Consider the following 57,671-nt stretch of genomic DNA (forward strand, 5'->3'; position numbering starts at 1 on the left):
CCTCGGCGACACCGAGAATGTCTTCCTCCGATTCGGCGTCGCGCGCGGCTTCAAGTTCAGCTTCAACCACCGGCTCGGTGATCTCGGACTCAGACACCGGCGCTTCGCCATCCGCCGCATCGCGCAGCAAATCGTCGAAGTCGGTCTTGATCCCCTCCTCCATGCTGTCCAGTTCCAGCAGCAAACTGTGGAAACTGGTTTCTTCCTTCTCTTCCTCCGGCTCGGCGCTGGCATCGGCCAGTTCCTGCAGGCTCTGCGGCACCGGCGCGTCGTCGAAATCCAGCACCGGCTCGGCTTCCATCTCACGCAGTTCGGCCAGCGGCGGCAGGTCCTCAAGGTTTTTCAGGTTGAAGTGATCGAGAAACGCCTTGGTCGTGGCAAACATCGCCGGTTTGCCCGGCACGTCGCGGTAGCCGACGACGCGAATCCACTCGCGCTCCAGCAAAGTCTTGACGATGTTGCTGTTGACCGCCACACCACGCACGTCTTCGATTTCGCCACGGGTGATCGGCTGGCGGTAGGCGATCAGCGCAATGGTTTCCAGCAAGGCACGGGAGTAGCGTTGCGGGCGCTCTTCCCACAGTCGACCGACCCAGGGCGAGAACTTCTCGCGGATCTGCAGGCGATAGCCCGACGAGACTTCCTTGAGTTCGAAGGCGCGGCCCTCGCAGGACTTGCCGAGCAGGGTCAAAGCTTTCTTGAAGACCGCCGGCTCCGGCCGCTCGCCTTCTTCGAACAGTTCGAACAGGCGCTCAAGGGATTGCGGTTTTCCCGAGGCCAACAGAAAGGCTTCAAGCAGGGGCGCCAGCTCGCGGGGTTCAGTCAGATTCATGTTTGGACTCGTTATTCGGCTCGGGCTCGCACGTGGATCGCGGCGAACGGCTCATTCTGCACCAGCTCGACCAAGGATTCCTTGACCAGTTCAAGGATCGCCATAAAGGTCACTACCACACCGAGGCGGCCTTCTTCGGCGGTGAACAGTTCGACAAACGGCACAAAACCGCCGCCCTTGAGCCGTTCCAGCACATCGCTCATGCGCTCGCGCGTAGACAGCGCCTCGCGGCTGACCTGGTGACTTTCGAACATGTCGCCACGGCGCAGCACTTCGGCCATGCACATCAGGATTTCTTCCAGCGCAACATCGGGCAACAGCTTGCGCGCCCGCGCTTCTGGCGCGTCGAGTTTGGGCACGATCACATCGCGACCAACCCGACTCAGGCCGTCGATGCCTTCGGCGGCAGCCTTGAAGCGCTCGTATTCCTGCAAGCGGCGAATCAGCTCGGCACGCGGGTCGTCCTCTTCGTCTTCGACGGTTTCGGCGCGAGGCAGGAGCATGCGCGACTTGATCTCGGCCAGCATCGCGGCCATGACCAGGTATTCGGCGGCCAGTTCCAGGCGCACCGACTGCATCAACTCGACATAGCCCATGTACTGGCGGGTGATCTCCGCCACCGGGATGTCGAGGATATTGATGTTCTGTTTGCGGATCAGGTACAGCAGCAAGTCGAGCGGGCCCTCGAACGCTTCAAGGAAGACTTCCAGCGCATCGGGCGGAATGTACAGGTCCAGCGGCATTTCCATGACCGCCTGGCCATAGACCATCGCAAACGGCAGCTCCTGCTGAGCGCCGGCCTGGGGATCGACCACGGTTTCCACTGCGGACATTCAGGCCTCGACCATGAACGGCGTCGGATCGCCGCAACCGACACGGACCACTTCCGGGTCGTCGCCGGTCAGATCGATGACCGTCGAGGCCTTGATACCGCCGAAGCCGCCGTCGACGATCAAGTCCACCTGGTGCTCAAGCAACTGACGCATTTCGTACGGATCGCTGAGCGGATCTTCGTCGCCGGGCATGATCAGGGTCACGCTCATCAGCGGCTCGCCGAGTTCGGCCAACAGCGCCAGGGCGATCGGGTGGCTTGGCACGCGCAGGCCGATCGTGCGTTTCTTCGGATGCAGCAACAGACGCGGCACTTCACGGGTAGCGTTGAGAATGAAGGTGTAAGGCCCCGGCAGATGCGCCTTCAGGATACGGAAGGTGCCGGTGTCGATCTTCGCGTAGTTGCCCAGTTGCGACAGGTCGCTGCAGATCAGCGCGAAGTTGTGCTTTTCATCGAGCTGGCGCAGACGTCGCACACGCTCGATGGCGGTCTTGTCGCCGATCTGGCAACCGATGGCGTAGGACGAGTCCGTGGGATAAACCACCACCCCGCCCTTACGGATGATCTCGACCGCCTGTTTGATCAGGCGCGCTTGCGGGTTTTCCGGATGTATCTGGAAAAATTGACTCACATTCTCTACCTGTTCAGACGGCGGCAATATCTGTGTCATGTTTGAACCGACACCACAGGGGTGGAAGGTCCTCGGGAACCGGCCGGTACTGGCCGATCTCGGACCAGCCGCCAGGGCCATGGAAGTCACTGCCGGCGCTGACCAGCAGACCGAACTCACGGGCAAGGATCGCCAGGCTGCCCACCTGCTCCGCAGGCTGATGGCCGTTGACCACCTCGATTGCGTGCCCGCCTGCTTGAATATAGTCGGCAATCAGCTTCCGGCGCTTGCTGCGGGTGAAATCGTAGTGCCAGGGATGCGCCAGGCTGACCCAGGCACCCGCGGCGCGCAGCGTGCAAACGGTGTCTTCCAGGGTCGGCCAATGCAGCTTGACGTCGCCGAGCTTGCCGGCGCCGAGCCATTTGCGAAACGCCTCGGCGCGATCCTTTACAAAACCTTCACGCACCATCCAGTCGGCAAAATGCGGGCGGGCTGGCGCGTTGCCGCTGTCGCCCAGTTCCTGCTGGACTTGTCGGGCGCCCTCGAGGGCACCGGGCATGCCCTTGAGGGCGAGCTTGCGGCTTATTTCTTCCGACCGTAGCCAGCGGCCATCGTGCAATTTGGCGATGGCCTCGACCAGCGGTGCAGCGTTGACGTCGAAACCGTAGCCCAGCACATGAATGGTCGCCCCGCCCCAGGTGCAAGACAATTCGACGCCATTGACCAGTTGCATGCCCAGCTCGTTGGCGGCCGTACGCGCTTCGGCGAGGCCTTCGAGGGTGTCATGGTCGGTCAGGGACAAGACTCGCACGCCGTTCTCGAACGCACGCGCAACCAGTACCGCGGGCGCCAGGGCGCCGTCGGAGGCCGTGCTGTGGCAGTGCAAATCAACATTCACGGGGAGTTGTAACCTCAAATCAGCCGGCGCTATCGCGCGCCCATATGTTTGTTATTATGCCGACACATCCAGCTTCTGGCTCTCACTGTGAAACAATTCATCGATTTCATCCCGCTTCTGCTGTTCTTCATCGTTTACAAACTTGACCCTCGGGTCGTCGACATCGCCGGGCATGAAGTGACCGTAGGCGGAATCTACAGCGCCACGGCGATGCTGATCATCAGTTCTCTGGTGGTGTACGGCGCGCTGTTCATCAAACAGCGCAAGCTGGAAAAGAGCCAATGGCTGACGCTGATTGCCTGCCTGGTGTTCGGCAGCCTGACGCTGGCCTTTCACAGCGAAACCTTCCTGAAATGGAAAGCGCCGGTGGTCAACTGGCTGTTCGCCGCGGCCTTCATCGGCAGCCACTTCATCGGTGACCGCCTGCTGATCAAGCGCATCATGGGCCACGCGCTGACATTGCCGGACCCGGTGTGGACGCGCCTGAACATCGCCTGGATCGGCTTTTTCCTGTTCTGCGGCGCGGCCAACCTGTTCGTTGCCTTCACTTTCCAGAGCATCTGGGTCGACTTCAAGGTGTTCGGCAGCCTGGGCATGACGGTGCTGTTCCTGGTCGCGCAAGGCATCTACCTGTCTCGTCACCTGCACGACGCCGACACTACAACACCAAAAACCGAGGACTGACATGCTCTACGCCATCATTGCCACCGACGTCGCCAACTCGCTCGAAGCACGCCTGGCTGCACGCCCGGCGCATCTGCAACGCCTGCAAGCACTCAAGGGCGAAGGCCGCATCGTCCTGGCCGGCCCGCACCCGGCCGTCGACAGCAATGATCCGGGCGCAGCGGGGTTCACCGGCAGCCTGATCGTTGCCGAATTCGATTCGCTGAACGCCGCACAAGCCTGGGCTGACGCCGATCCGTATATCGCCGCGGGCGTCTACGCCAACGTGATCGTCAAGCCTTTCAAACAAGTTCTGCCTTAAGAAGCAAGAGAAAACCTGTGGCGAGGGAGCTTGCTCCCGCTGGGGTGCGAAGCGCCCCCAGTTTCAGGACTGCTAAGCAGTCCAGCGGGACGGTGCGACGATTCGACAAGCTCCCTCGCCACAGTTTCATCATGCGCCATCCCTCTGCATGACTCGCAGCACTGAACCTTCTCGCTTCTCACCCATCTCAATCGCTCATTATTCTCGTTTGCCTGCCGACAACCTGCCCAATATCCATTTGGAAACAGGTGTCGCGATGCGCAAGGGTCCGTTGTGTCTGATGTTGCTCACGTTGTCGATCATGGCGCCCGCCCATGGTGAGGAAACCACCGAGGGTGGCAGCTCCACGCCATTGTCGCTGAGTGCCGGCAGTCAGATCACCGAGTTGCAGCAGCGCCTCAAGGCCAGCGAGCAGCAACGCGAAGAACTGAACAAACAACTGCAAAATGCCGACAATACCCGCGAAAGCGCCCAGCTCGCCCGGCTGCGCCAAGAGAATCAGCGCTTGAAGCTGCAACTCAAGGAAGCCCAGGCGAGTCCGTTGCCGCGTCTGCTGACCGATCAGCAGCAGTGGTTCGTCACTGGCGCTGGAGTAGCGCTATTGGCGCTGCTCTGCGGTATCTTTGCCAGTGGTGCAAGCCGAAAACGTCGGCAGTGGCTAAATTGAGTGAGTCATGAGCGAGCTGTTACTGATTGATGATGACCAGGAGTTGTGTGAACTCCTGAGTAGCTGGTTGAGCCAGGAAGGCTTCCAGGTGCGCGCCTGCCACGATGGCCAGAGCGCCCGCAAGGCCTTGGCCGAAACCGCCCCCGCGGCGGTGGTGCTGGACGTGATGCTGCCCGACGGCAGCGGTCTGGAACTGCTCAAGCAATTGCGCAACGACCACGCCGACCTGCCGGTGCTGATGCTTTCAGCACGTGGCGAACCGCTGGACCGTATCCTCGGCCTCGAACTGGGCGCCGACGATTATCTGGCCAAACCCTGCGACCCACGCGAACTGACCGCCCGCCTGCGCGCCGTATTGCGCCGCAGCCACCCGGCCGCCGTGTCGACGCAGCTTGAGCTGGGTGATTTGAGTTTCAGCCCGGTGCGCGGCGTGGTCAGCATCGACGAAAAAGAACTGACCCTGACGGTATCCGAGAGCCGCCTGCTCGAAGCCCTGCTCAAGCAGCCCGGCGAGCCGCTGGACAAGCAGGAGCTGGCGCAACTGGCCCTCGGCCGCAAGCTGACCCTGTACGACCGCAGCCTCGACATGCACGTCAGCAATCTGCGCAAAAAAATCGGCCCCCACCCCGACGGCCGCCCGCGCATCGTTGCGCTGCGTAGCCGAGGCTATTACTACAGCCTCTAGGAAACACTCAGGCCTCTGTGGCGAGGGAGCTTGTCGAATCGTCGCACCGTCCCGCTGGATTGCGCAGCAATCCCTCTGCTGTTGAGGTGGACAGCGAGGCCGCTTCGCTGCCCAGCGGGAGCAAGCTCCCTCGCCACAAAAATGTATTGTCAGGCTGATGACGAAGCGTCTTTACCGAAGCTTTACGCTGCCCTGACCGCCGCTGACCTTGATCTGCGTAATCTGCACTCATCCGGAACGTACCGGGAACGAGACAAGGAGATACACCATGCGCAAGACTCTTATCGCTCTGATGTTCGCTGCCGCTCTGCCAACCGTGGCCATGGCCATGCCGCAGGATGGCGGTCCGCTGGGTGGTCCGCTTGACGGCCCGCGCCACGGCGGTCAGATGCACGGCGGCATGCACGGCAAAGGCCCGTACAGCCAGCTCGACCTGTCCCGCGAACAACGCGAGCAGATCCGCAAGATCATGGGCGAGCAGATGCATGAGCGTAAGCAGGTGGTCGACAAGTACCTGGAGAAACTCTCGCCGGCCGACCAGAAAGCCATGAAGGACGAGATCGCGGCCAACCACAAGAAAGCCGAGGCCGATGTCCGCGCATTGCTGAAACCTGAGCAACAGAAGCAGTTCGACGAGATCCAGAAGAAACGCGCCGAACGCCGCGCCGAATGGGCCGAGTTCAAGGCCTGGAAAGCGCAGCAGGCACAAAAGGCGCAATAATGCGTTAACCCTAGGCCCGACGGCTCACCCCGTCGGGGCTGTTTCCACCGATCCAACTGTAGGAGTGAGCCTGCTCGCGATAGCGGTGTGTCAGACAAGCATTAATTGACTGACCCACCGTTATCGCGAGCAGGCTCACTCCTACAATGGTTTTTGTGTTGTCTGAGGAATTTCTGTGCGTTCACTGTTCTGGCGAATTCTCGCAAGCTTCTGGCTGGCCATCGCTCTGGTAGCCGGGCTGTCGATTCTGCTCGGGCACATGCTCAACCAGGACGCGTGGATTCTCAGCCGCCATCCAGGCCTCAACACACTCGCCGCGCAGTGGACGCAGACCTACGAAACCCAAGGCGAAGACGCCGCGCAAGACATCCTCGAACAACGCAAACGCCAGTACCACATCGACGTTCAAGTGCTCAACGAAACCGGCGATCCGGTGGTCCGCGGTACCTTCCCGCGTCGCGCCGCTGCCTTCGAAGCGCGGCAGAATAACGATGACCGTCGCCTGCCGTGGCGGCGTCTGACCGACGAGTTCACCAGTGCAAAAACCGGTGACACTTATTTGTTCATTTATCGCATCCCGCATCCGGAGCTTGATTCGTGGCACCGCGAAAGCCTGCTCTGGCCGCTGAGTGCACTCGGCATCGCCTTGGTGGTACTGACCCTGTTCAGCTTGCTGGTGACCCTCTCCATCACCCGCCCGCTCAGCCGTCTGCGCGGCGCGGTGCATGATCTGGGGCAAACCACGTATCAGCAGAACAGCCTGGCGAAGCTGGCCAACCGCCGTGATGAGTTCGGCGTACTCGCGACCGACTTCAACCGCATGGGCGCGCGCTTGCAAAGCCTGATCAGCAGTCAGCGCCAATTGCTGCGCGACGTGTCCCATGAATTGCGCTCACCACTGGCGCGCCTGCGCATTGCCTTGGCACTGGCGGAACGGGCCAGTCCTGAAGAACGCGAAAAGCTCTGGCCACGACTGACCCGCGAATGCGATCGCCTCGAAGCGCTGATCAGCGAAATTCTGGTGCTGGCGCGGGTCGATGCCGACAATGCCAGCGCCGAAGACGTGGATTTGAACGCGCTCCTCGCCACGCTGCAGAAGGACGCACAACTGGCGTCGCCGGAACAGGTCGTGCAACTCAATGCCGAGCCGCCACTGAACCTCAAGGGCTGGCCGACGATGATCGAACGCGCCGTCGACAACTTGCTGCGCAATGCCCAGCGTTTCAACCCGCCGGATCAGCCGATTGAACTGCAGGCCTCACGCCAGGGCGAGCGGATAGTCATCAGCGTGCGCGACCACGGGCCCGGGGTGCAGGCCGAGCATCTGAGTCAGTTGGGCGAGCCGTTCTATCGGGCGCCGGGGCAAACGGCGGCCGGCCACGGGTTGGGACTGGCGATTGCCAAGCGGGCGGCGGAACGGCATGGCGGCACCCTGACGCTGGCCAATCATCCGCAGGGCGGGTTTGTGGCGAGTCTGGAGTTGCCGCTCATACCCGGGGTTATCGTCCAGCCTGAGCAAGCCCTGTAGGAGTGAGCCTGCTCGCGATTGCGGAGTGTCAGCCGGTGAAGAAATGACTGACACACCGCAATCGCGAGCAGGCTCACTCCTACATTTGATTGGGGATATCAGGTCTTGACGGGCCAGGCGCTGACGAATTGCGCCAGGTCGACCTTCTCCGCCACGCGCGGCTCCTTCTGCGGCGTGCCGAGGTACAGAAACGCAATCACCTCCTCGTCCGCCGCCAGTCCCAAGCCATTGGCGACATGCTTCGAATAAGCCAGCTCGCCCGTACGCCACACCGCGCCAATCCCCTGTGCATACGCCGCCAGCAGGATCCCGTGAGCCGCGCACCCGGCGGCCAGCAGTTGCTCGGCCTTCGGATATTTGACGTGTTCCTGCAATCTGGCGATCACCACGACCACCAGCGGCGCACGCAACGGGCCATTGCGGGCCTTGTCGATCATCGCTTCGGTGACTTCGCCTTCCTGCATTTGCGCAGCCTCGGCCAGCAACTCGCCCATCTGCTCACGCGCCGCGCCTTCGACGGTCAAAAAGCGATACGGCTGCAAGTGGCCGTGATCCGGTGCACGCATGGCCGCCCGGAACAGGGCTTCGCGCTGCTCGGCAGTCGGGGCCGGTTCGACCAGTCGGGGAACGGAAACACGGTTGAGCAACGCGTCGAGAGCCTGCATCGGCCACCTCCTGAAAAAAATGTGCGGCTATTCTAGCTTTAACTGCGCACCGCCTGCCGGTTTACATGCCCTGCCCCACAGGTAGAATGGCGCCCTTCCCACATCAGCCCGAGCGGACTCCATGGCGTTGCCGACCTTACGGATCATTGGTTTTATCATCGGCATCTTCCTGATCACCCTGGCTGTCGCCATGGTCGTGCCGATGGCCACCCTGGTGATTTTCGAGCGCACCAGCGACCTGCCGTCGTTCCTCTGGGCGAGCATGATCACTTTCGTCGCCGGCCTGGCCCTGGTGATTCCCGGCAGACCCGAACACATCCACCTGCGCCCGCGGGACATGTATCTGCTGACCGTCAGCAGTTGGCTGGTGGTGTGTATCTTCGCCGCGCTGCCGTTTCTGCTGACCCAGCACATCAGCTACACCGATTCATTTTTCGAAAGCATGTCCGGCATCACCGCCACCGGGGCGACAGTGCTCAACGGCCTCGACAACATGTCGCCCGGCATCCTGATGTGGCGTTCGTTGTTGCACTGGATCGGCGGCATCGGCTTTATCGGTATGGCGGTAGCGATTCTGCCGCTGTTGCGCATCGGTGGCATGCGCCTGTTCCAGACCGAATCCTCGGACCGCTCGGAAAAAGTCATGCCGCGCTCGCACATGGTGGCGCGGCTGATCGTGGCGGCGTACGTCGGCATTACCATTCTCGGCAGCCTGGCGTTCTGGTGGGCGGGGATGAGCCCGTTCGATGCGATCAACCACGCGATGTCGGCCATCTCCACGGGCGGGTTCTCGACGTCCGACCAGTCGCTGGCCAAATGGACGCAACCGGCGGTGCACTGGGTGGCGATTGTCATCATGATCCTCGGCAGCCTGCCGTTCACCCTGTACGTGGCGACACTGCGCGGCAACCGCAAGGCGCTGATCAGGGATCAACAGGTACAGGGTTTGCTGGCGATGCTGCTGGTGACCTGGCTGGTGCTCGGCACCTGGTACTGGTGGACCACCCAACTGCATTGGCTGGAGGCGCTGCGGCATGTGGCGCTGAACGTGACTTCGGTGGTCACCACCACCGGGTTTGCCCTGGGCGATTACAGCCTGTGGGGCAATTTCTCGCTGATGCTGTTCTTCTATCTGGGCTTTGTCGGCGGCTGCTCGGGATCGACCGCGGGCGGGATCAAGATTTTCCGTTTCCAGGTCGCCTATATCCTGCTCAAGGCCAACCTTAACCAACTGATTCACCCCCGCGCGGTGATCAAGCAGAAGTACAACGGCCACCGCCTCGACGAAGAAATCGTGCGCTCGATTCTGACCTTTTCGTTTTTCTTCGCCATCACCATCTGCGTAATCGCCCTGTTGCTGTCGCTGCTCGGCGTGGACTGGATGACGGCATTGACCGGCGCCGCCAGCACCGTCTCCGGCGTCGGCCCGGGTCTGGGCGAAACCATCGGCCCGGCGGGCAACTTCGCCACGCTGCCGGATGCGGCCAAGTGGATCCTGTCGTTCGGCATGCTGCTCGGGCGACTGGAGATCATTACCGTGTTTGTGCTGTGTATTCCGGCGTTCTGGCGTCATTGATCGTGCCCGGCGCCTGCAACAGCCGCGTCCGGTAATCGCCGGGCGTGGTGTTGAACCAGCGGCGAAAGGCACGGAAGAAATTGCTCGGATCGGCGAACCCCAGCAGGTAGGCGATTTCCAGCAAGGTCATGCCCGGTTGCGCCAGATACTGCTCGGCCAGTTCACGCCGGGTGTCATCAAGCAACTGCTGAAAACTTGTCCCCTCCTCTTGCAAGCGTCGCTGCAGAGTGCGCTGGGACAGGTGCAAGGTCTGCGCCACGGTATCGCGCTTGGGTTCGCCCTGAGGCAGCAGCCGACAAAGCACCTGTCGCGCCTTGTGGGTCACGCGGCTTTCGGAAAACCGCGCCAGGTATTCCCCGGCAAAACGGTCATGCAGCAGCGCCATCGCCTCATTGGCCGTAGGCAGCGGCGCCTCCATGTCGGCCCGTTCGAAAATCAGCGCATCGTACGGCGCGCTGAAGGTCATCGGTGCATGAAAGGCTAGCTTGTAAGGTTCCAGGTCAGCCGGTTCATCGCCCTGCATCAAGACTTTCACCGGGTGCAACGTGCGCCCGCTCAGCCAGCCGCAAAGCGCCAGGGCGCAGGCCAGTGACGCTTCGGCACTTTGCCGGGTCGGCGGCAGATGATCGCCGTGAACCGTCAGGATCAAGCCATACCCTTCATCGAGCAGGCGAAAACTCAGGTCGGCACTTTCGGCGATGATGCGCTGATAACGCACCAGCCGTTGAAAGCCTTCGGCCAGGGTGTTGCTCGACATGAGCGCATAGCCGGCGACATGAAACGACGCCGGTCGCACCACTTTGCCCATGTTCAGGCCGATCGCCGGGTTGCCGGACAGGTCGACCGCGCGTTGCCAGAGTCGGGTCATGGAGTCTTGCGGGAAGCGCGCGTCCGGATCATCCAGCGCTGCGTAATCGAGCCCCAGTTGCTTGAACAGAACCCGGCAATCCAGGCCGTCCATCTCCAGCGCTTTGACAATCCCCATCGCCCAGCTTGCAGAAGTCGTTCGTTCGCTCATGGCGTCTTATTCTTTTACATGATGGGCTGCATCTTGCGAGCCGATTTGCGAAGGATACTAAAGTGGCGCCGATTGTCACTGGCCCACCCCCATGATCACTCTAGACTCAAATAAGCTACCCGCCGCACAACTCGTCGCCAGAACAATAACCACAGAGATCGCAGTCGTGGAAAACGTAAAGCAATTCAACAGCTTCGCTGAGTTCTACCCGTATTACCTCAGCGAACACAGCAACAGCACCTGTCGGCGCTTGCATTTCATCGGCACCAGCCTGGTGATTTTCATCCTCGCCCTGACCGTCGCCAAAGGCGCGTGGCTGCTGTTGCTGGCCTTGCCACTGGCCGGCTACAGCTTTGCCTGGATCGGGCATTTCTTCTTTGAAAAGAACCGACCGGCGACTTTCCAGCATCCGCTGTACAGCCTGCTCGGTGACTTTGTCATGTACCGCGACATGATTCTGGGTCGCGTAGCGTTCTGAAGGAGGCTCTGCCCGTGAATGCGACTGCCCGCTTTACCCATATGAAGGACGGCACCGAGGAAGACTGGGCGATCATCGCCGCCGACTTCAGCGCCTATGCCAGACAGCTGCCGGCGCGGATCATCACTCATTTGAAATTGCTCGAAGGCGACTTCGGTGGTTTCCCCGTGGATCGCCTGACCCACTCGTTGCAAACCGCAACCCGTGCCTTTCGTGATGGCCGCGACGAGGAGTATGTGGTTTGCGCGCTGCTGCACGACATCGGGGACACCCTCGGCTCCTACAACCACCCGGACATTGCTGCGGCGATTCTCAAGCCGTTTGTCAGCGCCGAAAATCTGTGGATGGTCGAGAAGCACGGGATCTTTCAGGGGTACTACTTCTTTCATCACCTGGGCATGGATCGGCACCTGCGCGAGCAGTTCAAGGACCATCCGCAGTTTCAAGCGACGGCCGAGTTTTGCGCCAAATACGATGCGGCGGCGTTTGATCCGAATTACGAAAGCCTGCCGTTGAGCTTTTTCGAGCCGATGATGGAGCGGCTGTTTGCGCAGCCGAAGAACTCGATTTACAAAGCGGCGATGGAGCAACACAGCCCGGCCTGATGGTGCCTCGGGAACCGCTGCGCGGTTCATCGCGAGCAGGCTCACTCCTACAGGGAACGCATTCCAATTGTAGGAGTGAGCCTGCTCGCGATGAGGCCAGCGCGGCCAGCCGAGAACTATGCCAGCTCCGTGACCTTGGCCGCCCTGAGCTGCGCCTCGCGCGCCTGCGCATCCGCCAGCCGATACAACTCGATCGTGCCATCCCAATGCTCGATCAGCGCCGTGCACGACTCCACCCAGTCGCCGCAGTTGAGGTAATCGACCTCGCCCACCTTGCGAATCTCGGCATGGTGAATGTGTCCGCAAACCACCCCATGCAGTCCACGCTTCACGCATTCATGGGCGATGGCTTCCTCAAAGTCGCTGATGAAACTCACCGCCGTCTTGACCTTGTGCTTGAGGTACGCCGACAACGACCAGTACCCATAGCCATACCGCGCCCGCCAGTGATTGAGCCAGCGATTGAGGGTCAGGGTGAATTCGTAGGCGGAGTCGCCGAGGAAGGCCAGCCAGCGGTGATAACGGGTGATCACGTCGAACTGATCGCCGTGAATCACCAGCAAATGACGGCCATCTGCCGTGACATGCACCGCCTCGTCGACCAACTGGATATTGCCCAGAATCAGCTTCGAATAGCGTCTTAGAAATTCATCGTGGTTGCCGGTGACGTAAATGACCTCGGTGCCGCGCTTGCTCATGGTCAGCAGACGACGAATCACGTTGGTGTGCGCCTGCGGCCAGTACATGCCGCCGCGCAGTTTCCAGCCGTCGATGATGTCGCCGACCAGGTAGATCTTGTCGGCATGATAGCCCTTGAGAAACTGCGATAAATGCTCGGCCTGGCAATCGCGCGTGCCCAAGTGCACGTCGGAGATCCACAGGGTTCGCACCCGTTGTTTGCGGCTGGGTCTGGCGAGCTCGGCGCTGGTCATGGGCAACCCTCTGCGATGTTTTCGCCAGCTTGCGCGCGTCCGGTTAATTGACCGTGACAGGCGTGCGTCAGTCGTGTGACAGCGCACATCGTTCACAAATTGAGGATTCGGATGACAGACGCGACGGCGCCAGCGCTTTAGACTGGCGCTCCTTTGATGATCGTTCCCATGCTCCTGCATGCAGCCGTGACGCTCCGCGTCACTGGACGCAGAGCGTCCCTGGAGGCATTCCTTTGCTGCGCCTGGGAACGATCAAAACTGTGTCTGGATCAAGGATTGCAATGACTCCGCGTACCGCCCTCGGCGCCCTGCATATCGGCGCTTTGATGTTCGGCCTGACCGGTGTGTTCGGCAAACTCGCCGCCGCGTCGCCGGCAGTTATCGTCTTCGGCCGCGCCGCGTTTGCCGTGCTCGCGCTGGCTTTCTTCGCTCGTTTCGCCAGCCAGAACGGCTGGCAAAAACTGCAAGCGGTGGACTGGCGACGCCTGGCGCTCAGCGGCGTGTTGCTGGCCGGACACTGGGTGAGTTTTTTCGTTTCGGTGAAGATTGCCGGTGTCGCCATCGCCACATTGGGCTTTGCCAGTTTCCCGGCCTTTACGGTGATTCTCGAAGGGCTGATTTTCCGCGAGCGCATCCGCGCCAATGAAATCGTGCTGGTGGTGCTGGTGAGCCTCGGGCTGGTGCTGGTGACGCCAGCGTTCGACCTGGGCAGTGGCGCGACCGTCGGTTTGCTCTGGGCGGTGCTGTCCGGCCTGCTGTTTTCTCTGCTGTCGCTGACCAATCGCGCCAGCTCAGGGCGCATCCCGGCGGTGCAGGCGGCGCTGTGCCAGAACGTGGTGGTCGCGTTGTGTCTGTTGCCGGTCGCAGCGCCACAACTGAGTGAGGTCCGCGCTTTGGATTGGCTGTGGATCACTCTGCTCGGGGTGTTCTGCACGGGCGTGGCGCACAGTCTGTTCGTCGCCAGTCTCGCGGTGATCAAGGCGCGCACGGCGGCGGTGGTGTTCGCCATGGAGCCGGTTTACGGAATCACCATCGCCTGGTTGCTGTTCAGTGAAACCCCGACGCTGCGCATGCTCATCGGTGGCGCGTTGATCATCATCGCCATCGTGGTCTCGGCGCGGATGTCAGGCTCGGCCAACAAGAAAACCGTCGCAACCGAAGCTGCATCTCACTGAGCGCGGTCGTTGTGCCCAAGATCACGGTCAGGATCAATCTGATCGCGAACCCGCTGTTTCAACACTTTGGCTTCGGGGAAACCGCCATCGGCCTTGCGTTCCCAGATCTGCACACCCTCGCAGGTGATGTGAAATACCCCGCCGGTGCCGGGCACCAGTGAGACTTTGCCCAGATCATCGGCAAACGTGCTGAGCAACTCCTGCGCCAGCCACGCGGCGCGCAGCAGCCACTGGCATTGGGTGCAATAGGTGATAACAACTTCTGCTTTGGCGACAGTCATGTTCGCTGGACTCATGAGACGGAGGGCGCCGCTATAATAGCCGGCTTTACCGCTTGCCCCGAGACTCACAATGCGCCGTTTGCTGTTCTGCCTGTTGCTTGGTTTGCTTCCCGTGTTGGTTTACGCCAGTGAAACACCGCGACCGAAAGTCGGCCTGGTGTTGTCCGGTGGCGCGGCGCGCGGGCTGGCGCACATTGGCGTGCTCAAGGCCCTGGAAGAGCAAGGCATCAAGATCGATGCAATCGCCGGCACCAGCATGGGCGCGGTGGTCGGCGGACTGTACGCCTCGGGCTATCAGATCGATGAGCTGGAAAAACTCGCGTTGAACATCGACTGGCAAGCCGCCTTGTCTGACGCTCCGCCCCGAGAAGACGTGCCGTTTCGACGCAAGCAGGACGACCGCGACTTTCTGGTCAAACAGAAACTCAGCTTTCGCGACGACGGCAGCCCCGGCCTGCCGTTGGGGGTGATTCAGGGCCAGAACCTGGCGCTGTTGCTTGAGAGCCTCTTGGCGCATACCAGCGACACCCGGGATTTCGACAAGCTGCCCATTCCGTTCCGCGCCGTCGCGACGGACATTGCCAACGGCGAAAAAGTGGTGTTTCGCAAAGGTCATCTGCCCCAGGTGATCCGTGCCAGCATGTCGATCCCGGCAGTGTTCGCCCCAGTTGAACTCAACGGCCGCCTGCTGGTGGACGGCGGCATGACCGACAACATCCCTCTGGATGTCGCGCGGGAAATGGGCGTCGACATCGCCATCGTCGTCGACATCGGCACGCCGCTGCGCAACCGCAAACAATTGAGCACTGTGGTCGATGTGCTGAATCAGTCGATCACCCTGATGACCCGCAGCAACTCTGAAGAACAATTGGCCACCCTCAAACCCACCGACGTGCTGATCCAGCCGGCGCTGGCAGCGTTTGGCGTGACCGATTTCGGCAGAGCCCAGGAAATGATCGACGCCGGCTACCGCGCCACCCGAATTCTCGACGCACGCCTGGCTCAGCTCAAACCCGACGAATCCCAGGATGCCGAACTCAACGCCGCCCGCTCGCCAGGCCAACGGACGCCGGTCATTACCGCGATCCGTGTCGAAAACGATTCGAAAGTCGACGATGACGTGATTCGCTATTACATCCGCCAGCCCGTCGGTGAGCCACTGGACCTGAGCCGCTTGCACTCGGACATGGGCACCCTGTACGGCCTCGACTATTTCGAGCAGGTGCAATACCGCGTGGTGCACAAGGGTCAGGATCACACGCTGGTCATCAGCGCGCGCGGCAAACGCAGCGGCACCGACTACCTGCGAGTTGGCCTGAACCTGTCAGACGACATGCGCGGCGACAGCGCTTTCAATCTCGGCGCCAGCTATCGCGTCAACGGTATCAACCGCCTCGGCGCCGAATGGCTGACCCGCGCGCAGATTGGCGACAAACAGGAACTGTACAGCGAGTTTTATCAGCCGCTGGACGTCGGTTCGCGCTATTTCGTCGCGCCCTACGCCGCGTTTGAAGCACAGAATGTCGATTCAGTGCTCGATAACGATCCGGTCGCGCAATATCGCGTCGAGCGCTATGGCTTCGGCCTCAACCTCGGCCGCCAGATCGGTAACAATGGCGAAGTGCGTTTCGGCGTCGGTCAGGCCTGGGGCAAGGCTGACGTGCGCATTGGTGATCAGGACCTGCCGAGCGAAAGCTTCAACGAAGGTTTTTACTCGCTGAAGTATTCTTACGATTCGCTGGATAACGTGTATTTCCCTCACGAAGGCAAGGACGTCAGCCTGACCTTTGCGCAGTTCGAGCCGGGCCTGGGTTCCGACACACGTTACCGGCAGTGGGAATTCAAACTCGACAAAGCCATGAGCCATGGCCCGGACACGCTGATTCTGGGTGGGCGCTACGGTCGAACGCTGGATGATGCCAATGTGGTGACATCGAGCTTCCTGCTCGGCGGTGCGCGGCAGTTGTCAGGCTTTCGCGAAGACGCCATTTCCGGGCAGAACGTCAGCCTGATGCGCGCCGTGTATTACCGTCGGCTGACGCCGCGATCGTACCTGCCACTGGACTTCCCGCTGTACGCCGGTGCTTCGCTGGAACGCGGCCGGGCGTGGAACAACGACAATGAATTCGACAGCGGCTACATCAACGCAGCCAGCGTGTTTATCGGTTTCGACACGCCGTTGGGGCCGTTGAACTTCAGCTATGGACTCAATGATGCGGATGAGCAGGCGGTGTATCTGAATCTGGGGCAGACCTTTTAATCACGTCGCTTCGCAATCAGCCATCGCGAGCAGGCTCACTCCTACATTTGAATGGTGTTCACAGATCCATTGTAGGAGTGAGCCTGCTCGCGATAGCGGTTCCAGACACGCCACCAACAATCGGTTCTCAGCGAATCCCGGCTAACAACGTCCGCGCCGTTTGCTTCAAAGGCTCGTCGCCCTCCTTGAGCAATTCAGTGAGCAAGGCAATCGCACTGTCGATATCGCCGTCATCGATGCAGGTTTGCGCCTGCTCCAGCTTTTCCGAACCAGCGGCCGGCTCCCCCATCAGAGGTCGCTGCGAATCATCGAACTCATTGAGAAAGTCATCATCCAGCGGCTGCGCGTCCGGCTCGGAGAACCATTCGAGTTCCACGTCGTCCTTGCTAGCCGCCTCTCCCAGGTCGAAGCCCTCAGGCAATACTTGCAGGTCTGACAGTGAGACGTTTTCGTCCGCCACGGGCGGAACGGGCGTTTCTTTACTCGCTTCCAGGTCCCAATTGGCATCCATCGACAGCTCACCCAGATTCAGCTCGAAATCATCTTCGGGGGCTGCTGGTACGGGACTATTATCGGGGGCGAGCGCCACAACCGGTGCCAATGCGGCAGTGCTGACCAGTTTGGCATGGCGACCGCGTGCTTCCTGAAGTTGCCGGTCCTCGACACCCAGTTCGCGCAAACGGCTTTCCTGCTGATCATAGGCGGCGCTGTCGCCCTGACGACCGTACACTTCGAGTAATTGCAGGCCGAGGTCAATGCGCTCCGGCTCCTTTTGCAAGGCATCGCGTAACAGCCCGGCGGCTTCCCCGAGCCTTCCGTAAGCCAGATAAATGCCCACGGCTTCGAGTACATCACCCGCGCCCGGCTCTTCGCGGGGGTCGGGCGTCACGTTGGCGGTGACGGGCGCGGCAGCGTCGACGGGGTCGGCGTCAGGCTCGGGCCCCTGCGGCAATAGCGTCAGCGGCTCGCCCGCTTGCTCTGTTTGCTGGCGCCGGCGCTGCACGAACAACGCGCCCAGCGCCCCGAGCACCAACAACAGGCCGGCGAGCAGTGGCCAGTTCACACCGTCCTCAGGCTCGGCAGCAGGTGCAAGCGCTGGCGGCGATACAATCGGCGGCGCGACGGGCGCTGGCGGCGGTTGTTGCAATTGCGCCAGACGGGTTTGCAAGTCGCTGACCTGCTCCCTGCCGTCGGCAATCTGCGCCTCCTGTGCCTGCAACCTCGCGTTCTGCTCATCCACGGTTTTCTGCAGTTGTTGATTCAGCAACACACTGGCGGCCAGTTGCTCGGCAAGGACATCGTTGGCGGGAGTCGTTGTCGATGGCGGCGACGCGGGCGCGGCTTCACGCTTGCCCTGTGCCGCCTGGGGCTTCGCTGTAGCGGGTTCGACCGCAGGAAACCCGGAAGTCTGCGCCGGCGGATCCGGCTCATCGGTGGCCGGCACGATACCGGGCGAACCCGGCGGGTCGATCAGTACGGTGTATTCGCGCAACAGGCGGCCATTGGGCTGATCGAGTTGCACAATGAAAATCAAAAACGGTTCGCTGACCGGTTTACGAGACGTCACCCGGATCATCTGGCGCTTGCCACGCAGAATCGGCGTGAACCTGAGATCGTTGAGAAAGAACACGCGCTCGACGCCGGCCCGGCCGAATTCATCCGCCGAGGCCAGGCTGGCCGAGAGATCGTTCTGCGTCAAAGTGCCGACATCGACCAACGCGATGTCGGCCTTGAACGGCTGATTGAGGGCTGAGTGAACCGTGATTTCGCCCAACCCCAACGCCATCGACCAGGTCGAATAGCTGAATACGCCCGCGAACAGCAGCCATTTGGCGCCCTCGCGCAGCACGTGCCGACTTGCAAGCATGGGCATCCCTTAATAAGCAAAACCGGTTTCCAGGCGTTCGTACATCCGGTACGAACACGATATTGCCCAGTAGTTCTTATAGTCTGCTCAGCGCGATCCCTCAAAAAACCGGTGCGGTGTTATGCCTCAGGATTTTTCCAGATTGGCCAGAATGTGCCCGTGAACGCGCATGCACACCTTTAAATCCGCCTCGTCGACGCCATCGAACAATTCGTGGCGCAGCTGTGTGGCAATAGTTTCAATTTGTTCGATCAACGGCAGCGCAGGTGCGCAAAGGACAATTTTTTTCGCCCGGCGGTCTTCCAGCACAGACTGGCGTTGCACCAGCCCCTGGCTTTCAAGACTATCGAGCAAGCGTGCCAGGGTCGGGCCTTCGACGCCGACGCTCTGCGCCAGTTCTCGCTGGGTCGGGGCTTCTTCGAAGCGCGCCAGGTGCAGCAGCACCAGCCAGCGCGCCTGGGACAGCCCGAGGCCGGCCAGTCGTCGGTCCAGTTCGGCACGCCAGCCACGGGACATCTGGGCCAGTTGCATGCCAAAGCGGTGTTGATCGGTTAACGGCATAAAACACTCACGGTTAGACTGAAAATACGGAAAATCTAATTATTAGTCAGCTAAGCATGAGCGGCAGTTATAGGCAAGAGACGCTCTGTACTGAATCGTTACAACTGCACAGGGCTTGGCGCAAACGCCGTCTCACATCTCAAATTCAGACTGCAACGCCGCCCGCACACAATAAAGCACACCCTCGGGCACCCTCCCGGCGAACAGCTCTGCAATTTCGGCGACCGGCGGCAACTCGCCCTCCCCATCGAGAAACGCGTCCTGCACCTCACCCATCAGCTCTTCAGGCAAGTCCAGCGCCTGCTCCAGCGACAGCTGCTGCTTGCCGATGGCCTCGGCGAGCATGCTGTAAACGTTCTTCTCCGAGCACTGCAACTGCCCGGCGATCTGCATCGGCGTCATCCCGGCGCGGGCCAGGGTAATCAGCTCGTGGCGTACGTCGGCCACCACCTTCGGCGCCTCCACCTCGCCGCCGAGCACTTCGAGGAAGGCCTCGCCGTAGCGCTCCAGCTTGCGCGCGCCAACACCGCTGACCCGGGCCATTTCCGCCAGCGAGGTCGGTTGGCTGCGGAGCATTTCCAGCAAGGTCGAATCGGGAAAAATAACGTACGGCGGCACACCGTGTTCTTCGGCCAGTTTACGCCGCAGGGCGCGCAAGGCTTCCCACTGTTCGCGCTCTTCGCCGCGCACCAACTGACTGGCCGGGCTCTTGCTGGTGGTCTTGGCGGTGACCTGCGGTTTGAGATCGCGGCGCAACTCCAGGGTCACTTCGCCCTTGAGCAGCGGTCGGCAGCTGTCGTTCAGGCGCAGACCGCCGTAGCCCTCGTGATCGACATCCGCCAACCCGCGCGCCACCAACTGGCGGAACAGCGAGCGCCATTCGCTCTCGCTCAGGGCCTTGCCGACGCCGTACACCGACAGGTGCTGATGGCCGAAGCTGCGGACTTTTTCGTTGTCCTTGCCCAGCAACACGTCGACCAGATGGCCGACGCCATAGCGCTGCCCGGTGCGGAAAATCGCCGACAACGCCTGGCGCGCCGGCTCGGTCGCGTCCCAGGTCTGCACGCCATCGACGCAGTTGTCGCAGTGGCCGCAGGGCTCAGGCATGTCTTCGTCGAAATAGGCCAGCAGCGTCTGGCGGCGGCAGCGGGTTTCTTCGCACAGCGAGAGCATGGCGTCGAGCTTGTGCTGCTCCAGACGCTTGTGCCGCTCGTCGCCTTCGGAGTTTTGCAGCATCTGCTTGAGCATCACCACGTCTTGCAGGCCGTAGGCCATCCACGCATCCGCCGGCAGGCCGTCACGACCACCGCGACCGGTTTCCTGATAATAGGCTTCAAGGGATTTCGGCAGATCGAGGTGGGCGACAAAACGCACGTTGGGCTTGTCGATACCCATGCCGAACGCCACGGTGGCGACCATGATCAGGCCTTCCTCGTTGAGAAAGCGCTTTTGGTGATAGGCGCGCAAATCATTGGGCAGGCCGGCGTGGTAAGGCAGCGCCGGAAAGCCCTGCTCACTGAGGAACGCCGCGACTTCCTCGACCTTCTTGCGCGACAGGCAATAAACGATGCCGGCATCGCTGCGCCGCTCGGCGAGGAACGCCAGCAACTGCTTGCGCGGCTGCTCTTTGGGGACGATGCGGTAGAAGATGTTCGGGCGGTCAAAACTGGACAGGAAACGCTCGGCGTTCTGCAAGTGCAGACGGGTAACGATTTCTTCGCGGGTGCGCTTGTCGGCGGTGGCCGTCAGGGCGATACGCGGCACATTGGGAAACATCTCGGCCAACTGGCCCAGTTGCAGGTATTCCGGACGGAAATCATGGCCCCATTGCGATACGCAGTGGGCTTCGTCAATCGCGAACAAGGCGATGTCCAGGCCCTGCAGGAACGCCAACATGCGCGGCTGCACCAGACGCTCGGGCGCCAGATAGAGCATTTTCACTTCACCGCGCTTGATCCGCACCGCCAGATCGCGCTGCTGCTCGGCGCTCAGCGTGGAGTTCAGCGCGGCAGCGGCCACGCCCAGTTCTTCAAGGGTGGCGACCTGATCGTCCATCAATGCGATCAGAGGCGAAACCACCACTGCCAAACCTTCACGCAACAGCGCCGGCACCTGGAAGCACAAGGACTTGCCGCCACCGGTAGGCATCAGCACCAGCGCATCACCGCCGCTGGCCACACGCTCAATGATTGCACCCTGACGGCCACGGAAACTGTCGTAGCCGAAGATGTCCTTGAGGGCGCGTTGAGCCTGTTCGAGCATAAAAACTCCAAAAATCTACCGATACATCCCTGCTCAGGCTGGTTCAGAACAGCCGGGGCTGCTTAAACAAAACGTAAGAACGCATTGCATGAAACGCACAATGCGAGCAGGAATCGCAAAACGCGGCAGTATACCCGAGGCCTTCACTGCGCAGGGTGCCGCTGATAAGACACACTCCAACTGACGCACGAAATTTCAGTGTGGGAGCGGGCTTGCTCGCGAATGCGGCGTGTCAGGTACTGTCATCTCGACTGACACACCGCATTCGCGAGCAAGCCCGCTCCCACAAGGATTGCGCATCCTGTAATTAGGCCAAATCTGCCATGCGGCTGGCTAGAGCGCGCAAGAAGGCCTAGAATTCCCGCATTGTTTATTCCCAAGGTAGCCCCGTAATGTCCTTCGCTGAGCAACTGACCCGCCTGCAAGTCTTCCTCGACGCCGACGAGCTGCACGACGAGGCGCTGGATTACGTCGCCGCCCACGGTTATCTGACCGCGCTGTCGATCTGCTCCGAAGACGTCCCGGAGCGCGAGTGGATCGACGCGCTGTTCGCCGAAGAGCCGCACTACAGCGACGAAGCTCAGCGTGCCGAAATCGAAGCCACGCTGATCGGCCTCAAGGCCCACATCGCCCGCCAACTGGCCTCGGATGAAGAATTCGAACTGCCTTGCGAACTGGACCTGGGTGAAGAGCCGGACGACTCGGATCTGCGCGGCTGGTGCATTGGCTTCATGGAAGGTGTGTTCCTGCGCGAAGCGGCCTGGTTCGAAACCGCCGAAGAGGAAGTCAGCGAAATGCTCCTGCCGATCATGGTCGGTTCCGGCCTGTTCGACGAACAGCCAGAATTCGAAGACATCGCCAAGGACGCCAATCTGATGGACGATATGATCGTACAAATCCCGGAAGCGCTGACCGCGCTGTACCTGCTGTGCCAGGCACCTGACGAAAAACCGGCGATTCTCAAGCCACGCCACCACTAAGACCCGGCCTATGGACAATCCCATAGGCAACCGTCCCCTGATGTTGCGCTACGTCCTGCTGGCTATCGGCTGGCTCAGCGTGGCATTGGGGGTGATCGGCATCTTCCTGCCCGTCCTGCCCACCACCCCTTTCCTTCTGCTCGCCGCGGCCTGTTTCGCGCGCAGCTCTCCGCGCTTTTACCAATGGCTGGTGGAGCATCCTCGGCTCGGACCGTGGATCCGTGATTACCTTGATGGCAATGGCATTCCGCTCAAGGGCAAGGTCTACGCGATCGGGCTGATGTGGGTGAGCATTCTGTTTTCCTGTTATCTGGTGCCGCTGCTGTGGGCGCGGGGGTTCATGTTGACCAGTGCGGTGTTGGTGACGGTTTATATTTTGCGGCAGAAGACGTTGCGCAGATCCTGACACCTGCCGCTGGCAGTGAGCAGGTATCCACCTGTATTACAGATTTTCAACCGAGCAGTCTCAGAGGAGCGTCCATTCGATCGACCCGTTCTGGCGTATTACGGCACCGGCCGGCTCTGAAGTCAGAAAAAACTGACCGCTGCCTTCGAGAAAGCGGAAAACGCCGAGTCTCCAAGACGTATGCCTACCGCGATTCTCTGGACCCGGCATCCAGCTATAAACACTTTGCGAAGTGGTATATCCGAATCTTCCGCAGTTATCGCGATGAACACATTCGCAATATCGAACGCGGGCATCTCAGTATTGATGTCAAGGATGAGTTCGCACATCGGGTTCTGGCGGTCCAGAATGCAGTGAATGCTGTCCTCGCGGCTCAAACTGGATGGAGAAATCTGGCTTACAGCAGTGAGTTTTCCGATCTTGTCCTTGAGCATCCAGTCCACGGGACGCTGAAAGTCAGTCAACTCAGCGACGGTATCCGGTCGCCAGCTCTCAGGTCCTGGCATACGTGATTCGACACACCCTGTCGAAATCACAAGCTGTTTAAAAGACACCCGCAGACACGCCTTCCAGGCTACGCATCCTTGCGCCATTGCCTACAACCAAGCCAGAATCCGCCGGCTTGTGCGCCTTGGGGGCGGGTTCTCTTGTGGTTCGGTCGCTGACACATCAGCGATCGGGTTTAGCAGCCCGGGTTATCTCTAGACGCACAAAGCCTTTTGCCGTTATGGCGGCTTTGCGTGGGGCACTTCGGTGCGCCGGGTTCTAGAGTCCTGGTCTGCTAACCCGCGTACAGCCGCCACCTCCTTCGTTAGCAGCGAACGGTGGCAGCTTCACGACTCTAGAGGCTTCACCCATGATCAAACCCACACCCAACCCACCCGAAACCGACCCCACCTCCCCCTACGAATCCCTCGATTCAAGAAAACTCCACCAAGCCGCCGACCGCGCCCTCGATCATTATCTTTGCCCGCCCGGCTCCACCCCGCCACCGCGTAAAAACCGCGCCATGTACGCCGTTACCGCCGATACCAAAAACGAAGACCTGCTGGCCAGCGCTTGCGAAACACTCGCCTGCGCCAAAACCATCGCCCAGGAATTCGCCGGACTGGTGAAGCCATCACAACGCCGAACGCTGATGGGGATTGCACATCTGATCATGCTTGGGGAATTGGCGGTGAATCGGGTGCTGGATAATCTGGAGTTGCCGAGCTGACACCGGCCCTCTGTGGCGAGGGAGCTTGCTCCCGCTCGGCTGCGCAGCAGTCGCAAGTACTGAGCACGCGCAATTTCTGAAAGACCGAACCGGGAGGTTTTGGGTCTGCTGCGCAGCCCAGCGGGAGCAAGCTCCCTCGCCACAGTGGCTTTCAACGTTGCTTCCCACCATGAAAAACCCGCCGCCCTAATCAATCGGGGCGGCGGGTTTTGTCGTTTCAGACCTCAGATCAAACGGTATCCACCTTCAACGAATGATCATTGAGCATCCCGCTGATGATTGTCGCCGTGTCGTGGCCGCTGGCAATCATGCCGCCTGCGCCCGGCGTGACGCCGTAGTGGCTGGCGAGGTTGACGCCGGCCAGGTCGATGGTCTGGTTCGGCGTGGCACCGGCCATGGCACTGACGTCGATGCTGGTCATCACCGAGGCGCCGCTGCCGCTGACGGTGAAGTGCAGGTAATCATCCAGCGACGCCGTGCTGCCGTTTTCACCTTGCAGCAGTTGCGACAGGTCGAGCTTGTCGGTGCCGGGGGTGAAGTCGGTGATCAGGTCGTGGCCGCTATTGCCTTTGAGCCACTGGAACGTATCGGCCCCTGCCCCACCGGTCAGGGTGTTGTTGCCCAGGCCACCGATCAGCAAGTCGTCACCGCCGCCGCCATTGAGCACGTCGTTGCCCAAACCGCCGTTGATCACGTTGCTGTTGCCGTCGCCGGTGAGGCTGTCATTGAAGTTCGAGCCGAGCAGGTTTTCGATACCAGTCAGGGTGTCCGTCCCGGCGCCGAGGGTGTTTTGCGCACCGAGCAGGCCGAGATTGACCGTGACCGCCGCCGTGGCGTGGGCGTAGCTGGCGGTGTCGCTGCCAGTGCCGCCGTCGAGCAGGTCATTGCCGGCGCCGCTGTAGAGCAGATCGTTGCCGGCGCCGCCGTGCATTTCGTTGTTGCCGGAACCTGCGGTGAGTACGTCGTTGCCGTCGCCAGCGTTGATCACGTTGTTGCCAGCGCCCGCCACCAGAATATCGTCGCCGGCAGTGCCGGTGAGGGTGTGGCCGTCCTGATAGCTGATGCCGACGTTGGCGGTGTCGCTGCCGCCGTGGTTGTCGCTGGCGGTGTAGCTGCCGTTGAAATCCGGGGCGACGTCGTGGGCTCCGGTGTAGTTGAGGGTCATGGTCAACTGATAGTTTTCCGCCGCATTGGCGTTGCCGCCACCGCCGTTGCTGATGTTGGTGATGTGGATCTGGTAGATGCCGTTCGCCGAGGCGGTGAGGGTTTGCCCATCCGTCAATGGCAGGTAGGCGCCGCCGTTGAGCGAATACTCCAGGCTGATCTGACCGGCGCCCAGGTTGTGATCCAGGTTGAGGGTTTCACCCTGGCGCAGGTGGACGGTGATGCGGTCTTCATCGTTGGCGTTGCTATTGCTCACCATGCCGAGGTAGCCGCTGACCACCAGCACCGCGGTCATGGTCGCGGCATTGGCAGTGAAAGCGCTGCGCACGTTGGCCAGGGTCTGATTGGCGCTGTTATTGGCATTGGTGCCGGTGAAGTTGATCGTGCCAGTGCCGGTGAAATCCGCCGCTTTCGAGACCCAGCCGGTGTTGAAGCTGGTCGGCGTGGCGTTGAGGGGATCGCCGTTGGGGTCGGTGTCGTTGGCCAGCAACAGCTCGCCCGGCACCACGATATTGCCCGAGAGCACATTGGTGATGACGTGGTCATCCATTGCCACGGGCGGCGCGTTGGGGATCACTTTCACGGTCAGCGTCGAACTGGCCAGGTCGCCGTCGTTATCGCTGACGGTGAAGCCGATGTTTTCGGTGATGACCACGGCGGTGGTTTTCTGCGAGGTGTAGCTGTATTCGCCGGTGTCGAGGTTGATCACCAGAGTGCCGCTGTTGTTGGTGGCGATGCTCACGGTGTTGTTGGCCGTGTTGAAGGTGCCGTGGTTGGCGCCGCCGCTGGCGGTCAGCGAACCCTGACCGCTGAGGGCTTTCGGATCGTAGGTGTAAGTGGTGCCGTCGACCACGATCGACTTGATGAAACCGCCATCGGCGCCAAACGAACCGCCCTCGCCCAGCAACGAACCGGTGACCGGTGCGCCCTGCACAGTGCCGGACAGCACCGAATTGAGTTGGTTGAGGTCGGTGACCACCACCGCGTTGGTGTTGGTGTTGGTGTGGCTGATACCGTCGTAGGCCAGCGGATCGAGGTAGGCGTTGCTCACGCCGCTGCCCAGGCCGATCGCGTAGTTCTTGATGTTGTTGGCATCGAGGAAATTTTTCAGCGCGGCTTCTTCGGCGGCGTTGATCTCGCCTTCATTGGGTTTGCCGTCAGAGAAGAAGTAGCCGACGTTCTGCGCCCCGGTGAGTTTGCCCGAGGTGTTGAATGCGCTCTGCATCACCGCCACAGCAGCGTCGTAGTTGGTGCCGCCGCCGGCATTGAGACCGGCAAGAATTGTTTTCGCCGTCGCCACATCCACCCACACCGCCGTGCGGTCCGTGGCATCGCTGCTGAAGGTGACAAGCTGCACTTTCACATCGCCCAGATCGTCGTACTTGTCGAGCAAGGCACTGATCGCCTGCTTGGCCAGCGCCAGTCGCGACAGGCCCGGCACGCCGGAGGGGTCGGCCATGCTGCCGGAAATGTCGAGAACGATCAGCAGGTTGGAATCGATCTCCACCGCCGCCACCGAACGGTCCGACGCCACCGCTTTGGGCACGTCATCGACAATGTTGACGACGAGGGTGCTGGTGGTGCTGTTGCCCAGCGAATCGGTGGCTTTGTAGGTGAAGCTTTCACTCAGGGTGTTCGGCCCGTCGTTGGCGTTCGGCGCGGTTTTCGGTGCCGAGGTCAGCGTGTAGGTGTAGCTGCCGTCAGCATTGAGCAGCAGTTGCCCATAACTGCCGGTGGCGCTGCCAACCAAGGTGTAAGTGATCGCGCCGCTGCCGCCGCTGACCGAACCGACCAGCGTGCCGCTCGCGGTTTCGCCGCTGTTGCCCGGTTCGCTGCCGGTGACCGTACCGGGGGCGAGATCCTGACCGTCCTGGGTCAGGTCGAGGGCTTTTTCGTAGACGGTGACATCAGTATCGCTGATTGCTATCAAGCAGCTGTCATGCACGTCGATGGTGAGGGTGGTGGTGCTTTCGTCCCCGTCGGAATCGCGCACGGTGTAAGTGAACACATCGACCGCGCCCGGACCGTTCACCGCGTCGGGATTGCTGTGGTAGACGGCGTTGCCGTTCGCGTCGAGAGTCAGGTAGCCGTAGGTGCCGTTGATCTGCGAATTCAAACCACCGATGGCGGAAGTGGATGTATCGGCGCCGGCACGCACGCCGATCACGGCTCCGGAAACCGCCGGACCGTCAGCGCCGCCGATATCGTTAGTGAAGACGTTGCCACTGACGGTGGCGCCCTCCACGACCGAAGCCGCATCCGGATTAGTGGTCGGCAGGTCGTCGACGATGTTGACGTTGATCTGCCCTGCCGCCGTGCTGCCATCGGTATCGGTCGCCACCACATCGAAGTTTTCGCTGAGGCTGTTGGCGCCATTGGCGGTCGAATGACTTTCGTTATCCACCAAGGTGTAGCTGTAGCTGACCACACCGGTGGCCGGGTTATAACCGGTGACGGTGAAGGTGCTGCCCAGCGGCGACACGACCGATTGCGGCAAACCGGCGGCGACGCCGTTGGTGACCACGGCAATGCCACCCACCGTGAGGGTTTGCAGGCCATCGAGGGCGGTGACGGTGAAGCTGCCGCTCTGGGTCAGCGCCGGAGTATCGGGGCTGCTGCCGTCGCTGAGATTTTTCTCGTAAACGGTGAGTTCGCCGCCCTTCACATTGAGGCCGTCGAGGCACACCGGGTCATCGTTGTTATGGACGTTCAGCACCAGGTTGGCAGTGCTGGTGTCGCCATCGGCATCGGTCAATGTGTAGGTGAACGTTTCGCTGCCGTTGCCGCCGCCGTGCAGATTCTTGAAGTCGACGTCATTGGTATTGAGCGTGTAGGTGTAAGTGCCGTCGGCGTTGAGCACCATCGTGCCGTAGGTGCCGGTGAAGGTACCGGGGGTGATCGGCCCGCTCGCAACGATGTCGGCGCCTTGTACGTCGTTGTCGAGCACGTTGCCGGTCAGGGTCAACAGGGTCTCTGTTGCGCTGTCGGCATTGCTGTCGTTCAGCGCTTTCGGCACGTCATCGACGATGCTCACAACGATGCTGCTGGTGACAACGTTGCCCAGCGAGTCGGTGGCCTGATAGGTGAAGGTTTCGCTCAGGCTGTTGGCGCCATCGTCAGCGTGCGGTGTGGTGCTGGCCGGTGACGTCAGCGTGTAGGTGTAAGTGCCGTTGGGGTTGAGGACGATTTGTCCATAGTTGCCGGTAGCACTGCCGACCAGCGCATAACTGATTGCACCGACCGCGCCGGTGACCGAACCGACCAGCGTGCCGGACGCGGTTTCGCCCGTGCTGTTCGGATCGCTGCCAACCACGCTGCCCGCCGCCAGATCCTGGCCGTCCTTGATCAGGTCGAGGGATTTTTCATAGACGGTGGCATCGGTGTCGCTGACGGCTTTCAGGCAGCTGTTGTAGACGTCGATGGTGATGGTGGTAGTGCTTTCGTCACCGTCAGCATCGCGCACGGTGTAGGTAAACACATCCACCGCGCCCGGGCCGTTCACCACGTTGGGATTGCTGTGATAAACCGCGTTGCCGTTGGCGTCCAGGGTCAGGTAGCCGTAGGTGCCGTTGATTTGCGAATTGAGGCCGCCGATGGCGGAGGTCGAGGTATCGGCACCGGCGCGCACGCCGACCACTGCGCCCGTGACGGCCGGGCCGTCAGCGCCGCCGATGTCATTGTTCAGCACGTTGCCGCTGACCGTGCCGCCCTCCGCCACCGATGCGGCATCCGGGTGTGCGGTGGGCAAGTCGTCGACGATGTTGACGTTGATCTGGCCGCTGGCAGTGCTGCCATCAGTGTCGGTCGCGACCACGTCGAAATTTTCGCTGAGGCTGTTGGCGCCATTGGCGGTGGGATGGTTTTCGTTGTCGACCAGGGTGTAGCTGTAGCTGACCACGCCGGTCGCCGGGTCGTAACCGGTAATCGTCAACGTGCTGCCCAGCGGAGTGATGGCCGATTGCGGGAAGCCTGCCGCGACGCCGTTGGTGACCACGGCAATGCCACCCACCGCGAGGGTTTGCAGGCCATCAAGGGCACTGACGGTGAAGGTGCCGCTCTGGGTCAGCGCCGGTGTGTTGGGGCTGGTGCCATCGCTGAGGTTTTTTTCGTAAACGGTGAGTTCGCCGCCATTTACATCGAGGCCGTCAATGATCACTGGATCGTCGTTGTTGTGAATCTGCAGAACGAGGTTGGCGGTGCTTGTATCGCCGTCGGCATCGGTAATCACATAGGCGTAAGTTTCCGTGCCGTTGCCGCCACCGGTCAGCGCTTTGAAATCGGCGTCGCTGGTGTTCAGGGTGTAGGTGTAAGTGCCGTCAGCGTTCAGCACCAAGGTGCCGTAAGTGCCGGTGAAGGTGCCGGCGGTGACAGGACCAGTCGGGACACGGTCGGCGCCTTGTACGTCGTTGGTGAGGACGTTGCCGGTCAGGGTCAGTTGAGATTCCGAGGCGGTGCCGTTAGCGTCGTCCACGGCTTTCGGCAGGTCGTCGACGATGTTCACATCGAGCGTGCCATTGGCGGTGGTGCCGTTGTCGTCGACCACGGTGACAGCGAATTGCTCTGGCAGATTGTTCGCACCATTGGCGTCCGGATGCGCTTCGTTGTCGGCCAGGGTGTAGCTGTAGCTGACCACGCCGGTTGCAGCGTTGAAGCCGGTGATGGTCAACGTGTTGCCCTGTGGCGTGGTGATCGATTGCGGGAAGCCTGCGGCCACGCCGCCAGTGACCACGGCGATACCGCCAACGGTCAGCGTCGTTACGCCGTCCAAAGCAGTGATGGTGAACGTGCCGTTTTGCGTCAGCGCGCCGGCATCCGGGGCGCTGCCGTCGCTGAGGTTTTGCTCATAAACCGTCAGTTCGCCACCCGCAACGTTCAGGCCGTCAATGATCACTGGATCGTCGTTGTTGTGAATCTGCAGAACGAGGTTGGCGGTGCTTGTATCGTCGTCGGCATCGGTAATCACATAGGCGAAAGTTTCCGTGCCGTTGCCGCCACCGGTCAGCGCTTTGAAATCGGCGTCGCTGGTGTTCAGGGTGTAGGTGTAAGTGCCGTCAGCGTTCAGCACCAAGGTGCCGTAAGTGCCGGTGAAGGTGCCGGCGGTGACAGGACCAGTCGGGACACGGTCGGCGCCTTGTACGTCGTTGGTGAGGACGTTGCCGGTCAGGGTCAGTTGAGATTCCGAGGCGGTGCCGTTAGCGTCGTCCACGGCTTTCGGCAGGTCGTCGACGATGTTCACATCGAGCGTGCCATTGGCGGTGGTGCCGTTGTCGTCGACCACGGTGACAGCGAATTGCTCTGGCAGATTGTTCGCACCATTGGCGTCCGGATGCGCTTCGTTGTCGGCCAGGGTGTAGCTGTAACTGACCACGCCGGTTGCAGCGTTGAAGCCGGTGATGGTCAGCGTGTTGCCCTGTGGCGTGGTGATCGATTGTGGGAAGCCTGCGGCTACACCGCCAGTGACCACGGCGATACCGCCAACGGTCAGCGTCGTGACGCCATCCAGCGCAGTGATGGTGAACGTGCCGTTTTGCGTCAGCGCGCCGGCATCCGAGGCGCTGCCGTCGCTGAGGTTTTGCTCATAAACCGTCAGTTCGCCGCCCGCGACATTCAGGCCATCAATGATCACCGGATCGTCGTTGTTGTGAATCTGCAGAACGAGGTTGGCGGTGCTTGTATCGCCGTCGGCATCGGTAATCACATAGGCGAACGTTTCCGTGCCATTGCCACCACCGGTCAGCGCTTTGAAATCGGCGTCGCTGGTGTTCAGGGTGTAGGTGTAAGTGCCGTCAGCGTTGAGCACCAGGGTGCCGTAAGTGCCGGTGAAAGTTCCGGGCGTAACTGGGCCGGTGGGTACGCGGTCGGCGCCTTGTACGTCGTTGGTCAGGACATTGCCGGTCAGGGTCAGCAAGGTTTCCGAGGCAATGCCGTTAGCGTCGTCAACAGCTTTTGGCACATCATCGGTGATGTTCACGTCCAGCGTGCCGCTCGCCGTGTCGCCATTGCTGTCGACGGCAATCACCGTGAATTGTTCGCTGAGACTGTTGGCGCCGTCGCCCGCCGCGTGGGTTTCGTTGCCATTGAGCGTGTAGCTGTAGGTGACCGTGCCGGTTGCCGGGTTGTAGCCGGTGATGGTCAGGGTGTTGCCCAGTTGCGTGGTGATCGACTGCGGAAAACCCAGCGCCACGCCAGCGTTGATCAGGTTGATGCCGCCGATGCTCAGGCTGGTCAAACCGTCCGGTGCGGAGACCGTGAAGCTGCCGCTCTGGGTCAGCGCGCCTGGATTGGCCGCCGTGCCGTCAGGCAGATTGGCTTCGTTGAGGTTCAGTTCGCCGCCAGCCGTGTCGAGACCGTTGAGCGTGACCGGATTGTTCACCGGTGGCGGTGGTACCACGATCGGCGCGGGAGTGTCGTCGCCGTCGTCGATCACCGCTTCGCGGCGTTCTTCAGGGAATTCGGGAATACCATTGAAACCGGCGGTTGGGAAACCGATCACCGGATCGACCCGCCCGCCCACTTCGGTCAGCAGGACAAAACTGTGCCCGCCGCCCGCATCGCCCGGTGTGGCGCTGGGGGCATTGGGACCGGCCGCGGTGGCTTCGGCGGTTTGGCTCGGGTCTTCACCGGCGGCGATGGCTTTCTGGATCTGCTCGACATCGGTCAGCTGCGCCTGGCTCGGAGTCTGCGCTTCGTCCACTTTCACGGCGACAGCCTGGTCGGCCAGCAACTGCCCGGTCATTGTGATGCTGCTGCCACGCCCGAGGGTCAATTCCTGGCCGTTTTGCAGTTTCACCGCCACCGCGCCTTCCGCGCCGGTGATCAGTTGATCGCCGGCGTTCAAGCGATCGCCTTCGATCAAGAGAATTTTCTCGCCGTTGGCCTTCTGGGCAAATACCTGACCAATGACTTTAGTGACCGTACCGATGAGCGTTGCCATGTGAAATCCTCCGCTGCCGACCACCGTCGGCACAGGTTCGCGAAGCAGCCCATGGCTCAATCGGGTTGCCGGGAGTGACGCTCGCACCCTCGACAGTTCGTTTCGCAGGTAGCGTTTGCAGGGAATCGCTCGTGCATCAAGCACTTGCGAGTCCCGGTCAAAACAGCCATTCCACTAACGCTACGTAACGGTGGTGAACCACCCGAGTGACAAAAATCTGTCGCTCCTCAACCGTTACGCGTCCCTCCCCTTCAGCAGTACTTCGCCGTGTCTCGCAAAGTGAATGGAACTTTCCTCAAGCCTTTTCGAGCTCCCTAAAGCGCATAAAACAAAGGCTTTCACGCTGAACAATGTGCTGCTTTTTACAAAGCGCATAAGTTTTTTTTGGCATAAGCCATATGAAAATTTTTTCTTAGCTACGCTTCAAGATGTTCTTAGCTCTGTTGTTACAAGAGTGAAACGCCTACACCCTTTAAATTCGTCAAATATTTGGCGACGGTAACACACCATCAGGACTCAGGGAGATGCACCCATGCGCGTTCTAACCCCCCTCTGCAGCGCGGTTTTGCTGGCCATGGCTTGCACATCCCAAGCCCAGGCCATGAACCTCACCGAGGCGATCCAAAGCACCATCGCCACTCACCCGGAACTCGCGTCGCGCGTGGACGCGCGCCTGTCGGCTGACGAACAGGTCAAGGTCGCCAAGGGCGGGTTCTACCCGTCGGTCGATTTGAACGCCGCTTATGGCCGTGGCTACAGCGACAACACCAACACCCGGGCCTTTGGTAATCACAACACCGAGATCCTCAACTACACCCAGTCGGAGCTGCGCTTGCGGCAAATGTTGTTCGACGGTTTCAACACCGCCAACGAGGTCGAGCGCACCAAGGGCGTGTCTAACTCGCGCGCCTACTACGCGCAAGGCACCGCGCAGGATCTGGCCCTGCGCACCATCGAGGTGTATCTCGAAGTGCTCAAGCGCCGTGAGCTGGTGACTTTGGCCAAGAACAACCTGCAGGCGCACTTGCGGGTCAACGATCAGATCGGCCTGCGCACCGAACGCGGTATCGGCAGCAATGCTGACTCCGATCAATCGGTCGCTCGCAAGGCGCTGGCGCAAAATAACCTCGACACCGCCGAAGTCGATCTGGCCGACGCCGAATCGAACTTCTACAGCGTGGTCGGGCGCATGCCCGATGAGCTGGAAACCCCGGCCTCGACCCGCGGCGAATTGCCTACCGAGCTGCGTGAAGCGCAGCAGAGCATGGTAGACAACAACCCATACCTGAAATCGGCTCAGGCCGACGTGCAGTCCGCCGAGAGCCAGTACGAAGTGGCCAAGTCCCCGTTCTATCCACGCTTCGACGCCGAAGCCGCGGTGGGCGCGAACAACAACGTGCAGGGCGACGAAGGCCACGACAACGAATGGCGCGTGGGCGTGGTGATGAACTACAACCTGTTCCGCGGTGGCAGCGACAAGGCGCGTCTGGCCGCCAACGCACACGATATCAACCAGGCGATGGACATCCGCAACAACGCCCTGCGTCAGCTCAACGAGAACATTCGTCTGGCCTGGAACGCCATGGAAAACGCGAAGAAGCAGACGCCGACCGCCCGCGAATACGCCGAAACCAGCAAACGCGTGCGCGCGGCGTATCAGGACCAGTTCGGCCTCGGCCAACGCACCCTGCTCGACCTGCTCGACAGCGAAAACGAGCTGTACAACGCCAACCGCCGCTACACCGAAATTCGCTACACCGAGGAGTACTCGATGTACCGCGTGCTGGCGAACATGGGCCAGTTGCTGAGCAAACAACGCGTGGTGCTGCCGGCTGACGCGATTGCCACGACCGAAGTGAAAAACCAGGCACGCCTGCCCGAGTTGAAATAGTCCATATGTGGCGAGGGAGCTTGCTCCCGCTGGGTTGCGCAGCAGCCCCGACATGTTCCTGATCGTTCCCACGCGCAGCAAAGGAATACAGCCCTTGGCGCTCCGCGTCACTGGACGCGGAGCGTCCCTAGAGGCATTCCCACGCAGAGCGTGGGAACGATCAGATCCAAGTGAGTGCTGCGCACTCAAGCGGGAGCAAGCTCCCTCGCCACAAGGGTTATCGAGTCGTTTTCAGGAGAGGCAGTCAATATGACCAGCATGGAACCCGGCGCCCCCGGGGTCGATCCGCGCGCAAGCTTCGATGATCCGTTACTCGACGGCCTGTTGATCCTCTGCAAACTGCATGGCGCGACGGTCAGTCGTGCCAGCCTGAGCGCCGGCCTGCCCCTGCACAACCAACGCCTGAGCCTCGATCTGCTGCCCCGTGCCGCCGCCCGGGCCGGGTTGCAGGCACGCATTCTGCGCCGCGACCTGAAAGACATCTCACCGCTGAACCTGCCGATCCTGCTGCTGCTCAACGACGGTCGCACCGCCGTGCTGCGGCGCTTTGGCGAGGATGGCAAAGCGTTGCTGCTGCCCAGTGAAGCCGATGGCGGCGAGCAATGGGTCAGCCGCGAAGAACTCAGCGAACACTACAGCGGCCAGGCCTTGTTCGCCCGACCGCGCCACGAACTCGAAGACCTGCGTGCGCCTTTGGTACCCCGAGTCAACGCCTGGTTTCGCGACACGCTGAAGCTGTCGAAATGGCTGTACAGCGATGCGATTCTCGCCAGTTTCCTGATCAATCTGCTGGGCCTGATGGTGCCGTTGTTTGTCATGCAGACTTACGACCGCGTGGTGCCGAATCAGGCCACATCGACGCTGTGGGTGCTGTCGATCGGGCTGCTGATCGGCACCGGTTTCGAACTGGTGTTGCGCGTGGTGCGGGCGCACTTGCTCGATACCGCCGGCAAGAAAACCGACGTCATCCTCTCGGCGACGTTGTTCGAGCGCATCACCGGCATGTCGATGAAGGCGCGGCCGGCGACCATCGGCGGATTTGCCCAGAGCATTCACGACTTCCAGGGCCTGCGCGAATTCCTCACGGCAGTCACGCTGACCAGCCTGATCGATTTGCCCTTCGTGGTGTTGATGCTGGTGGTGATCGGCCTGCTCGGCGGCTGGCTAGTGGTGATTCCGCTGTTGGCCTTTCCGATTACGATCTGCTTCGCACTGGCGATTCAGGCCCGCCTGCGCGACACCGTGCAGAAAAGCCTGAGCCTGGGCGCCGAACGGCAGGCGGTGCTGATCGAAACCCTCGGCGGCCTGGAAACCCTCAAGGCGTGCAGCGCCGAAAGCGAACGCCAGCACCGCTGGGAAAGCACTCACGGCGCCCTCACCCGCCTCGACAGCCATGCCCGCAATCTGGCGGCGCTGGCGACCAACGGCACGCTGTTCATCCAACAATTTTCCGGGATGGCGACGATTGTCGCCGGGGTCTACAGCATCATCGCCGGCAACCTCAGCGTCGGTGCGCTGGTCGCCACGTACATGCTCGGCAGCCGTGTGCTTGCGCCGCTGGGCCAGATCGCCGGGTTGATCACCCGCTATCAGCAAGCGCAACTGACCATGAAAAGCACCGACGCGCTGATGGCCCTGCCGCAGGAGCGTGATGGCAAGCAACGGCCGCTGGAACGCACGCAATTGCAAGGCGCACTGGACGTCAGCGGCGTGACCTTTCACTACAACGGCCAGAATGCACCGGCCCTGAGCAACGTCACCTTCAGCCTCAAACCCGGCGAGCGGGTCGGCATTATCGGGCGCAGCGGTTCCGGCAAAAGCACGTTGGCGCGATTACTCATGGGCTTTTATGAACCCGAAGAAGGCCAGTTGCTGCTCGACGGTCTCGATCTGCGCCAACTGGATGTCGCTGACCTGCGCCAGCAGATCGGTTACGTCGCCCACGACTTGCCATTGCTGGCCGGTAGCCTGCGCGACAACCTGACCCTTGGCGCGCGCTACATCAGCGATGCACGCATGCTCGAAGTCGCCGAGTTGACCGGCGTGACCGAACTGGCGCGCCAGCATCCGCAGGGGTTCGACCGGCCGGTGGGCGAACGCGGCCAACTGCTGTCCGGCGGCCAGCGCCAAGCCGTGTTGCTGGCGCGCTCGCTGTTGCTCGATCCGCCAATCATGCTGCTCGACGAACCGACCAGCGCCATGGACAACAGCAGCGAAGACCTGCTGCGCCAAAAACTGCACACCTGGGTACAAGGCAAAACCCTGCTGCTGGTCACCCACCGTACCTCGATGCTGAGTCTGGTTGACCGGCTGCTGGTGCTGGACAACGGCCGAGTGGTCGCCGACGGGCCGAAAGATGCGGTCATCGATGCACTGCGCAAGGGCCGGGTCGGCTCGGCGGCGGTTTAGATGCATATACCGGATGCACGGTTATCACAACCCCTGTGGCGAGGGAGCTTGCTCCCGCTTGGGTGCGCAGCGCCCACAAAATCCTTGGGGCTGCTGCGCAACCCAGCGGGAGCAAGCTCCCTCGCCACAGGGTTTCGCTCACCACAGGGTTTCGCTCACCAAAGGAAAGTCTGGTCAGGGAAGTTTTCTGGCCACAGACCTTGGTGCGGTTTGATGTTTCTTAATTGAGGGGTATCGCCCCATGTCGGCTTCATCTGATAGCAAGTCACGCGGCTACTTCGACAGCTTCGGCAAAAGTGCCGAAGCCGAGTTCATGCCGGAAACCGCTGGCGCGGCGTTGCAGGACTCGCCGCGAACATCACGCATCACCGTGTGGCTGGCGGCGGCGCTGCTGATCGCTGCGCTGGTCTGGGCCAAATTCGCCGTGCTCGAAGAAGTGACCATGGGCGAAGGCAAGGCGATTCCGTCGAGCAAGGTGCAGGTGATCCAGAACCTTGAAGGCGGCATCGTCACCGAGCTTTTCGTACGCGAAGGGCAAATGGTCAACAAGGGCGACACCCTGCTGCGTCTGGATGACACGCGTTTCCGTTCGAACAAGGGCGAGAGCGAGGCTGATCGCTATGCGCTGACGGCGCAGGTCGAGCGGCTTTCGGCAGAGGCCGAAGGCCGGCCTTTCAAGCTCTCCGCTGAAGTGATCGCCAAGGCGCCGCAAGTCGCCGAAGACGAGCGCTCGTTGTACGAACAACGCCAACGCCGCTTAGCCAGCGAACAGCGCACCCTCAGCGAACAACTGCGGCAGAAAACTCAGGAACTCGCCGAGTTTCGCTCCAAGCAAGGCCAGTTCAGTTCCAGCCTGGCGCTGCTGCAGCAAGAGATGAACATGTCTGAACCGCTGGTGAAAACCGGTGCCGTGTCACCGGTGGAAATCCTCCGCCTGAGGCGCAGCGCAGTGGAAATCCGCGGTTCGCTGAACGCGACGACCCTGGCGATTCCCCGCGCCGAATCGGCCATCGCCGAGATCCGCAGCAAGATCGACGAATCGGAACAAACCTTCCGCTCCGAGGCTGCCAAGGAGCTGAATGAGAAACGCACCGACCTGTCAAAAATCACCGCATCGAGCATCGCCATCGACGACCGCGTCAGCCGCACGACGGTGACGTCGCCGGTGCGCGGAGTGATCAAGCAAATGAAGGTCAACACCATCGGCGGCGTGGTTCAGCCGGGCAGCGACATGGTTGAAATCGTGCCGCTGGAAGACAACCTGCTGATCGAAGCCAAGGTGCGCCCGCAAGACGTCGCGTTCCTGCATCCAGGCCAGAAAGCCATGGTCAAGTTCAGTGCCTACGACTACACGATTTATGGCGGGCTGAGCGCCAGACTCGAGCTGATCGGCGCCGATACGATTACCGACGACAAGGGCAACAGCTTTTATTTGATCCAGGTGCGCACCGATAAGAATCACTTGGGTGGCGACGTGAAACCGCTGCTGATCATTCCGGGGATGGTGGCGACGGTGGACATTATTACCGGGAAAAAAAGCGTCCTGGATTATCTGCTCAAACCGGTGCTGAAAGCGCGGACCGAGGCGATGCGTGAACGCTAACCGGACTTGCCTCAACCCTGTGGCGAGGGAGCTTGCTCCCGCTGGGCTGCGCAGCAGCCCCGAGACCATTCACCGCATTGGGTCAGGCACCGCGCTGACAAGTTTTACGACGGCTTCGCCGCCGAGCGGGAGCAAGCTCCCTCGCCACAGGGGGGGTTATTTTGCTCCATGGTTCTTCTGAAAAACCTCCGCCCCCATCGCCGCTATCTGCCCTTCGATCAACGCTTCAAACGGCTTGAGCAACGCCTCGAATGATGTCGGCGCCTCCAGCGTCTGCAACGCCTGCACAATGGCTTCGACCGTCGACAACGCCCCCGGCCCCGGTGCCTTGCGCAGGCGATAACGCGACACGCCACCTTCAGCCAGCGTCACCCGTGGCAACGCCGCCAGCAGCGGATTGAGGTGCAACAGCTTGCGTGCCTTGCGCCAGGTGCCGTCGGGCACCACCAGCAACAGCGGTTCGTCGCTTGGGACGTAAGCCTGGAGCGGCTGCGCATCGTCAGCCGGAAACAGCAGCCGCGCCTGATAACCCGGACAGTTCAGCAGTGTCGGCAGATCCTCGAACACCTCACCGACGATCAGCTCGGCGTTAGTCAGCCCCAGCGCTGCCAGGCGCGCGGTATTCAACGCATGATCGACCTCGCTCGGATGTTGCAGCAGCAACACCCGGGTGCGGCTGTCGAGGCGTGGGATCAACTTGCACAGGCAATGAGTTTGAGGGCGCAGGCAGCGCGGGCATTGGGGTCTGGACATAAAGGTTAGGCCTGGTTGAGCTGAGCTTTGAGCAAATCGCGGAAGGTCTGGATCAGCGGCTCGCGGCTGCGGCCCCTGCGCATGATCATCGAAAACGGCGCCTGATAACCGAAGGTCGCCGGCAGCAAAACGCGCAAGTCGCCCTTGTCAGCCCAGGCCTGCGCGTAGTGCTCCGGCAAATAGCCGATGTACGCGCCGGAGAGCACCAGAATCAGTTGCGCTTCCATACTTTCCACAGTCGCGGCGCTGTGTTTGAAGCCGTGACGGGCCAGCTCCGCCTGACTCCAGTAACCGCGCCCGACCATGCGTTGCTGGGTGATGACCTGTTCGGGGATTCGCCGTTCGTTGAACAGCGGGTGGCGACTGCTGCAATACAGCCAGTGCTGTTCGCGGTACAGCGGCATGTACACCAGACCGCTCATGCGTGTGGAGAACGCACCGATGGCGAGGTCGAGGCGGTTGTCTTGCACGCCGAGTTGCAGTTCGTACGGGCTCATCACCGACAAATGCAAATGCACCGCCGGGTGTTCCTGGCTGTAGGCGCCGATGGCTTCGGCAAATGGCAAGGCCTTGTCACTGACGGTGGAGTCGATCACCCCCAGGTTAAGCGTGCCGCGCAGTTCGCCCTTGAGCGCGGCGGCGTATTGCTCGAAACCCTCAAGCTCAGCGAGCAGGCGCAGGGTTTCCTGATGGAACAGCTCGCCCTTGCTGGTCAGACTGAACCCGCCGCGCCCGCGATGGCACAACACCAGACCAAGCGCGGCTTCGAGCTGGCTCATATAGGTGCTGATTGCCGAAGTCGACAGGTTGAGTTCCTGCTGCGCATTGGCAAAACCCTGATGCCGCACGACGCTGACGAAGATGCGCAAGAGTTTCAGGTCAGGTAAAGCGTTGGCCATCAAGGACTCCACAAGAAGGATCTGAACACCACATCCCTTGTGGCGAGGGAGCTTGCTCCCGCTGGACGGCGAAGCCGGCCCGAAAACTATTGACCGCGCACATCAAATGAACCGTATTTTGCCGGGTTTGCGACTGCTTCGCAGCCGAGCGGGAGCAAGCTCCCTCGCCACAAGATCATCTATACAGGGCCGACGAGTCTATCCCGCACCGGAGCATTAGTTTAGAAAAATCTGAACTAAGTTTTTGCCCACAGCGATTCTTCCCCGCCACTGCATTTCGCATCATCGGCCCCACAGCGGCGTCCGAACCTGTATTCAACGGCGCGCCGGCATAAATAAAACAAAGACGATGAGGCCCTACCCGTGGACAAGATTCTTCACCAACCACTGGGCGGCAACGAAATGCCGCGCTTCGGCGGCATCGCCACCATGCTCCGACTTCCCCATGTACCGACCGCTGCCGGCCTGGACGCTGCCTTCGTTGGCGTGCCACTGGACATCGGCACTTCGCTGCGCCCCGGCACCCGCTTCGGGCCGCGCGACATTCGCACCGAATCGGTGATGATCCGGCCATACAACATGGCCACCGGCGCTGCGCCGTTCGATTCGCTGTCGGTTGCCGACATCGGTGATGTGGCAATCAACACCTTCAACCTGCTCGATGCCGTGCGCATCATCGAAGAAGCCTACGACAATATCCTTGAGCACAACGTTATTCCGATGACGCTGGGTGGCGACCACACCATCACCCTGCCGATTCTGCGCGCGATTCATAAGAAGCACGGCAAGGTTGGCCTGGTGCACATCGATGCCCACGCTGACGTCAACGATCACATGTTCGGCGAGAAAATCGCCCACGGCACCACCTTCCGCCGCGCTGTCGAAGAAGGCTTGCTCGATTGCGACCGTGTGGTGCAGATCGGCCTGCGTGCGCAAGGCTACACCGCCGATGACTTCAACTGGAGCCGCGATCAGGGCTTCCGTGTAGTGCAAGCCGAAGAGTGCTGGCACAAATCGCTGGCGCCGCTGATGGCCGAAGTGCGCGAGAAAGTCGGTGGCGGTCCGGTGTACCTGAGCTTTGACATCGATGGCATCGACCCGGCCTGGGCGCCCGGCACCGGCACCCCGGAAATCGGCGGTCTGACGACCATTCAGGCGATTGAGATTGTGCGTGGCTGCCAGGGCCTCGACCTGATCGGCTGCGATCTGGTAGAAGTCTCGCCCGCTTACGACACCACCGGCAACACCTCGCTGCTGGCCGCCAACCTGCTGTACGAAATGCTCTGCGTACTACCTGGCGTGGTCCACCGCTGAGGGTTCGGTCATGCACGAACATGATCAGGTTTTGCACGCGGCCGCCGAACTGGTCGCCGCGTTTGCGCGTAATGATCGCGAAGCTTACTTCGGGGCGTTCAGCACCGATGCCAGCTTCGTGTTCTACACCCTCGACCAGCCGTTGCTGTCGCGCGATGCCTATCAGGCGTTGTGGGATCGCTGGCGCGCCGAGGAGGGTTTCGAGGTGCTGTCGTGTACCTCGAGCAACGCCTTCGTCAGCCTGCAAGGTGACGTGGCGATTTTCATCCATGACGTGGCCACCGAGCTGCGCATGCAAGGGGAGCAACACTTTAGCCAGGAGCGCGAGACGATTGTTTTCAAAAAACAAACGTCGAGCCTAGAACAACAAGGCCTCTGGCTGGCCTGTCATGAACATTTGTCCGCAATGCCGGAAGGGCTGCCATCCCCTTAGCCAAGGGTGACGCTCACGCACGATGAGCGCGCCTGATGATCGGAGCAGATCATGAATAACAACAACAACGAAAAACGCCTTAGCAGCATAGAAACAAACGGGGTCGAACAGATCCCGGATCATGAGCGCGACGCCCGACCCAGCGACTTGTTTCGCTTGATCTTCGGCGGCGCCAATACCTTCGCCACCGCTGTACTCGGCAGTTTTCCGGTGCTGTTCGGCCTGTCGTTTCAGGCTGGCGTCTGGGCGATTGTGCTGGGTGTGGTGGTCGGTGCGCTGATCCTCGCGCCGATGGGCCTGTTCGGCCCGCTCAACGGCACCAACAACGCCGTGTCTTCCGGTGCGCACTTCGGCGTGCACGGGCGGATTGTCGGTTCGTTCCTGTCGTTACTGACGGCGATCGCGTTCTTCTCGCTCTCGGTGTGGAGTTCCGGCGACGCGCTGGTCGGCGGCGCCAAACGCCTGCTCGATCTGCCGGAAACCGACCTGACCCTGGGCCTGGCTTACGGCTTGTTCGCACTGCTGGTGCTGACCGTGTGCATCTACGGCTTCCGCTTCATGCTGTGGGTCAACCGCATCGCAGTGTGGGCCGCGAGTCTGTTGTTCCTGCTCGGCATCTTCGCTTTCGCCCCCGCTTTCGACAGCCAGTACGCCGGCAGCGTGGCGCTGGGTCAGGCCGGGTTCTGGGCGGCGTTCATCGGCGCGGCGCTGGTGGCGATGAGCAATCCGATCTCCTTCGGTGCGTTCCTTGGCGACTGGTCGCGCTACATCCCGCGTGAAACGCCGAAGGGACGGATCATGCTGGCGGTGATCGCCGCGCAACTGGCCACGTTGATCCCGTTTCTGTTCGGCCTCGCCACCGCGACCATCGTCGCGATCAAGGCGCCGGATTACATCGCGGCGAACAACTACGTCGGCGGCTTGCTGGCGGTGTCGCCGAGCTGGTTCTTCCTGCCGGTGTGCCTGATTGCGGTGATCGGCGGCATGTCGACCGGCACCACCTCGCTGTATGGCACCGGGCTGGACATGTCCAGCGTGTTTCCGCGGGTACTGTCGCGGGTCAAGGCGACCTTGCTGATCGGCGTGCTGTCGATTGCCTTCATCTTTATCGGCCGTTTCGCCGCCAACCTGGTGCAGAGCGTATCGACCTTCGCCGTGCTGATCATCACCTGCACCACGCCGTGGATGGTGATCATGATCATCGGCCTGCTGGTGCGTCGCGGCTTCTACTGCCCGGATGATCTGCAAGTGTTCACCCGCGGCGAACAGGGCGGACGCTACTGGTTCAACCATGGCTGGAACTGGCGTGGCCTCGGTGCGTGGATCCCGAGCGCACTGGTCGGCCTGTGCTTCGTCAACCTGCCGGGACAGTTTGTCGGCCCGCTGGGCGAACTGGCCGGCGGCATCGACATCAGCTTGCCGGTGACATTGGGCCTGGCGTCGGTGGTGTACCTGACGTTGCTCAAGCTGTTCCCGGAACCACGAGAGGTGTTCGGGCCGACCGATGTGCGCAGCGAAGCCGCCATAAAACCCGAACTACGTCAGGCCGCCTGATCCACACAAAACATTGGAAATACTGAATTTCTGTGGCGAGGGAGCTTGCTCCCGCTCGACTGCGCAGCAGTCGCAAAACTTCGGTCGGGTTTCGCTGAGGAGACTTGGCTGCAGAGGTTGGGGCCGCTTCGCAGCCCAGCGGGAGCAAGCTCCCTCGCCACACAAAGACATTCAATTCAGCGTTCATCATAAAAAAGACAATCGGAGACACGCCATCATGGCTTTGGATTTATTCGTCGTCCTCATCTACGCCGTCGGCATGCTCTTGCTCGGCTATTTCGGCATGCGCAAGGCCAAGACCAACGAGGACTTTCTCGTGGCCGGTCGCAACCTCGGCCCCAGTCTGTACATGGGCACCATGGCCGCGACCGTACTCGGCGGTGCGTCCACCGTCGGCACCGTGCGCCTGGGCTATGTGCACGGTATCTCCGGCTTCTGGCTGTGTGCGGCGCTGGGTTGCGGCATCGTCGCGCTGAACCTGTTCCTCGCCAAGCCGCTGCTGAAACTGAAGATCTACACCGTTACCCAAGTCCTGGAAAAGCGCTACAACCCGATGGCCCGCTCGGCGAGTGCGGCGATCATGCTGGCCTACGCGCTGATGATCGGCGTGACCTCAATCCTCGCCATCGGCACCGTGCTGCAAGTGCTGTTCGGCCTGCCGTTCTGGATCTCGGTGCTGCTGGGCGGTGGTGTGGTGGTGATTTACTCGGCGATCGGCGGTATGTGGTCGCTGACCCTGACCGACATCGTCCAGTTCATCATCAAGACCGTCGGCCTGATGTTCATCCTCTTGCCGATCTGCCTGTACCGCGTCGGCGGCTGGGACGAATTGGTGCTGAAACTGCCGGCCACTGCGTTCAACTTCACCACGATCGGCTGGGACACGATCATCACCTACTTCATGATCTACTTCTTCGGCATCCTGATCGGTCAGGACATCTGGCAACGGGTATTTACCGTCAAGACCGCCAAGGTCGCGCAATACGCCGGCAGCATCGCGGGAATTTACTGCATCCTTTACGGCCTGGCTTGCGCGCTGATCGGCATGGCAGCGCACGTGCTGATTCCGGATCTGGACAACGTCAACAACGCGTTCGCCGCCATCGTCAAACTGTCGCTGCCTGACGGGATCCGTGGTCTGGTCATCGCGGCCGCGCTGGCCGCCATGATGTCCACCGCCAGCGCCGGCCTGCTCGCCGCCGCCACCACGCTGACCGAAGACCTGCTGCCGAAACTGCGTGGCGGCAAGCAGTCGAGCCTGGGCGTGAACCGCTTGTTCACCCTGCTGACGGGTATCGTCGTGCTGGGTATCGCACTGGTGGTGAATGACGTGATCAGCGCCCTCACTCTCGCCTACAACCTGCTGGTCGGTGGCATGCTGATTCCGCTGATCGGGGCGATCTTCTGGAAACGCGCGACCACCGCCGGCGCCATCGCCAGCATGGGCCTGGGCTTCGCCACGGCGCTGCTGTTCATGTTCAAGGACGGTCTGGACGCCAATACGCCGATCTATTACAGCCTGGCGGTGGGTCTGGTGAGTTTCGTCGTGGTCAGCTTGTGCTCGCGTCGCCCGGCCACGGTGGCGACTGCGGTCTGAACTTGATGTAACGACTCGATGTTTTCTTCAGCGGGTGTGGCGTCGGTGGCCACACCCGTTTTTTTTGCCTGGATAAAAGCAAAAGATCGCAGCCTTCGGCAGCTCCTACCATGTGTAGAAACTGCCAACGGCTGCGATCTTGAAATCGCTGATCGGTGGTATTAACGCCGACGTGGCTGGCGCCGACGCTGCTCGTCATCAGTGCGAATCGGTACCGGTTGCAGAGGCGGTTCGATCAAGCCGAGGGCAACACCCAGGTCGTGCAGCCAGTTTTGAATTTTCTCTTTCATCGTATGCCCCCTTCAGGGTGGTGCTGAGCGGCCGGAATTCTGTGGCGGCTTCGCACTGATAATAGTCCGAAGTCCTACGCAATGCTCGGTGAAATCCGCAATGATCTGTTACTGAATTGAACAGAATCTGTTGCTACAGGTTCACGCTATTTCACGGGTCTCCAGCGCAGGCGCGGGATAGACCGCTTGCTGCACCTCGATCCATGCATTGAGATTCGCTCCGACCATGCCTTTGCGCCACATGAGCCACGTTGTCGCAGCCACGAACGGCTCGGCCAGCGGATGCGCCGCAACACTTTCGCGGCCGGGCAGACTGGCCAGCATCGATTCCGCCATCAGCGCCACGCCACTGCCGGCGATCACGCAGGCGAGCATGCCCTGATACGACTCGATCTCCATCGCCCGGCCCATGGCCGCGTGGTAGTGGGCGTACCAGGCTTCCAGGCGCATGCGATAAGAGCAGCCCTGGCGAAAGGTGAATACCGCGCGCCCCTGCACATCGAGCGCGCTGCGCACCGGCGGATGATCGATTTCGGTGATCAGCACCAGCCGTTCTTCGCACAATGGCACGCCGTCGAGCCCGGCCAGTTCCAGCGGGCCATCAACCAACGCAGCATCAAGGCGTCCGCTGAGCAGACCTTCAAGCAACTCACCGCTCGGCGCCGACTGCACCTGCAGATTCACCGCCGGGTACTGCTTGTGATAACGCGCCAGCAACGCCGGCAGATGGATCGCCGCCGTGCTGTACATGGTGCCCAAGGCAAAATCCCCTGCCGGTTGACCGCCCATCACCGCAGCACTGGCCTGGTCACGCAGGGCGAACAACTTGCCGGTGTAGTCCAGCAGGACTTTTCCCGCAGGCGACAACTGCAAACGCTGACGCTCGCGGACGAACAGTTCGACGCCCAATTGCTCTTCAAGCTGTTTCAGGCGGGTCGACAGATTCGACGGCACCCGGTGCAGGCGTTCAGCAGCCCGCGTGATCGAACCTTCTTCGGCAACGGCCTGAAAAATCCGCAGTTGGCTGAATTCCACAAGCTTTCTCCTGAACAGAACAAGTTACTCACTATTATTCAATTTTAAAGAAAGTCAATCAGCCCTAGCCTGACGGTCAATGTTCTTTTGACGGAAGCCAGACCATGTCGCCGCTGATTCGCTTATCCGCCTGCTTCGTTGCCCTGATGATGGCCATGGGCATCGGACGTTTCGCCCTGACTCCGCAAATGCCGCACTTGCTCAGCGAAGGCCAGTTCGACCTGACGGCCGCCGGTCTGATTGCGGCGGCCAACTACCTCGGCTATCTACTGGGTGCCGTGGATGCGATGTTCGCGCATCGTCCGCAGCAGGTGCAGCGCCGCCTGCACGGCGGTTTGTGGCTGTGCGTGCTGCTGACGCTGGCATCGTTTTGGGCCAACGGTTTCTGGTCGCACCTGATGCTGCGCTTTGGCACCGGCGTCGCCAGCGCCTGGGTGCTGGTGATGATCACGTCACTCAGTCAGCCACTGGCGGCGGCAGCGGGTCGGCCACGCTGGGGCGCGCTGGTGTTTGCCGGGCCGGGGCTGGGGATTTTTCTGACGGGGTTGCTGGCGCTGATCTCACATCGATTGCAGCAGACATCAGCGACGCTGTGGCTGATTTATGCCGGCGCCGCGTTGCTGATGATGCTCGGGGTCTGGCGGTTCCTGCCGCAGCCCCCGGCTGCCACAACGACAGCGACGACCCAAATGGCCTCAGCAAGTCGTGGCATTGGCCGGTTGGCGCTGGTGTACGCGCTGTACGGCATCGGCTACATCATCCCGGCGACGTTTCTCGCGCAAATGGCCAATGCGCAGTTTCACGGGCAATGGCAGGCGGATCTGTTCTGGCCGTGCTTCGGCCTGGGCGCGGCGATTGGCGTGTGGCTGGTGAGCTTGCGCCGGCATGATCGCGAAACCACGCGGCACTGGCTGATGGCGACGCTGTGGCTGCAAGCGGCCGGCGTGTTTGCCTGCCTGCTGGGCAGTGGCCTCGGCCTGGCGCTGGGCGTGATCCTGTGCGGTACGCCGTTTCTGGCCTGCATGCAATTGGTCATGCAGCGCTCGCGGGAGCTGGCGCCCCACGCTGTCCAGCGTAATGCCGGCCTGCTGACGGCGTGCTTTGCCGTCGGCCAGCTCAGCGGCCCGTTGCTGGCGGCGCTGAGCAGTCATTTCAGTGGCGGTTTGCAGCCGGCACTGGTCATCGCCGGCGCAGGCCTGTTGATTGCCGGCGGTCTGGCGCGGCAGTCGACTAACGCTGGCCCAGCGCTTTGCGCAAACGCCGACGCAGCCACTGTTCGGCGCTGACGAAGGTGATGCCGAGCAACACCAGTACGGCGCCGATGACGAAGTTCAGGCTCAACGCTTCACCGAGCAGCAAGACGCCAAAGGTCACGCCGAACAACGGCGTCATGAACGAGAACACCGCCAGGTTGGCCGCCAGATAACGGCGCAGCAGCCAGAACCACACCAGGTAACTGAAGAACGACACCACCAGTCCCTGAAACAGCACGCTGGCCACCGCCACGGTGGTCAGGCTGACGTGGGTGATCTGGCCGCTGAACAGTGCAATCAACAGCAGGCCGATGAAACCGACCATCAATTGATAAAACAAGGTCAGCGTTACCGGCGCTTCCGACAATCGCGAGGCACGCACCACTACGGTGGTCGCGCCCCAGCAAGCGCCGGCCAGCACGCCGAAGGCATCGCCCAGCAGCATGCGCCGGTCGAGGTTATCCCACGACACACCGCCGGCGAAGGCAATCGCGATGCCGATGAACGCGAGCAGAATCCCCAGCCACTGCAACGGCCGCAGGCGCTCACTGGCCAGCAGGAAATGCACGCCGAGTGCAGTAAAAATCGGCGCGGTATACAGGAACACCGACATGTGCGCGGCGGTCGTCAGTTGCAGACCTTCAGCGATGAACAGGAACTCCAGACCAAACAACGCACCGGCCAGCAAGCCGCCACGCCAGGTGCTGCCGACCTGATCCCAGCCGCCCTTCCAGCAGATCAGCAGGCCGACCAGCAGCGCGGAAATCCCCGAGCGCCCCACCGCCTGCATCACCGGCGCGATGTCCGCGGCAGCCCACTTGATCAGCACTTGTTGCACACCCCAGATCAGGCACAGGCCGATCATCACTTGCAGGGCAAACCCGTCGGCATTACGCCGCTCGGCACTCACCGCAACACCTCGTACGCACACAACATGGCAGGCCATCCAATGGTCAGAAATCAATGTTGAGGATTATCAATCAGACGCGCGGAAAAAGGCGTCTGGAAAAGACATTTAGTTCGCCAGTGACGCCAGTGCTGAATGGCTGACGGCTGCGCCGTCATTCGCGGGCAAGCCCGCTCCCACAGGGGATTTGTGGTGGAAGTGGAATGTGTGAACGACGGGAATTCATTGTGGGAGCGGGCTTGCTCGCGAAGAGGCCAGCATTGCCAACGCAACTGAAAGATCAGCTCACGCGAATCGCTTCGCCATCAAATAACCCACCGTGCAAGCAACTGCAGTCGCCACCGTTCCCCACGCCCAGTCCATCAAACTCACCTGCATCGACCAGCCGCGCAAGGTCGCCCAATTGGTCAGGTCATAGGTGCCATAGGCGACCAGCCCCAACAGCGCACCGAGCTTCGCCGCTCGCTGCCAGCTCAGCGCCGGCAACACCACAAACACCACACAGCCGAAAACGTACAGGCAATAAAAAACCGCTGCGGGGACCAGCAGCGGTTGTTCCAGCATCAGCGCACCGAGCAGTTCGCGATAGGTCGGCGCCATCAGCAGCCCGAGCCAGATGCCGTCGAGCAGCAGAAACGTCAGCAGCGTAGCGACGTACGCGATCAGCGGCTTTTTCATTTGCTCATCTCTCTTGATGTAGGCGCTGCCGACGGCTGCGATGTTTTGATCTGTTTTTTCATGATCAAGATCAACAGATCGTCCGAACGCGGCCCGAGCCTTCGGCAGCGCCAACATGGGCCTGCGAGAACTCAGGTCAGTTCAATGCGATCGGCGTGAATGACGATCTTGCCTTCCTTGTACAGCGAACCGATGGCTTTCTTGAAGTTGCCTTTGCTGACGCCGAACAGGCTGCTGATCAACGCCGGGTCGCTCTTGTCGCTGACCGCCAGGGTGCCGTCGTTTTCACGCAACTTGCCGAGGATCTTCGAACTCAGGCTGCTGGCCGCTTCCTGGCCGACCGGTTGCAGGCTCAGGCTGATTTTGCCGTCGGCGCGCACTTCCTTGATGAAGCCTTTTTCGCGCATGCCCGAGCGCATGAACTTGAAGATTTCGTTTTTGTGGATCAAGCCCCAGTGCTTGTTGTTGATGATCGCCTTGAAGCCCATGTCGGTGGCTTCGGCCACCAGCAGGTCAACTTCCTGGCCCGGGCTGTAAGTCGCAGGGGTCTTGTCCAGATAACGATCAAGCCGCGCGGTGGCGGTGATGCGGCGGGTGTGTTTGTCGAGGTAGACATGCACCACGCAATAGTCGCCGGCGGTCATCTGCCGTTTCTCTTCCGAGTATGGCAACAACAGATCCTTTGGCAGCCCCCAATCGAGGAATACCCCGATGCTGTTGACTTCAACCACTTTCAGGCTGGCAAATTCGCCGACCTGAACTTTCGGTTTTTCCGTGGTGGCGAGAAGTTTGTCTTCGCTGTCCAGATAAATAAAAACATTGAGCCAGTCTTCATCTTCGCTGGGAATATCTTTGGGGATATAACGGTTGGGCAACAGAATCTCGCCGTCAGCACCGCCGTCCAGATATAAACCGAAGTTAGTGTGTTTAACCACTTGCAAACTGTTGTAACGCCCGACTAAAGCCATTTCCAGAACCCTCATTGCGTGGGCGGCATTCTACCCGTTTTTACCGGCAACGTCGGGCGCCAGATCCTCGCAGCGCTAAATCTGCTTCAACGTCTTGATTTTCCTCGTTTGCAGCCCGACGGAGATGCCGCTCGTCAGTCCAGCCGAGCGCGTGGCGGCCATCCGCCGAAGCACCGTCAGAATAAATGTTCGTATTTAAAACAGCAGCTTAGCCGCCTATTACGAATATCGAAGCGACAATAATGCAGCGCCGGGGTTGGTTATTCCGGGGGATATTTACCAAGCAATTGTCAAGTTATTCCTGTACGATGCCTGGCCGAGTTACTTTTCTAAAGGTTAATGGCCGCCATGCGTGTAAAAGCATCCACCAGCAAAGCAAAGCCAGCTCCAGCCGTTGAAACCAGCGAATCGATTAACGATCAAATCGCAGCGTTCCTCAAATCCGGCGGCGAAATTCAGCAAATTGCCAAAGGCGTCAGCGGCCAGACGTTTGGCCCGTCCAAGCAGATCAGCCTGGGCAAGAAGTAACAACCCGGTTTACCCCCGTCCAGAGGCGCTTTGAGCTTCGAAGCGCCTGGACTGGCACCGCGCAATTCTCCCTTCGCTTTAAACAAAAACCTCGAAAATCGACGAACGGCCATCAACGCCGAGCATTCGCCGGTATCCTTGCACGCGTCTAGATCAAGCGTTTCAGCAGGCCCATGGTCCTGCGCTCGCGGTTCATGGAGTGACGCATGCGCCTATCTTCCTGTTTATTGCTCGTCAGCCTGCTATCGGCAGCGATTGCGCACGCCCAGGTTTTTCAGCGCGAACTGGGCGATTTCGATCTCAAACTCGGCACGACTCCCAGCCGCAGCATGGCCCAGGGTCTGGTGAAACCGGCGGCGGTCGGCTCATTCCATGGCGGCCTCGACTTGAGTCACGACAGCGGCGTGTATTTCGGCCAATACGCACCGAGCATGGGCATCACGCCGGGCAAGAATCTTGAAATCGACTCCTACGTAGGCTTTAAGCAGCCTTTCGATCAGACCCTCGGCTATGAAGTCGGGATGATCCACTACAGCTATCCTCGCGTGGACACTCTCGACAGTCAGGAGGTGTTCGGCGGGCTGACCCTGCTCGGCAGCCGCTTCGGCGTCGCCTTGAGCAACGACCCGGATAAACAGAACAACACGCTGTTTGCCGATCTCGGCGGTAACCAACCGTTCGGCATCGGTGTCAGCATGAAATACACCACCCATCAACTGAACACCCCCGCCGCGGTGGACGGTGGCTATATCAGCAGTTTCACCGACTGGTCGGTGAAGTTGTCCCGGCCGTTCATGGGCGTCGATCTCGACCTGATCTATAGCAATTCCAGCCTCAGCGGCAGCGATTGTTCGGCCTATTCCGGGCACAACAGCCAGTGCGACGGTCTCGTCACCCTCAAGGCTGCCCACGCCTTCTATTGATCGGCTGAACTGCCGCGCGCATCCTGCATCACATAAGAATCAGATTCCCGAAGCCAGGCTCTCGCAAGGATTTGCCCATGTCTCGCTGGTTCAAACAGATTGCCGCCCTGCTGATCTTCACCCTCGCCCTCGGCGCCTGCAGCCGTGTCGGCCTGGCCTACCGCAACCTCGACGTGATCATCCCGTGGACGCTTGGCGACTACGTGGACATGAGCGGCGAGCAGAAAGACTGGTTCAACGAACGCCTCAAGGGCCACTTGAGCTGGCACTGCACCACTCAATTGCCGGGTTACCTTGACTGGCTGGACCGATTGCAGGGCATGGTCGAACGCAATCAAATCACCGACGCCGCCCTGCAGGAACGCACCGCCGAAGCCAAACAGGCGATCGCCGAAACCGCGCGGGAAATCACCCCGTCGGCCATCGAACTGCTGCAAGGCCTGGACGATAAGCAGGTCGCGGAAATGAACGACGCGTTCGCCAAGGATCTGCGCAAGCGCCAGCAGGAATACGTCAAACCGCCCCTGGCGCAACAAATCAAGGAACGCGGTGAACGCATGGAAAAACGTCTGAATGACTGGCTGGGACCGTTGAGCGACACGCAGAAGCAACGCGTCGCAGCCTGGAGCAACGCGCTGGGCGATCAGAACACCCAGTGGATTGCGAACCGCGCCCATTGGCAGCAACAGTTCAGCGCCGCCGTTGCGCAACGCCAGAGTCCGGAATTCCCACAACGCATCGAGACGCTTCTGGTCAACCGCGAGCAGTTATGGACAGCGGATTACCGCAAGGCCTACGCCAACACGGAAGCGCAGGCACGTGCACTGTTTGTCGACCTTATGGCCGAGAGCACGCCGCAACAGCGAGAGCGCTTGTTGAAGAAGATCGAGGGCGTGCGCAAAGACTTCAATGACCTCAAATGCCTGAAAGCTGCACAAAAATCTTGAGAAATACACATCCCCCTGTAGGAGTGAGCCTGCTCGCGATAGCGGTCTGTCAGTACATCTGTGACTGACAGACCGCTATCGCAAGCAGGCTCACTCCTACAAGGGGGCGGTGTTCAGTCAGGCAATCTGCGCCTTGGAGGCGACTTCATCAAATGTCACTTCATCCAGCGCATCCTCCTGCTCATCCAGCACCTGACGCGGATGGTCATTGCCGGGAATGCTGCTGTCGATCAGGCTCAGCAGGCTGGAACCACGCGGCGTCAGAATGAAATTATTGCCGGTACTGCCCTCATGGTCCGGACGCGGCTCGATGTAGCCGCGCTCAAGCAAGAGCTTTTCATAATCACAGGCCAGGGTTTTCAAGTGGTCCAGATTGTCGATCGGCTCGCCAGCGCTGGCTTTCTCGGCCGCATGGTCCTCGGCATAAGCGCGTGGGGCGAAGCTGTGGCCAGCGCTGTTCTGCACTTCATGCAGCAAACGCTCAATCAAATCCCAGTTATAAGTCGTCATCCTGATCCAACCTCCGGTGCGGGTGATGTGTGCCGCGTTCAAAGGTTGTGACCGAAGCGCTGCGCAGCCGTTCAGCCGCATTTACGGCGTCCGACCGACCGACGGTGTGTCGATTCTTCGGTACGTTAAACGACTAGTCTGAAACAGCCGGTTTAACCCCGCAGGAGACATCGTCATGAACGTTGAGAACCATCCGGTGGTAACACGCGAAGCCTGGCTCGCCGCCCGCCAGCAACACCTGGCCCACGAAAAAGCCTTCACCCGGGAGCGCGACCGCCTCAGCGCCGAGCGCCGCGCCCTGCCGTGGGTCAAGGTCGACAAGGATTACCATTTCCAGAGCGCGAGCGGCGAACTGAAACTCAACAACCTGTTCGGCAAGCACAGCCAGCTGATCATTTACCACTTCATGTTCGCCAAAGATTGGCAGGAAGGTTGCCAGGGCTGCTCGTTCCTCAGCGACCACATCGACGGCGCCAATCAGCATCTGGCCCATCACGATGTCGCGGTGGTAGCAGTGTCCCACGCGCCGTTTAACGAGTTTCAGGCATTCAAACAAAGGATGGGCTGGAAGTTCGACTGGGTTTCGTCCGAGGGTTGCGACTTCAATTACGACTTCGGCGTCTGCGCTCGGGCTGAAGATGTCGCCAAGGGAACGGCTACGTACAACTACGAAAAAACCGACAGCGCCGAGGAAGAAATGCCGGGGCTGAGCGTGTTTTATCGCAACGACCAAGGCGAGATTTTCCATACCTATTCAACATACGCCCGAGGCCTCGACATGCTGGTTGGCGCTTACCACTACCTTGATCTGACGCCCAAGGGCAGGAATGAAGACGAGATCATGGAATGGGTGCGGCATCATGATCGGTACGACGGTGCTGCAAAATCCAGCTGCTGCCACGCCGATTGAGTGCAGCACCGATCCCACCGATTCTGAACTTTTGCCAGGCTTCAGCCCTCAACCGGTTAACCCGCCTTAACCGGAACTGAGGCCTGCCCATGAAAACCCTGATCAAGCTGTCCCTCGCCGCTACGCTCGCCTGTGCCCTGCCCGTCTGGGCCTGTACGCCCGAAGAGGCCGCGGTCAAACGTGAGCAACTGGCCAAGGAGGTTGCGAAACTCACCGAGCAAAATCCGGCCAAGGCCAAGGAAATCAACGCCGAGTTGCAGAAAATGAATCTGGGCACGGCCAGCGCCGATCTACCGGACAAGTGTCAGCTGATCGATAAGCGCTTGCAGGAACTGGGTTCGGCGGAGAAAAAAGCCGACAGTTGAGACATAAAAAAACCGGACAATGTCCGGTTTTTTTATGCACGACGCTAAAGCTTACTCAGCCGCAGGCTCGGCCGGCTTGCGGCGCTTGAGCGGGGCCATGCCGTCGCTGCTCACCAGAGAATCCGGTTTTGGACGGTTGACGCTCTTGCGTTTGGTCGGCGTCTTGGCGGCGGTTTTCTTTTTGTCGCCCTTGGCGTCGGTCTTTTTCTTCTTCACGCCGACGGCTTTGCCCGAGGCCTTGACCTTTTTCGGTCCGCCGTAGGTGCCTTTGACTTCCTTGATCGTGCGGCGCTCGAAGCTCTGCTTCAAGTAGCGCTCGATGCTCGACATCAGGTTCCAGTCGCCGTGGCAGATCAGCGAGATCGCCAGACCATCGTTGCCGGCGCGGCCGGTACGACCGATACGGTGTACGTACTCGTCGCCGCTGCGTGGCATGTCGAAGTTGATTACCATGTCCAGGCCATCGACGTCCAGACCACGGGCCGCAACGTCAGTCGCGACGAGGATCTTCACGCCGCCCTGCTTCAGGCGATCGATCGCCAGTTTGCGATCCTTCTGGTCTTTCTCGCCGTGCAGCACGAACGCCTTGTATTCCTGAGCCACGAGGCGGCCATAAATGCGGTCGGCCATGGCGCGGGTGTTGGTGAAGATGATCGCCTTCTGGTAGGTCTCGTTGGCCAGCAGCCAGTTCACAATTTGCTCTTTGTGCTGATTGTGGTCGGCGGTGATGATTTGCTGACGCGTCGTCGAGTTCAGTTGGCTGACCGCATTGAGCTGCAAATGCTCAGGATTGTTCAGCACCTTGGCGATCATCTCGCGCAGGCCGGATCCGCCAGTGGTGGCGGAGAACAGCATGGTCTGCTGACGGTTCGGGCATTCGTCGACCAGACGTTGCACGTCTTCGGCGAAGCCCATGTCGAGCATGCGGTCGGCTTCGTCGAGTACCAGCACTTCGACTTCTTTGAGGTCGAGGTTGCCGGCATTGAGTTGCTCGATCATCCGCCCCGGCGTACCGATGAGGATGTCCGGCACCTTGCGCAGCATCGCCGCCTGGACCTTGAAGTCTTCACCGCCGGTGATCAGGCCGGACTTGATGAAGGTGAACTGCGCGAAGCGCTCAACTTCCTTCAACGTCTGCTGGGCCAGCTCGCGGGTCGGCAGCAGGATCAGCGTCTTGATGCTGACGCGGATCTTCGCCGGCCCGATCAGACGATTGAGGATCGGCAGAACGAAAGCGGCAGTCTTGCCGCTACCGGTTTGCGCCGTCACCCGCAAATCACGCCCTTGGAGCGCCAGCGGAATGGCCGCGGCTTGCACAGGCGTTGGCTCGACAAATTTCAGCTCGGCCACGGCTTTAAGCAGGCGTTCGTGCAGGGCGAATTGGGAAAACACGGGTGCTACCTCGAAGATATGCAAAAAAACAGCTGCATAGATTACCGGTTTCGAGCACTCAGGCCGAGTTTCTTTGTGCAAACGGTGACAATCAGTGTTTTTTTTGTTGCCCGTTTTGTCGCCGACCGCAATACGCAGCGTCTTAAATGCTCTAATTGCCCCTCGCGTCTTTATAGAAGAAACGTTTCGCTTATGGATATCAAACAGCTCTGGCTCAACGCCCAGGACCTCTGGGGCACCCTTGAACAGCATCCGCTCTTGCAGTCGGGACTGGCGCTGATGGTGCTGCTGGTGATCGCGCTCGTGCTCGGACGAGTGGCGCGCTACCTGATCCTGCACGCCAGCCGCATGCTCGGTCGCCAGCCAGCTCTGCACTGGATCAATGACTTCCGGCACAACAAGGTGTTTCAGCGCCTGGCGCAGATGACGCCATCGCTGGTGATCCAGTTCGGCCTGCATCTGGTGCCGGAACTCAGCAAAACCTCGATGAATTTTCTCGGCAACGTGGCGCTGGCGTTCACCATTCTGTTCCTGCTGCTGGCGATCAGCGCCCTGCTCAATGCCTTGCTCGACATCTATGCGCGCACCGAACACGCCCGCACGCGCTCGATCAAAGGCTATGTGCAACTGGCGAAAATGGTCTTGTACGTGTTCGGCGCGATCATCATTGTCGCCACCCTGATCGACCGTTCGCCGCTGTTGCTGCTGTCGGGTCTGGGTGCAATGTCGGCGGTGATCCTGTTGGTCTACAAGGACACGTTGCTGTCATTCGTCGCCAGCGTGCAGCTGACCAGCAACGACATGCTGCGCGTCGGCGACTGGATCGAGATGCCGCAGGTCGGCGCCGATGGCGACGTGGTCGACATCACCCTGCACACGGTCAAGGTGCAGAATTTCGACAAGACCATCGTCTCGATCCCGACCTGGCGCCTGATGTCCGAGTCGTTCAAGAACTGGCGCGGCATGCAGCAATCCGGCGGTCGGCGGATCAAGCGCAGCCTGTTCATTGATGCCAGCGGCGTGCGTTTCATCCGCGATGACGAAGAAGAAAAGCTCTCGCAAGTGCACCTGCTGACCGACTACATGAGTCGCAAGAAAGCCGAGCTCAAGGCGTGGAACGAGGCCCAAGGCAATGTCGCGGCGATGTCGGCCAACCGCCGTCGGATGACCAATGTCGGCACCTTCCGCGCTTATGCGCTGGCGTACCTGAAGAGTCATCCGGAAATTCAGCCGAACATGACCTGCATGGTTCGCCAGATGCAAACCACCGCGCAGGGCATTCCGTTGGAAATCTACTGCTTCACCCGCACCACCGTGTGGGCCGATTACGAGCGGATTCAGGGGGATATTTTTGATTATCTGCTGGCGGTGCTGCCGGAGTTCGGGCTGAGTCTGTATCAGCAGCCGAGTGGCGGGGACTTGCGCGCGGGATTATTGCCGGCGGTGCTGGGCTCGGCGAGTATTCCGGAGCCTGAAAAACACGTTATGTAACCCTGCAAATCGAAACTGTGGGAGCGGACTTGCTCGCGAAAGCGCAGTGTCATTCAACAAAGAGATTGACTGACCTGACGCCTTCGCGAGCAAGCCCGCTCCCACATTGGTATTTGTGAATCAGCGGTTACGCGGTGGCCGCGGATTTTCGAATCCCCAACCGGCTGATCCACACAGCGGCGAGGATCACACTGCCGCCGAGGAACAACCGCCCCAGTTCCTCATGCTGATTCCAGATCAGCAAATTCAACAACAAGCCCACCGGCACGTGCAGGTTGTTCATGACCGCCAGGGTGCCGCCATTGACCATGCACGCGCCTTTGTTCCACCAGTACAGGCCCAGCGCCGTCGAAACCAGCCCGAGGAACAGCAACACCGCCCATTGCAGTGGCGCTTCCGGCAGGAAGTTGGATTTGCCGAACAGCAGAAACGCCGGCAGTACCACCATCAATGCACCCAGGTAGAAATAACCGAAGCGGCGGTAATGCGGCAGATCACTCGGGTGTTTCGCTACCAGATGCTTGTACAGCACCTGTCCGGCGGCGTAGGTGAAGTTAGCCAGTTGCAGCAACAGGAAGCCCATGAAGAAGTCCGGACTGATGCTGTCGAAACGAATCACCGCCGCGCCACCGACTGCCACCAGCGCGGCGATTAGCGCCCACGGATTGAAGCGGCGGTTCAGCGCGTCTTCGATCAACGTCACGTGCAACGGCGTGAGAATGGTAAACAGCAACACCTCCGGTACGGTCAGCACGCGGAAGCTCAGATACAGACAGACGTAAGTCACGCCGAACTGCAAGGCGCCGATCAGCAGCATGCCACGCATGAACGCCGGCTCCACCGAACGCCAACGTGTCAACGGAATAAACACCAACCCGGCCAG

51 protein-coding genes and 1 pseudogene (2 of these 52 running past the window's edge) are annotated in these 57,671 nt (G+C 60.7%); 28 read left to right on the plus strand and 24 right to left on the minus strand.

Annotated features, from left to right (window positions below):
- From scpB to HU743_RS02165, 4 genes are all read right to left on the minus strand, one after another.
- Nucleotides 1–832 carry the 5' portion of an SMC-Scp complex subunit ScpB gene (gene scpB, locus HU743_RS02150; RefSeq protein WP_186646629.1) on the minus strand. 128 nt of this gene lie to the left of the window's left edge, so only the first 832 of its 960 coding nucleotides appear in the window; its start codon is at nt 830–832; the stop codon falls past the left edge of the window.
- An 11-nt stretch (nt 833–843) separates the two neighbouring features.
- Nucleotides 844–1,542 (minus strand): ScpA family protein, encoded by a 699-nt coding sequence (locus HU743_RS02155; protein WP_172828192.1) that lies wholly within the window; start codon nt 1,540–1,542, stop codon nt 844–846.
- A gap of 123 nt (nt 1,543–1,665) precedes the next feature.
- Nucleotides 1,666–2,295, minus strand: coding sequence for an L-threonylcarbamoyladenylate synthase (locus tag HU743_RS02160; RefSeq protein ID WP_038363745.1), 630 nt, complete (start codon nt 2,293–2,295; stop codon nt 1,666–1,668).
- Nucleotides 2,296–2,308: 13 nt separating this feature from the next.
- Entirely contained in the window at nt 2,309–3,172 is an 864-nt protein-coding gene (locus HU743_RS02165; RefSeq protein ID WP_186646631.1) for a PHP domain-containing protein, read from the minus strand.
- An 87-nt stretch (nt 3,173–3,259) separates the two neighbouring features.
- Here HU743_RS02165 and HU743_RS02170 point away from each other — a divergent pair, with 87 nt between their 5' ends.
- From HU743_RS02170 to HU743_RS02195, 6 genes are all read left to right on the plus strand, one after another.
- Nucleotides 3,260–3,856, plus strand: a complete 597-nt coding sequence (locus HU743_RS02170) for a septation protein A (protein WP_186550800.1) — start codon at nt 3,260–3,262, stop codon at nt 3,854–3,856.
- A gap of 1 nt (nt 3,857) precedes the next feature.
- Nucleotides 3,858–4,157, plus strand: coding sequence for a YciI family protein (locus HU743_RS02175; protein ID WP_186636519.1), 300 nt, complete (start codon nt 3,858–3,860; stop codon nt 4,155–4,157).
- Between the two features lie 256 nt (nt 4,158–4,413).
- On the plus strand, nt 4,414–4,824 hold the full coding sequence (locus HU743_RS02180) for a translation initiation factor 2 (protein WP_039761083.1): 411 nt from the start codon (nt 4,414–4,416) through the stop codon (nt 4,822–4,824).
- A gap of 7 nt (nt 4,825–4,831) precedes the next feature.
- Nucleotides 4,832–5,509, plus strand: coding sequence for a response regulator transcription factor (locus HU743_RS02185; protein WP_016771129.1), 678 nt, complete (start codon nt 4,832–4,834; stop codon nt 5,507–5,509).
- Nucleotides 5,510–5,777: 268 nt separating this feature from the next.
- Nucleotides 5,778–6,230, plus strand: coding sequence for an LTXXQ domain protein (locus HU743_RS02190; protein ID WP_186646633.1), 453 nt, complete (start codon nt 5,778–5,780; stop codon nt 6,228–6,230).
- A 175-nt stretch (nt 6,231–6,405) separates the two neighbouring features.
- Nucleotides 6,406–7,758 carry an ATP-binding protein gene (locus tag HU743_RS02195; protein ID WP_186646635.1) on the plus strand — a complete coding sequence of 451 codons (1,353 nt, stop codon included), beginning with the start codon at nt 6,406–6,408 and terminating at the stop codon, nt 7,756–7,758.
- 98 nt (nt 7,759–7,856) lie between these two features.
- Here the strand turns inward: HU743_RS02195 and HU743_RS02200 are convergent, their stop codons facing one another.
- Nucleotides 7,857–8,423 carry an NAD(P)H nitroreductase gene (locus HU743_RS02200; RefSeq protein WP_186646637.1) on the minus strand — a complete coding sequence of 189 codons (567 nt, stop codon included), beginning with the start codon at nt 8,421–8,423 and terminating at the stop codon, nt 7,857–7,859.
- Nucleotides 8,424–8,544: 121 nt separating this feature from the next.
- Here HU743_RS02200 and HU743_RS02205 point away from each other — a divergent pair, with 121 nt between their 5' ends.
- On the plus strand, nt 8,545–9,999 hold the full coding sequence (locus HU743_RS02205; RefSeq protein ID WP_186550814.1) for a TrkH family potassium uptake protein: 1,455 nt from the start codon (nt 8,545–8,547) through the stop codon (nt 9,997–9,999).
- Here HU743_RS02205 and HU743_RS02210 read toward each other — a convergent pair.
- Entirely contained in the window at nt 9,956–11,017 is a 1,062-nt protein-coding gene (locus tag HU743_RS02210; protein ID WP_202883675.1) for an AraC family transcriptional regulator, read from the minus strand. The two genes, HU743_RS02205 and HU743_RS02210, sit on opposite strands and share 44 nt — an antisense overlap.
- Before the next feature lie 166 nt (nt 11,018–11,183).
- Between HU743_RS02210 and HU743_RS02215 the strand changes: the two genes are divergently transcribed.
- Nucleotides 11,184–11,495, plus strand: coding sequence for a DUF962 domain-containing protein (locus tag HU743_RS02215; protein WP_186550816.1), 312 nt, complete (start codon nt 11,184–11,186; stop codon nt 11,493–11,495).
- 14 nt (nt 11,496–11,509) lie between these two features.
- Nucleotides 11,510–12,100, plus strand: coding sequence for an HD domain-containing protein (locus HU743_RS02220; protein ID WP_186646639.1), 591 nt, complete (start codon nt 11,510–11,512; stop codon nt 12,098–12,100).
- Nucleotides 12,101–12,216: 116 nt separating this feature from the next.
- On the opposite strand, the gene HU743_RS02225 is transcribed toward HU743_RS02220, so the two are convergent.
- Nucleotides 12,217–13,032, minus strand: coding sequence for a UDP-2,3-diacylglucosamine diphosphatase (locus tag HU743_RS02225; protein ID WP_186646640.1), 816 nt, complete (start codon nt 13,030–13,032; stop codon nt 12,217–12,219).
- A 281-nt stretch (nt 13,033–13,313) separates the two neighbouring features.
- On the opposite strand from HU743_RS02225, the gene HU743_RS02230 reads away from it, so the two are divergent.
- Nucleotides 13,314–14,207, plus strand: coding sequence for a DMT family transporter (locus tag HU743_RS02230; protein ID WP_186646642.1), 894 nt, complete (start codon nt 13,314–13,316; stop codon nt 14,205–14,207).
- Here HU743_RS02230 and HU743_RS02235 read toward each other — a convergent pair.
- Nucleotides 14,201–14,488 carry a SelT/SelW/SelH family protein gene (locus tag HU743_RS02235; RefSeq protein ID WP_186646643.1) on the minus strand — a complete coding sequence of 96 codons (288 nt, stop codon included), beginning with the start codon at nt 14,486–14,488 and terminating at the stop codon, nt 14,201–14,203. The two genes, HU743_RS02230 and HU743_RS02235, sit on opposite strands and share 7 nt — an antisense overlap.
- 70 nt (nt 14,489–14,558) lie before the next feature.
- Between HU743_RS02235 and HU743_RS02240 the strand changes: the two genes are divergently transcribed.
- Nucleotides 14,559–16,748 (plus strand): patatin-like phospholipase family protein, encoded by a 2,190-nt coding sequence (locus HU743_RS02240; RefSeq protein WP_186646647.1) that lies wholly within the window; start codon nt 14,559–14,561, stop codon nt 16,746–16,748.
- Between the two features lie 127 nt (nt 16,749–16,875).
- Here the strand turns inward: HU743_RS02240 and HU743_RS02245 are convergent, their stop codons facing one another.
- The 3 genes from HU743_RS02245 to recQ all read right to left on the minus strand — a co-directional run bounded on the left by HU743_RS02245 (nt 16,876) and on the right by recQ (nt 21,438).
- On the minus strand, nt 16,876–18,615 hold the full coding sequence (locus HU743_RS02245; RefSeq protein ID WP_186646649.1) for a FimV/HubP family polar landmark protein: 1,740 nt from the start codon (nt 18,613–18,615) through the stop codon (nt 16,876–16,878).
- A gap of 126 nt (nt 18,616–18,741) precedes the next feature.
- A complete protein-coding gene (locus tag HU743_RS02250; protein ID WP_186621733.1) occupies nt 18,742–19,176 on the minus strand; it encodes a MarR family transcriptional regulator in 435 nt (144 codons plus the stop codon).
- Between the two features lie 132 nt (nt 19,177–19,308).
- On the minus strand, nt 19,309–21,438 hold the full coding sequence (gene recQ, locus HU743_RS02255) for a DNA helicase RecQ (protein WP_186646651.1): 2,130 nt from the start codon (nt 21,436–21,438) through the stop codon (nt 19,309–19,311).
- A 392-nt stretch (nt 21,439–21,830) separates the two neighbouring features.
- Between recQ and HU743_RS02260 the strand changes: the two genes are divergently transcribed.
- Complete coding sequence (locus HU743_RS02260; RefSeq protein ID WP_186532114.1) at nt 21,831–22,418, plus strand: YecA family protein; 588 nt, start codon at nt 21,831–21,833, stop codon at nt 22,416–22,418.
- Nucleotides 22,419–22,428: 10 nt separating this feature from the next.
- Nucleotides 22,429–22,824 carry a YbaN family protein gene (locus HU743_RS02265; RefSeq protein WP_186646652.1) on the plus strand — a complete coding sequence of 132 codons (396 nt, stop codon included), beginning with the start codon at nt 22,429–22,431 and terminating at the stop codon, nt 22,822–22,824.
- 122 nt (nt 22,825–22,946) lie between these two features.
- On the opposite strand, the gene HU743_RS02270 is transcribed toward HU743_RS02265, so the two are convergent.
- Nucleotides 22,947–23,330: a hypothetical protein gene (locus HU743_RS02270; RefSeq protein ID WP_186646653.1), complete on the minus strand. Its 384-nt coding sequence runs from the start codon at nt 23,328–23,330 to the stop codon at nt 22,947–22,949.
- 350 nt (nt 23,331–23,680) lie between these two features.
- Between HU743_RS02270 and HU743_RS02275 the strand changes: the two genes are divergently transcribed.
- Nucleotides 23,681–24,040 carry a hypothetical protein gene (locus tag HU743_RS02275; RefSeq protein ID WP_186646654.1) on the plus strand — a complete coding sequence of 120 codons (360 nt, stop codon included), beginning with the start codon at nt 23,681–23,683 and terminating at the stop codon, nt 24,038–24,040.
- 229 nt (nt 24,041–24,269) lie between these two features.
- Here HU743_RS02275 and HU743_RS02280 read toward each other — a convergent pair whose 3' ends face one another.
- Complete coding sequence (locus HU743_RS02280) at nt 24,270–32,138, minus strand: retention module-containing protein (RefSeq protein WP_186646658.1); 7,869 nt, start codon at nt 32,136–32,138, stop codon at nt 24,270–24,272.
- Nucleotides 32,139–32,670: 532 nt separating this feature from the next.
- Between HU743_RS02280 and HU743_RS02285 the strand changes: the two genes are divergently transcribed.
- The 3 genes from HU743_RS02285 to HU743_RS02295 all read left to right on the plus strand — a co-directional run bounded on the left by HU743_RS02285 (nt 32,671) and on the right by HU743_RS02295 (nt 38,041).
- Nucleotides 32,671–34,029, plus strand: a complete 1,359-nt coding sequence (locus HU743_RS02285) for a TolC family outer membrane protein (protein WP_186548724.1) — start codon at nt 32,671–32,673, stop codon at nt 34,027–34,029.
- A 249-nt stretch (nt 34,030–34,278) separates the two neighbouring features.
- The gene (locus HU743_RS02290) at nt 34,279–36,438 is read left to right on the plus strand and encodes a type I secretion system permease/ATPase (RefSeq protein WP_186646660.1); all 2,160 of its coding nucleotides are present in this window, start codon (nt 34,279–34,281) and stop codon (nt 36,436–36,438) included.
- Between the two features lie 241 nt (nt 36,439–36,679).
- On the plus strand, nt 36,680–38,041 hold the full coding sequence (locus HU743_RS02295) for an HlyD family type I secretion periplasmic adaptor subunit (RefSeq protein ID WP_186646662.1): 1,362 nt from the start codon (nt 36,680–36,682) through the stop codon (nt 38,039–38,041).
- Nucleotides 38,042–38,197: 156 nt separating this feature from the next.
- On the opposite strand, the gene HU743_RS02300 is transcribed toward HU743_RS02295, so the two are convergent.
- Both HU743_RS02300 and HU743_RS02305 read right to left on the minus strand, forming a co-directional pair.
- Nucleotides 38,198–38,794: a DTW domain-containing protein gene (locus tag HU743_RS02300; RefSeq protein WP_186646664.1), complete on the minus strand. Its 597-nt coding sequence runs from the start codon at nt 38,792–38,794 to the stop codon at nt 38,198–38,200.
- A gap of 5 nt (nt 38,795–38,799) precedes the next feature.
- The gene (locus tag HU743_RS02305; protein ID WP_007956593.1) at nt 38,800–39,693 is read right to left on the minus strand and encodes a LysR family transcriptional regulator; all 894 of its coding nucleotides are present in this window, start codon (nt 39,691–39,693) and stop codon (nt 38,800–38,802) included.
- Nucleotides 39,694–40,056: 363 nt separating this feature from the next.
- Here HU743_RS02305 and speB point away from each other — a divergent pair, with 363 nt between their 5' ends.
- From speB to HU743_RS02325, 4 genes are all read left to right on the plus strand, one after another.
- Nucleotides 40,057–41,007, plus strand: a complete 951-nt coding sequence (gene speB / locus HU743_RS02310; RefSeq protein ID WP_003222717.1) for an agmatinase — start codon at nt 40,057–40,059, stop codon at nt 41,005–41,007.
- Nucleotides 41,008–41,017: 10 nt separating this feature from the next.
- Entirely contained in the window at nt 41,018–41,440 is a 423-nt protein-coding gene (locus HU743_RS02315; protein ID WP_186548731.1) for a nuclear transport factor 2 family protein, read from the plus strand.
- Between the two features lie 51 nt (nt 41,441–41,491).
- A complete protein-coding gene (locus tag HU743_RS02320; protein ID WP_186646666.1) occupies nt 41,492–42,994 on the plus strand; it encodes a cytosine permease in 1,503 nt (500 codons plus the stop codon).
- Between the two features lie 217 nt (nt 42,995–43,211).
- The gene (locus tag HU743_RS02325; protein ID WP_186646668.1) at nt 43,212–44,591 is read left to right on the plus strand and encodes a sodium:solute symporter; all 1,380 of its coding nucleotides are present in this window, start codon (nt 43,212–43,214) and stop codon (nt 44,589–44,591) included.
- Nucleotides 44,592–44,752: 161 nt separating this feature from the next.
- Here HU743_RS02325 and HU743_RS27340 read toward each other — a convergent pair whose 3' ends face one another.
- Nucleotides 44,753–44,881: a PA1414 family protein gene (locus tag HU743_RS27340; protein WP_003184145.1), complete on the minus strand. Its 129-nt coding sequence runs from the start codon at nt 44,879–44,881 to the stop codon at nt 44,753–44,755.
- A gap of 141 nt (nt 44,882–45,022) precedes the next feature.
- The gene (locus HU743_RS02330) at nt 45,023–45,916 is read right to left on the minus strand and encodes a LysR family transcriptional regulator (protein WP_186548737.1); all 894 of its coding nucleotides are present in this window, start codon (nt 45,914–45,916) and stop codon (nt 45,023–45,025) included.
- Between the two features lie 104 nt (nt 45,917–46,020).
- Between HU743_RS02330 and HU743_RS02335 the strand changes: the two genes are divergently transcribed.
- Entirely contained in the window at nt 46,021–47,202 is a 1,182-nt protein-coding gene (locus HU743_RS02335) for an MFS transporter (RefSeq protein WP_186646670.1), read from the plus strand.
- Here the strand turns inward: HU743_RS02335 and HU743_RS02340 are convergent.
- The 3 genes from HU743_RS02340 to HU743_RS02350 all read right to left on the minus strand — a co-directional run bounded on the left by HU743_RS02340 (nt 47,147) and on the right by HU743_RS02350 (nt 49,722).
- Nucleotides 47,147–48,079 carry an EamA family transporter gene (locus tag HU743_RS02340; RefSeq protein WP_186646824.1) on the minus strand — a complete coding sequence of 311 codons (933 nt, stop codon included), beginning with the start codon at nt 48,077–48,079 and terminating at the stop codon, nt 47,147–47,149. The genes HU743_RS02335 and HU743_RS02340 overlap by 56 nt on opposite strands.
- A gap of 282 nt (nt 48,080–48,361) precedes the next feature.
- A complete protein-coding gene (locus HU743_RS02345; protein WP_186620477.1) occupies nt 48,362–48,754 on the minus strand; it encodes a DUF2177 family protein in 393 nt (130 codons plus the stop codon).
- Nucleotides 48,755–48,885: 131 nt separating this feature from the next.
- On the minus strand, nt 48,886–49,722 hold the full coding sequence (locus tag HU743_RS02350) for a S1-like domain-containing RNA-binding protein (protein WP_186548743.1): 837 nt from the start codon (nt 49,720–49,722) through the stop codon (nt 48,886–48,888).
- A gap of 339 nt (nt 49,723–50,061) precedes the next feature.
- Here HU743_RS02350 and HU743_RS02355 point away from each other — a divergent pair, with 339 nt between their 5' ends.
- From HU743_RS02355 to HU743_RS02365, 3 genes are all read left to right on the plus strand, one after another.
- Nucleotides 50,062–50,250, plus strand: a complete 189-nt coding sequence (locus tag HU743_RS02355; protein WP_016985943.1) for a hypothetical protein — start codon at nt 50,062–50,064, stop codon at nt 50,248–50,250.
- Between the two features lie 206 nt (nt 50,251–50,456).
- Complete coding sequence (locus HU743_RS02360) at nt 50,457–51,173, plus strand: TorF family putative porin (protein ID WP_186646672.1); 717 nt, start codon at nt 50,457–50,459, stop codon at nt 51,171–51,173.
- 77 nt (nt 51,174–51,250) lie between these two features.
- On the plus strand, nt 51,251–52,120 hold the full coding sequence (locus HU743_RS02365; protein ID WP_186646674.1) for a DUF6279 family lipoprotein: 870 nt from the start codon (nt 51,251–51,253) through the stop codon (nt 52,118–52,120).
- A gap of 117 nt (nt 52,121–52,237) precedes the next feature.
- Here the strand turns inward: HU743_RS02365 and HU743_RS02370 are convergent, their stop codons facing one another.
- Entirely contained in the window at nt 52,238–52,630 is a 393-nt protein-coding gene (locus tag HU743_RS02370; protein WP_186548749.1) for a transcriptional regulator, read from the minus strand.
- Nucleotides 52,631–52,805: 175 nt separating this feature from the next.
- Between HU743_RS02370 and HU743_RS02375 the strand changes: the two genes are divergently transcribed.
- A complete protein-coding gene (locus HU743_RS02375) occupies nt 52,806–53,540 on the plus strand; it encodes a thioredoxin family protein (RefSeq protein ID WP_186646676.1) in 735 nt (244 codons plus the stop codon).
- 89 nt (nt 53,541–53,629) lie between these two features.
- Nucleotides 53,630–53,905 (plus strand): hypothetical protein, encoded by a 276-nt coding sequence (locus HU743_RS02380; RefSeq protein ID WP_186548755.1) that lies wholly within the window; start codon nt 53,630–53,632, stop codon nt 53,903–53,905.
- A 51-nt stretch (nt 53,906–53,956) separates the two neighbouring features.
- Here the strand turns inward: HU743_RS02380 and HU743_RS02385 are convergent, their stop codons facing one another.
- Complete coding sequence (locus HU743_RS02385) at nt 53,957–55,297, minus strand: DEAD/DEAH box helicase (RefSeq protein WP_186548757.1); 1,341 nt, start codon at nt 55,295–55,297, stop codon at nt 53,957–53,959.
- Nucleotides 55,298–55,489: 192 nt separating this feature from the next.
- On the opposite strand from HU743_RS02385, the gene HU743_RS02390 reads away from it, so the two are divergent.
- Entirely contained in the window at nt 55,490–56,788 is a 1,299-nt protein-coding gene (locus HU743_RS02390) for a mechanosensitive ion channel family protein (protein ID WP_186548759.1), read from the plus strand.
- A gap of 15 nt (nt 56,789–56,803) precedes the next feature.
- Here the strand turns inward: HU743_RS02390 and HU743_RS27440 are convergent.
- A pseudogene (locus tag HU743_RS27440) lies at nt 56,804–56,893 on the minus strand (metal ABC transporter ATP-binding protein); the annotation flags it as partial.
- A 22-nt stretch (nt 56,894–56,915) separates the two neighbouring features.
- Nucleotides 56,916–57,671 carry the 3' portion of a carboxylate/amino acid/amine transporter gene (locus tag HU743_RS02395; RefSeq protein ID WP_186620392.1) on the minus strand. 111 nt of this gene lie beyond the right edge of the window, so only the last 756 of its 867 coding nucleotides appear in the window; its start codon lies off the right edge, out of view; the stop codon is at nt 56,916–56,918.

The sequence above is a fragment of the Pseudomonas sp. SWRI99 genome (assembly GCF_014270125.1).
Classification (GTDB): domain Bacteria; phylum Pseudomonadota; class Gammaproteobacteria; order Pseudomonadales; family Pseudomonadaceae; genus Aquipseudomonas; species Aquipseudomonas hamedanensis.

Coding starts and splice junctions, on each gene's coding strand:
- HU743_RS02190 (WP_186646633.1), top strand. CDS start 5,778: ATGCGCAAGACTCTTATCGCTCTGATGTTCGCTGCCGCTCTGCCAACC.
- HU743_RS02230 (WP_186646642.1), top strand. CDS start 13,314: ATGACTCCGCGTACCGCCCTCGGCGCCCTGCATATCGGCGCTTTGATG.
- HU743_RS02380 (WP_186548755.1), top strand. CDS start 53,630: ATGAAAACCCTGATCAAGCTGTCCCTCGCCGCTACGCTCGCCTGTGCC.
- HU743_RS02205 (WP_186550814.1), top strand. CDS start 8,545: ATGGCGTTGCCGACCTTACGGATCATTGGTTTTATCATCGGCATCTTC.
- HU743_RS02375 (WP_186646676.1), top strand. CDS start 52,806: ATGAACGTTGAGAACCATCCGGTGGTAACACGCGAAGCCTGGCTCGCC.
- HU743_RS02320 (WP_186646666.1), top strand. CDS start 41,492: ATGAATAACAACAACAACGAAAAACGCCTTAGCAGCATAGAAACAAAC.
- HU743_RS02275 (WP_186646654.1), top strand. CDS start 23,681: ATGATCAAACCCACACCCAACCCACCCGAAACCGACCCCACCTCCCCC.
- HU743_RS02325 (WP_186646668.1), top strand. CDS start 43,212: ATGGCTTTGGATTTATTCGTCGTCCTCATCTACGCCGTCGGCATGCTC.
- HU743_RS02280 (WP_186646658.1), bottom strand. CDS start 32,138: ATGGCAACGCTCATCGGTACGGTCACTAAAGTCATTGGTCAGGTATTT.
- HU743_RS02390 (WP_186548759.1), top strand. CDS start 55,490: ATGGATATCAAACAGCTCTGGCTCAACGCCCAGGACCTCTGGGGCACC.
- HU743_RS27340 (WP_003184145.1), bottom strand. CDS start 44,881: ATGAAAGAGAAAATTCAAAACTGGCTGCACGACCTGGGTGTTGCCCTC.
- HU743_RS02210 (WP_202883675.1), bottom strand. CDS start 11,017: ATGAGCGAACGAACGACTTCTGCAAGCTGGGCGATGGGGATTGTCAAA.
- HU743_RS02260 (WP_186532114.1), top strand. CDS start 21,831: ATGTCCTTCGCTGAGCAACTGACCCGCCTGCAAGTCTTCCTCGACGCC.
- HU743_RS02225 (WP_186646640.1), bottom strand. CDS start 13,032: ATGACCAGCGCCGAGCTCGCCAGACCCAGCCGCAAACAACGGGTGCGA.
- HU743_RS02285 (WP_186548724.1), top strand. CDS start 32,671: ATGCGCGTTCTAACCCCCCTCTGCAGCGCGGTTTTGCTGGCCATGGCT.
- HU743_RS02180 (WP_039761083.1), top strand. CDS start 4,414: ATGCGCAAGGGTCCGTTGTGTCTGATGTTGCTCACGTTGTCGATCATG.
- HU743_RS02250 (WP_186621733.1), bottom strand. CDS start 19,176: ATGCCGTTAACCGATCAACACCGCTTTGGCATGCAACTGGCCCAGATG.
- HU743_RS02345 (WP_186620477.1), bottom strand. CDS start 48,754: ATGAAAAAGCCGCTGATCGCGTACGTCGCTACGCTGCTGACGTTTCTG.
- HU743_RS02360 (WP_186646672.1), top strand. CDS start 50,457: ATGCGCCTATCTTCCTGTTTATTGCTCGTCAGCCTGCTATCGGCAGCG.
- HU743_RS02355 (WP_016985943.1), top strand. CDS start 50,062: ATGGCCGCCATGCGTGTAAAAGCATCCACCAGCAAAGCAAAGCCAGCT.
- HU743_RS02235 (WP_186646643.1), bottom strand. CDS start 14,488: ATGACTGTCGCCAAAGCAGAAGTTGTTATCACCTATTGCACCCAATGC.
- HU743_RS02370 (WP_186548749.1), bottom strand. CDS start 52,630: ATGACGACTTATAACTGGGATTTGATTGAGCGTTTGCTGCATGAAGTG.
- HU743_RS02290 (WP_186646660.1), top strand. CDS start 34,279: ATGACCAGCATGGAACCCGGCGCCCCCGGGGTCGATCCGCGCGCAAGC.
- HU743_RS02265 (WP_186646652.1), top strand. CDS start 22,429: ATGGACAATCCCATAGGCAACCGTCCCCTGATGTTGCGCTACGTCCTG.
- HU743_RS02315 (WP_186548731.1), top strand. CDS start 41,018: ATGCACGAACATGATCAGGTTTTGCACGCGGCCGCCGAACTGGTCGCC.
- HU743_RS02245 (WP_186646649.1), bottom strand. CDS start 18,615: ATGCTTGCAAGTCGGCACGTGCTGCGCGAGGGCGCCAAATGGCTGCTG.
- HU743_RS02350 (WP_186548743.1), bottom strand. CDS start 49,722: ATGGCTTTAGTCGGGCGTTACAACAGTTTGCAAGTGGTTAAACACACT.
- HU743_RS02300 (WP_186646664.1), bottom strand. CDS start 38,794: ATGTCCAGACCCCAATGCCCGCGCTGCCTGCGCCCTCAAACTCATTGC.
- HU743_RS02185 (WP_016771129.1), top strand. CDS start 4,832: ATGAGCGAGCTGTTACTGATTGATGATGACCAGGAGTTGTGTGAACTC.
- HU743_RS02295 (WP_186646662.1), top strand. CDS start 36,680: ATGTCGGCTTCATCTGATAGCAAGTCACGCGGCTACTTCGACAGCTTC.
- HU743_RS02200 (WP_186646637.1), bottom strand. CDS start 8,423: ATGCAGGCTCTCGACGCGTTGCTCAACCGTGTTTCCGTTCCCCGACTG.
- HU743_RS02270 (WP_186646653.1), bottom strand. CDS start 23,330: ATGCCAGGACCTGAGAGCTGGCGACCGGATACCGTCGCTGAGTTGACT.
- recQ (WP_186646651.1), bottom strand. CDS start 21,438: ATGCTCGAACAGGCTCAACGCGCCCTCAAGGACATCTTCGGCTACGAC.
- HU743_RS02335 (WP_186646670.1), top strand. CDS start 46,021: ATGTCGCCGCTGATTCGCTTATCCGCCTGCTTCGTTGCCCTGATGATG.
- HU743_RS02240 (WP_186646647.1), top strand. CDS start 14,559: ATGCGCCGTTTGCTGTTCTGCCTGTTGCTTGGTTTGCTTCCCGTGTTG.
- HU743_RS02365 (WP_186646674.1), top strand. CDS start 51,251: ATGTCTCGCTGGTTCAAACAGATTGCCGCCCTGCTGATCTTCACCCTC.
- HU743_RS02175 (WP_186636519.1), top strand. CDS start 3,858: ATGCTCTACGCCATCATTGCCACCGACGTCGCCAACTCGCTCGAAGCA.
- HU743_RS02305 (WP_007956593.1), bottom strand. CDS start 39,693: ATGGCCAACGCTTTACCTGACCTGAAACTCTTGCGCATCTTCGTCAGC.